This is a genomic window from Streptomyces sp. NPDC127108 (assembly GCF_042677545.1).
Taxonomy (GTDB): domain Bacteria; phylum Actinomycetota; class Actinomycetes; order Streptomycetales; family Streptomycetaceae; genus Streptomyces.
Genome location: NZ_JBHXTE010000030.1, coordinates 57,672 through 115,342, shown reverse-complemented (window position 1 = coordinate 115,342; position 57,671 = coordinate 57,672). Strand labels below are relative to the sequence as shown.

At 74.5% G+C, this 57,671-nt stretch carries 5 protein-coding genes (2 of these 5 cut by a window edge); all 5 read left to right on the top strand.

Annotated features, from left to right (window positions below; genetic code table 11):
* On the top strand, window positions 1-11,407 hold the 3' portion of the coding sequence (locus tag ACFVHO_RS24870) for a type I polyketide synthase (protein WP_385718586.1). The gene continues 3,923 nt to the left of window position 1, outside the view; the window shows 11,407 of its 15,330 coding nt (coding positions 3,924-15,330); its start codon lies beyond the left edge, outside the window; it ends in the stop codon at window positions 11,405-11,407.
* Between the two features lie 115 nt (window positions 11,408-11,522).
* Window positions 11,523-21,380 carry a type I polyketide synthase gene (locus tag ACFVHO_RS24865; protein ID WP_385718570.1) on the top strand — a complete coding sequence of 3,286 codons (9,858 nt, stop codon included), beginning with the start codon at window positions 11,523-11,525 and terminating at the stop codon, window positions 21,378-21,380.
* 162 nt (window positions 21,381-21,542) lie between these two features.
* Window positions 21,543-36,617: a type I polyketide synthase gene (locus tag ACFVHO_RS24860; protein WP_385718567.1), complete on the top strand. Its 15,075-nt coding sequence runs from the start codon at window positions 21,543-21,545 to the stop codon at window positions 36,615-36,617.
* 123 nt (window positions 36,618-36,740) lie between these two features.
* Entirely contained in the window at window positions 36,741-51,410 is a 14,670-nt protein-coding gene (locus tag ACFVHO_RS24855; protein WP_385718583.1) for a type I polyketide synthase, read from the top strand.
* Window positions 51,411-51,679: 269 nt separating this feature from the next.
* A protein-coding gene (locus tag ACFVHO_RS24850) for a type I polyketide synthase (RefSeq protein WP_385718564.1) crosses the window boundary here: on the top strand, window positions 51,680-57,671 show its 5' portion. Its footprint extends 9,902 nt past the window's final position; only the first 5,992 of its 15,894 coding nucleotides appear in the window; its start codon is at window positions 51,680-51,682; its stop codon lies beyond the right edge, outside the window.

The following is a 57,671-nucleotide window of genomic DNA, read 5'->3' as shown; positions in this document are numbered from 1 at the left end:
TGACGTGGCCGACCGGGAGGCGCTGGCGCGGGTCCTGGACGGGATCCCCGCCGACGCACCCCTGACGGCCGTCGTGCACACGGCCGGAGTCCTGGACGACGGGACCGTCGACGGCCTCACCCCCGGACGCTTCGACGGCGTGCTGCGCCCCAAGTCCCCGGCTGCCACCGCCCTGCACGACCTCACCCGGGACCTGGACCTGGACGCGTTCGTCCTGTACTCGTCGGCGTCCGGCGCGCTCGGCAACGCAGGGCAGGCCAACTACGCCGCCGCCAACGCCTACTTGGACGCGCTCGCCGAACAGCGCCGCGCCGACGGCCTGCCCGCCACCTCCGTCGCGTGGGGCACCTGGGACGGCGCCGGGCTCGCCGACACCGCCGTGCGCGCCGAGCGGACCCGGCGCGACGGCATGCCGCCGATGCCGCCCGAGCGTGCCGTCGCCGCCCTGCGGGACGCCGTCGAGCGCGGCGACGCGAGTGTCGTCATCGCCGCCGTGGACTGGGACACCTTCCTGCCGGGCTTCGTCGCGGCCCGCCCCAACCCCCTCTTCGCCGCGATCCCCGAGGTGCGGGAGCGGACCGCCGCCCCGGCCGACGGCACCCCCGACACCACCGGCGGCCACATCGTCACCGGCCCCGACTGGATACGCCGACTCGCCCCCCTCGCCGCGGCGGAGCGCGACGCGGCCCTCGTCACCTTCGTCCGCGCCCAGGCCGCCGCCGTCCTCGGCCACTCCGCCCCTGAGGCCATCGACCCGGACCGGGCCTTCCGCGAGCTGGGCTTCGACTCCCTCACCGCCGTGGAACTGCGCAACCGCGTGCAGGCGGCGACGGGCCTGCGCCTGCCCGCCTCCCTCGTCTTCGACTACCCCAACTCCGCACTCCTCGCGGCCCACTTGGCCGAGGAGATGTTCGGCTCCGACGCGGCCGAGACCGAGCCCCGTGGTACGGCCGGGGCCGACATCACGTCCGTCGACGACGACCCCATCGCGATCGTGTCGATGAGCTGCCGCTTCCCCGGCGGCGTGCGCGGACCCGAGGACCTGTGGCGTCTCGTCGCCGAGGGCCGCGACGCCATGGGCGAGTTCCCGGGCGACCGTGGCTGGGACCTCGCCGACCTCTACGACCCGGACCCCGACCGCGCGGGCAAGACCTACGTCCGCGAGGGCGGCTTCCTGTCCGAGGCGGGCGAGTTCGACGCGGACTTCTTCGGCATCTCGCCGCGCGAGGCCCTCGCCATGGACCCGCAGCAGCGCCATCTCCTGGAGACCTCCTGGGAGTTGTTCGAGCGCGCGGGCATCGACCCGACGACCCTGCGCGGCACCCGCGCGGGCGTCTTCGTCGGCTCCAACGGCGACGACTACATCTCCCGCATGGCCGCCGTCCCCCAGGACATCGAGAGCCACGTCCTCACCGGCAACGCGGTGAGCGTCATGTCCGGCCGCCTCTCCTATGCCTTCGGCCTCGAAGGCCCCGCCGTCACCGTGGACACCGCCTGCTCCGCGTCGCTCGTGGCCCTGCACCTCGCGGCCCAGGCGCTGCGCCAGGGCGAGTGCGACATGGCGCTCGCGGGCGGCGTGACCGTGATGGCGTCCCCCGACACCTTCGTGCAGTTCAGCCGCCAGCGCGGCCTCGCCACGGACGGCCGCTGCAAGGCCTTCGCGGAGGCCGCCGACGGCACGGGCTGGGGCGAGGGCGTGGGCCTGCTGCTCCTGGAGCGGCTGTCCGATGCCCGCCGCAACGGGCACGAGGTCCTGGCGATCGTGCGTGGCTCGGCCGTCAACCAGGACGGCGCGAGCAACGGCCTGACGGCGCCGAACGGGCCCTCCCAGCAGCGCGTCATTCGCGCCGCGTTGGAGAGCGCGGGTCTGTCGGCCGGTGACGTGGACGCCGTCGAGGCCCACGGCACGGGCACCACCCTCGGCGACCCGATCGAGGCCCAGGCACTGCTCGCCACCTACGGGCGGACACGGCCGGAGGGCCCGGCAGGGCGCGAGCCGCTGTGGCTCGGCTCCATCAAGTCCAACATCGGGCACACCCAGGCTGCCGCCGGTGTCGCGGGTGTCATCAAGATGGTGATGGCGATGCGGGAGGGTGTTCTGCCGCAGACCCTGCACGTGGACGAGCCCAGCTCCCACGTCGACTGGGAAGCGGGCGCTGTCGAGCTCCTGACGGAGTCCCGGGAGTGGCCGGGCCGCGAGGGCGGCGCGCCGCGTCGTGCGGGCATCTCGTCGTTCGGCGTGAGCGGTACCAACGCCCACGTGATCGTGGAACAGGCCCAGGCGGTCGAGCCCACCGAGCCGAGCGAGTCGGCCGAGCCCGTCGGTGCCGCGCCGGTGGCCGTGGCCGTGGTCCCGTGGGTGGTGTCGGCGCGCAGCGCGGAGGCGCTGCGGGCACAGGCGGAGACCCTGCGCGCGCACGTGGCCGGGCGCGAGGACCTCGACGCCGTCGGCGTGGGCTGGTCGTTGCTTTCGGGCCGCGCCCTGCACGAGCACCGGGCGGTCGTCTTCGGCCGGGAGCGGGAGGAGTTCCTCGCCGGGCTCGGGGCCGTGGTGTCCGGAGGTCCGGGGGTCGTCACCGGTTCCGTGGTCGAGGGCCGCCTCGGAGTCCTCTTCACCGGGCAGGGCAGCCAACGCGTCGACATGGGACGGGAGTTGTACGACGCCTTCCCCGTATTCGCCGACGCCCTGGACGAGGTGTGCGCGCACCTGGACGGGCTGCTGGAACGCCCGCTCAAGGACGTCATGTTCGGCACCGACGCGGAGGCGCTCGCCCAGACCGCCTACGCGCAGCCCGCGCTGTTCGCCGTCGAGGTGGCCCTGTTCCGCCTCGTCGAGTCCTTCGGGGTGCGCCCGGAGATCGTCGGCGGGCACTCCATCGGCGAGCTGACGGCCGCGTACATCGCGGGCCTGTGGTCCCTGGAGGACGCGGCCCGACTCGTCGCCGCGCGCGGCCGGTTGATGCAGTCGCTCCCGGCGGGCGGCGCGATGCTGGCCGTGCAGGCGGCGGAGGCGGACCTGCTTCCGCTCCTGGAGGGCCTCGCGGAGAGCGTCGGCGTGGCGGCGGTGAACGGGCCGACGCAGGTGGTCCTCTCCGGCGACCGCACGGTTCTTGAAGGCCTGGAGGAGAAGCTGCGCGGCGAGGGCCGCAAGGTGCGGTGGCTGAAGGTCTCGCATGCCTTCCACTCGCCCCTCATGGACCCGGTCCTGGACGAGTTCCGCGCGGTCGCGCAGGGCCTCGCCTACCAGGACCCGAAGCTGCCGGTCATCTCGAACGTGACCGGTGAACCGGCGGACACCGCCCAGCTGAAGGACCCCGACTACTGGGTCCGTCACATCCGTGAGGCCGTCCGCTTCCACGACGGACTCGGCGCCCTCACGGCGCAGGGCGTGTCGACCCTCCTGGAACTGGGCCCGGACTCGGTGCTCACGGCGATGGCCCACGACACGATCACGGACCCGGCCGCCCAGGCCGGTCTCGTCGCGGCCCTGCGCAAGGACCGCCCCGAACCGGCCACGTTCCTCGCCGCCCTCGCCCAACTGCACGCACGTGGCTGCGACGTCGACTGGACGCCGCTGTACACCCCCGTGGCGGCCCGCCGCCGCGTCGACCTGCCCACGTACGCCTTCCAGCGCGACCACTACTGGCTCGACCTGTCCGCGTCCGCCGCCGCCGTCGCCCGTGGCGGCGGGCTCGGCGTCGACGAGGTGGAGGCACGCTTCTGGGAGGCCGTGGAGCGCGGCGACCTGGAGTCGCTGAGCGCCGAGCTGGGCGCGGAGGGCGAAGCCGAAGGCGTGGCGGCGCTGGGTGAGGCGCTGCCGGTGCTGTCGTCGTGGCGACGGCAACGGCGCGAGGCCTCCACGGTCGGGCGGTGGCTCTACCAGGAGGCGTGGAAGCCGCTGACCGGCCTGGCCCCGGCGGCCTTCGACGGTACGTGGTGGGTGGTCGCCCCGGCGGACGCGGACGCGCACCCGTGGGTCGCCGCCGCGACCGCGGGCCTCGAGTCCCGTGGCGCACGCGTGGCCCTGATCCCGGTGCGCCCCGACGAGAACCGCCGCGACATCCTCGGCGCCAAGCTCCGCGAACTCCTCGCCGACCAGGCCGAGTCGGGCGCCGACCACCCCCAGGGCGTGCTCTCCCTGCTGGCCCTCGACGCGTCCGAGGGCTCGGCGCACCCGACTGTCTCCGTCGGCCTCGAAGGCGTGCTCGCCCTCCTCCAGGCCCTGGGCGACGCGGACGTGGCCGCCCCCCTGTGGGCCGCCACGAGCGGCGCCGTGACCACGGGCCGCTCGGACCGCCTGACGGCTCCCGCGCAGGCCCCCGTGTGGGGCATGGGCCGCGTCGCCGCCCTGGAACAGCCCCAGCTGTGGGGCGGCCTCGTCGACCTGCCCGAACACGCCGACGAGCGGTCACGGCTGCGGCTCGCCGACGCCCTGGCCGCCGCCTCGACGTCCGGTGAGGACCAGGTGGCGGTGCGTGGCTCCGGTGTGTTCGTACGCAGGCTGGCGCGCGTCCCCTCGGCCGACGCGGCGCTGGGCGATGCGCCGTCGGTGGGGGAGTGGTCTCCGGCTGGTGGCACGGTGCTTGTGACGGGTGGTACGGGTGCGCTGGGTGGTCATGTGGCGCGGTGGGTGGCGCGTGCGGGTGCCGGTCATGTGCTGTTGACGAGCCGTCGTGGTCTTGAGGCGCCGGGTGCGCCCGAACTCCGTACTGAATTGGAGGAGTTGGGCGTCCGGGTGACGGTCGCGGCGTGTGACGCGGCGGACCGTGAGGCGCTGGCGCGGGTTCTGGACGGGATTCCGGACGATGTGCCGTTGACCGGGGTGTTCCACACGGCGGGTGTCCTGGACGACGGGGTCCTCGACGGCCTCACGGCGGGCCGGTTCGCCACCGTGTTCCGGCCCAAGGCGCAAGCGGCCCTGAACCTCCACGAGCTGACCCGCGACCACGAACAGCTGACGGCGTTCGTGCTCTTCTCGTCCGTCGCGGGCTCCATGGGCATCGGCGGCCAGGGCAACTACGCGGCCGCGAACGCCTTCCTGGACGCCTTCGCCCACCACCGCAGGTCCCTCGGCCTGCCCGCCCTCTCCCTCGCGTGGGGCCCGTGGGCAGGCGGCGGCATGGCCGTCGACGGCGGCGTCGTGGAACAGCGCGTACGGGACAGCGGCATGCCCTCGATGGCACCGGACCTGGCGGTCGCCGCGATGGCCGCCGCACTGGCGGCCGCCGCGCGATCCGACGCGCACACGGGCCCGGTCACGGCAGCGGTCACGCTCGCCGACGTCGACTGGGACGTCTGCGCGCCGACCTACGCCCTGGCCCGCCCCAACCACCTGTTCGACCAGCTCACGCGCGCCGACGGCCCGACCGGGCCCTCGACGGCGGACGCACGGGGCGCGGCCGCGTCGACCGCTCCCGACACCGCCACGCTCCCGCTCGCGGAGCGGCTCGCCACGCTCCCGGCGGCGGAACGGGACCGGGTCCTCCTGGATCTCGTACGCGACCGGGTGGCGACCGTCCTCGGCTACCCCGCGACCAAGACCGTCGACGCCACCCGCCCCTTCAAGGACCTCGGCTTCGACTCGCTGACCGCCGTCGAACTGCGCAACCTCATCGGCGCGGCCGGCGGACTCCACCTCCCGGCGACACTGATCTTCGACCACCCCACCCCCGAGGCCCTCGCCGCGCACCTCCGCGACGAACTCCTCGGCGACATCGCCCCGCTCGGCGGCGACACCCCGGAGCCCGCCCGGGGCCGGGCGGGCGCGGTCGACGGCGACCCCATCGTGATCGTGTCGATGAGCTGCCGCTTCCCCGGCGGCGTACGGTCCCCCGAAGACCTGTGGCGGCTCCTCAGCGACGGCAGGGACGCCATCGGCGACATGCCGGACGACCGCGGCTGGAACGTCGATTCGCTCTACCACCCGGACCCCGACCACGCCGGGACGAGCTACGTCCGCGAGGGCGGCTTCCTCCACGACATGGCCGACTTCGACGCGGACTTCTTCGGGATCTCCCCGCGCGAGGCCCTCGCCATGGACCCGCAGCAGCGGCTCCTCCTGGAGACCTCCTGGGAACTCTTCGAGCGCGCGGGCATCGACCCGGCGACCCTGCGCGGCAGCCGCACCGGCGTCTTCTCCGGCACCAACGGCCAGGACTACGAGGACGTCCTGCGCACGGCCCCCGACCGAGGCGAGGGCTACCTCGGCACGGGCAACGCCGCCAGCGTCGTCTCGGGCCGCCTCTCCTACGCCTTCGGCCTGGAGGGCCCGGCGGTGACCGTGGACACGGCGTGCTCGTCGTCCCTGGTCGCGCTGCACCTCGCGGCCCAGGCGCTGCGCCAGGGCGAGTGCGACATGGCGCTCGCCGGTGGTGTCACGGTGATGTCGACGCCGGACACCTTCGTGGAGTTCAGCCGCCAGCGCGGCCTCGCCACGGACGGCCGCTGCAAGGCGTTCGCGGAGGCCGCCGATGGCACGGGCTGGGGCGAGGGCGTGGGCCTGCTCCTGCTGGAGCGGCTTTCGGACGCCAAGCGCCACGGTCATGAAGTGCTGGCGGTCGTGCGTGGCTCGGCCGTCAACCAGGACGGTGCGAGCAACGGCCTGACGGCGCCGAACGGGCCGTCCCAGCAGCGGGTCATCCGTGCCGCGTTGGAGAGCGCGGGTCTGTCGGCCGGTGACGTGGACGCCGTCGAGGCCCACGGCACGGGCACCACCCTCGGCGACCCGATCGAGGCCCAGGCCCTCCTCGCCACCTACGGCAAGGAGCGCCCTGCCGACCAGCCGCTGTGGCTGGGTTCCATCAAGTCCAACATCGGTCACACGCAGGCCGCCGCCGGTGTCGCGGGCGTCATCAAGATGGTGATGGCGATGCGGGAGGGTGTCCTGCCGCAGACCCTGCACGTGGACGAGCCCAGCTCCCATGTGGACTGGTCGGCGGGGGCTGTCGAGCTGTTGACGGAGCCCCGGGAGTGGCCGGGCCGCGAGGGCGGCGCGCCGCGTCGCGCGGGCATCTCGTCCTTCGGCGTGAGCGGCACCAACGCCCACGTGATCGTGGAACGGGCGGCGCAGTCGGACAAGCCCGCCGAGGCCGTTTCCCCGGCGGCCACACCGACGTACGCACTGCCCTGGCTGGTGTCGGGCCGCAGCGCGGACGCCCTGCGGACCCAGGCCGAGCGGCTGCGGGACCACGCGGTGACCCACGCCGACGTCGACCCCGTGGACGTGGGCTGGTCGCTCCTGTCGGGACGCGCGGCGCACGAGCACCGGGCGGTCGTCTTCGGTCGGGAGCGGGATGCCTTCCTGGCCGGACTTGGGGCGGTTGCCTCCGATGGTCCGGGGGCTGTGACCGGTTCGGTGGTCGATGGCCGTCTTGGGGTCGTCTTCACCGGGCAGGGCAGCCAGCGCGTGGGTATGGGGCGTGAGTTGTACGAGGCGTTCCCTGTGTTCGCGGATGCGCTGGACGAAGTCTGCGCGCATCTGGACGGGCTGCTGGAGCGTCCGTTGAAGGACGTCATGTTCGGTACCGACGCGGAGGCGCTCGCCCAGACCGGCTTCGCGCAGCCCGCGTTGTTCGCGGTCGAGGTGGCGTTGTTCCGGCTGGCCGAGTCCTTCGGGGTGCGGCCGGAGATCGTCGGTGGTCACTCGATCGGCGAGCTGGCGGCCGCGTATGTGGCCGGGCTGTGGTCCCTGGAGGACGCTGCCCAACTGGTGGCTGCGCGCGGCCGGTTGATGCAGGCCCTGCCCGAGGGCGGGGGCATGCTCGCGGTCCAGGCCGCTGAGGCCGACGTACTGCCGCTGCTTGAGGGCGTATCGGATCGCGCCGGTGTGGCGGCTGTGAACGGGCCGACGCAGGTGGTCCTCTCCGGAGACCGGACGGTCCTTGAGGGCCTGGAGGAGAAGCTGCGCGGCGAAGGCCGCAAGGTCCGGTGGCTGAAGGTGTCCCATGCCTTCCACTCGCCCCTCATGGACCCCGTCCTGGACGACTTCCGCAAGGTCGCCGAGAGCCTGACGTACCAGGAACTCGCCCTGCCGGTGGTCTCGAATGTGACCGGTGAGCTGGCGGAGGCCGCCCAGCTGCAGGACCCGGAGTACTGGGTGCGGCACGTGCGCGAGGCGGTCCGCTTCCACGACGGCCTCGGGGCTCTCACGGCGCAGGGCGTGTCGACCCTCCTGGAGCTGGGCCCGGACTCGGTTCTCACGGCGATGGCGCACGACACGATCACGGATCAGGAGGCGCAGGCGGGCCTGGTCGCGGCCGTGCGCAAGGACCGCTCCGAGCCGGACACGTTCCTGGCGGCTCTCGCTCAGCTGCATGTGCGCGGAGTCGACGTCGACTGGGCGCCGCTGTACGCGCCGGTCGCGTCGCGGCGCCGGGTGGACCTGCCCACGTACGCCTTCCAGGGGCGGCGCTACTGGCCGAGTGCGGCCGTGCGCGGCGCGGGCGACGTGTCGGCCACGGGGCTGGCGTCGGCCGGGCACCCGCTCCTCGGAGCGGCCGTGCCGCTGGTGGACTCCGGTGGCTACTTGCTGGCGGGGCGTCTTTCGGTGGCCACCCACCCATGGCTGGCGGATCACGCCGTGGGCGGACGGGTGCTGCTGCCGGGGACGGCGTTCGTGGAGCTGGCCGTGCGGGCCGGTGACGAAGTCGGTTGCGGGGTCCTTGAGGAGCTGACGCTGGCGGCTCCGCTGGTGCTGCCCGAGCGTGGCGCCGTGCAGTTGCAGGTCAGTGTCGGCGCGGTGGACGACGACGGGCGCGCCCCGGTGAGCGTCCACTCGCGCGACGAGGCCGACCCCGAGGGCCCGTGGACGCGGCACGCGGCCGGTTTCCTGTCCGCCGAGGCCGACGAGGAGGAGCCCCAGGGCCTGTCCGAGTGGCCGCCGCGCGACGCGGAGCCGATCGCCGACGCCGCCGAGCTGTACGACCGCCTCGCCGAGACGGGATACGGCTACGGCCCGGTGTTCCAGGGGCTGCGCGCGGCCTGGCGGCGCGGCGACGAGGTCTTCGCCGAAGTCGCCCTGCCCGAGGAGTCGGACGCCGAGGCCTTCACCCTGCACCCGGCCCTCCTCGACGCCGCGCTGCACGCCACCCTGCTCCTTCCCGGGGCGCAGGACGGCGACGACGAACGCCAGGGCCTCGGGCTGCCCTTCGCCTGGAGCGGCGTACGTCTGCACCAGGCGGGCGCCGCCACGGTCCGGGTGCGGCTGCGCGGCGCCGGAGCGGACGCCGTGACGCTGACGCTCGCCGACCAGACCGGGCAGGTGGTCGCCACCGTCAACTCGCTGGTGTCGCGCCCGGTTTCGGACGAGCAGCTCCGCGGCGGTGGGGCGGGAGCCGACTCGCTGTTCCACGTCGAGTGGAAGCGGCAGGACGGGGCCACGGCCGCCGAGGAGGTGCCCCTGGTGCTCATCGGGGACACGGAGGCGGTGCCGGGCGCGCGGGTCTTCGCCGACCTCGCCGCCCTGGGCACGGCGCTCGGGGCGGGGGAGACGCTTCCCGCCGGGGTGCTGTGGCGCGCGGGCGGGGCGTCGGTCGCCGCAGACGGCGGGCCCGTGGGGGCGAAGGCGGTCTCCGCGACGCTGGCCGACGCCCTCACCGTCGTGCAGGGCTGGCTCGCCGACGAGCGGTTCGAGGACGCGCGGCTCGTGGTCGTGACGCGCGGCGCGGTTCCCGCCGGGGGCACGGACACGGAGGTCGACCCCGCGGGGGCGGCGATCTGGGGTCTCGTGCGGTCGGCGCAGGTGGAGCACCCGGGGCGGTTCGTCCTTGTCGATACGGATGCCGACGCGGGTGTCGACGTGAGTGTCGATGCGGACGTCGACGTGGATGCCGCCTCGGGCGTGGACGTCCTCGTGGGCGCGGGTTCGGTCGCCGGATCGGCGCTGGCCGCCGTGCTCGCCTCGGGTGAGCCCGAGGTGGCGGTGCGGGACGGCGAGGTGTGGGTGCCGCGACTGGCCCGAACGGCCGCCGCCCCGACCGAGGACGTGGCCCCGTTCGGCGCGGGCACCGTCCTCGTCACGGGCGCCTTCGGCGGCCTGGGACGCGTCGTCACGAAGCATCTCGCCGAGCGGCACGGCGTACGCGATCTGCTCCTGGTCTCCCGCAGGGGCGCCGCCGCCACCGGCGCCGACGACCTGTGCGCGGAGCTGGAGGCGACGGGCGCGCGGGTCACCGTGGCCGCGTGCGACGTGGCCGACCGCGAGGCGCTGGGCGCCTTGCTGGGCAAGACGGGCAGTGAGTTGTCGGCGGTCGTGCACGTCGCGGGCGTACTGGACGACGGCGTGGTCACGTCGCTGACGCCGGAGCGCCTGGACACGGTGCTCCGCCCGAAGGTGGACGCGGCGTTGAACCTGCACGAGCTGACGGCCGGCCTCGACCTGTCCGCGTTCGTGCTGTTCTCCTCCGCCGCGGGTGTCCTCGGCAGCCCCGGCCAGGGGAACTACGCCGCCGCCAACAGCGTCCTGGACGCGCTCGCGGTCGTACGCCGCAGCCAGGGCCTCCCGGCGGTCTCCCTCGCCTGGGGCCTGTGGGCGCAGGAGAGCGACATGACGGGCAAGCTGGCCGGGGCCGACCTGGGACGCATGGCGCGGGGCGGCGTGGCCGCGCTGTCCACTGCGGAGGGCCTTGCGCTCCTCGACACCGCCGTGACCCTGACCTCGACCGGGGTGACCCCCGCATCGCCGCAGAACCCCGACGCCCCCGCCGTTCTCGTGCCGCTCCGCCTGGACACCGCGTCCCTGCGGGCCTCCGCGGGACCCGACGGCGTACAGCCCGTGTTCGCGGACCTGGTCCCCGCCCCGGCCCGCCGCGTCGACAGGGCGCTCGCGCGCTCCGGCAACCCGGCCGAGCCGAACGGCACCGGGCCCGCCCTCGTCAGGGAATTGGCGGGACTTTCCCCCGAGGAGCGCGAACGGGCCCTGCTCGACGCCGTGCGGGGTAATGTGGCGACGGTGCTCGGGCATTCCGGGCCCGAGGCAATAGGGGCCACCCGTGGATTCCTGGAATTGGGCGTCGACTCGCTCACCGCGGTGGAACTCCGGAATCGGCTGAACTCCCTTTCCGGACTGCGCCTGCCCGCCACCCTGATCTTCGACTACCCGTCGCCGGCGGCCCTCGCCTCCTATCTGGACGAGAGCCTGCCGAGCGGCGCGGAGTCGGCGGAGCCGGTCGCGGGAGCGCGGCCGGGCGGGGTGATCGCCGAGCTGGCCGGGCTGGAAGCGGCGCTGGCCGCGGGCGTCCTCGCAGGCGACGAACGGACCGCCGTGCGCGGCAGGCTGCGGGCGCTGCTCGGCAGGCTCGACACCGCCGACCCCGCGGGGAGCACCGGGCCCGCCATCGCGGACCAGCTCGAAGACGCCGACGACGATGACATGTTTGACTTCATCGACAACGAACTCGGCGTCTCCTGAAAGTAATTCCTAGAAATTCCTCAAGGGGTCCATAGGGGGAGGGTAGGGGTTGTTGCCCCTGCCCTCCCGCCGATGTGATGGGGTCGGCCCTCTGCGTTGAAGGAGTCGCACCGAAATGGCGAACGAGCAGAAACTCCGCGAGTACCTCAAGCGAGTTACCGCGGATCTGCATCAGACCCGGCAGCGTCTACAGGACGCCGAGTCGGTGAGCCGGGAGCCCATCGCCATCGTCGCGATGAGCTGCCGCTACCCCGGCGGCGTGAGCGGCCCGGAAGACCTCTGGCAGCTCGTCGCCGAGGGCGGGGACGCGATCTCCCCCTTCCCCGACGACCGGGGCTGGGACGCGGACCTCCACGACCCCGACCCGACCCGCGCGGGCAAGAGCTACGCCCGCGAAGGCGGATTCCTGCACGACGCGGCGGAGTTCGACCCGGCCTTCTTCGGCATCTCGCCGCGCGAGGCCCTCGCCATCGACCCGCAGCAGCGCCTCCTCCTGGAATCCACCTGGGAGGCCTTCGAGCGGGCGGGCGTCGACCCGCTGTCCGTACGAGGGTCCAAGACCGGAGTCTTCGTCGGCGTCATGTACGGCGACTACGGCAACCGCATCCTCAGCAGCCCCGAGGGCCTGGAGGAGTTCGAGGGCTACCTCGGCAACGGCAGCGCGGGCAGCATCGCCTCCGGACGCGTCTCGTACACCTTCGGCCTCGAAGGCCCCGCCGTCACCATCGACACGGCCTGCTCCTCCTCCCTCGTCGCCCTGCACCTCGCCGCGCAGGCGCTGCGCCAGGGCGAGTGCACCATGGCCCTCGCCGGTGGCGTGACCGTCATGTCGACGCCGGACACCTTCGTGGAGTTCAGCCGTCAGCGCGGCCTCTCCGCCGACGGCCGCTGCAAGGCCTTCGCCGAGGCCGCGGACGGCACCGGCTGGGGCGAGGGCGTCGGCCTGCTCCTCCTGGAGCGCCTCTCGGACGCGCGCCGCAACGGCCACAAGGTCCTCGCGGTCGTCCGCGGCACCGCCGTCAACCAGGACGGCGCCAGCAGCGGCCTCACCGCCCCCAACGGCCCCGCCCAGCAGCGTGTCATCCGCGCCGCCCTGACCAACGCGGGCCTCACGGCCGCCGATGTCGACGCGGTCGAGGCGCACGGCACCGGCACGACCCTCGGCGACCCGATCGAGGCCCAGGCGCTCCTCGCCACCTACGGCCAGGACCGCCCCGAGACCACCACCGGCGGCACCGCGCCCCTGTGGCTCGGCTCGGTGAAGTCCAACCTCGGGCACACGCAGGCCGCCGCCGGAGTCGCGGGCGTCATCAAGATGGTCATGGCCATGCGGCACGAGACCCTGCCCCGCACCCTCCACGTGGACCGCCCGAACTCCCACGTGGACTGGGAGGCCGGGGCTGTCGAGCTGTTGACGGAGGCCCGGGAGTGGGCCGGGCGGGACGGCGGCGCGCCGCGTCGCGCGGGTGTGTCGTCGTTCGGCGTGAGCGGCACCAACGCGCATGTGATCGTCGAGCAGGCGTCCCTGGAGGAGCCCGCGGAGCAGCCCGAGTCGGCCGAGCCCGTCGGTGCCGCGCCGGTGGCGGGTGCCGTGGTGCCGTGGGCGGTTTCGGGCCGCAGCGCCGAGGCGCTGCGGGCACAGGCCGAGCGGCTGCGGGACCACGTGGCCGGGCGCGGGGACCTCGACGCCGTCGGCGTGGGCTGGTCGCTGCTTTCGGGCCGCGCCCTGCACGAGCACCGGGCGGTCGTCTTCGGGCGGGAGCGGGAGGAGTTCCTCGCCGGGCTGGGAGTCGTGGCCTCCGGTGGTCCGGGGGTGGTGACTGGTTCGGTGGTCGAGGGCCGTCTCGGCGTTCTCTTCACCGGGCAGGGCAGTCAGCGCGTCGGTATGGGGCGTGAGTTGTACGACGCCTTCCCCGTGTTCGCCGACGCCCTGGACGAGGTGTGTGCGCACCTGGACGGGCTGTTGGAGCGTCCGTTGAAGGACGTCATGTTCGGTACCGACGCGGAGGCGCTCGCCCAGACCGGCTTCGCGCAGCCCGCGCTGTTCGCCGTCGAGGTGGCGCTGTACCGGCTCGTCGAGTCCTTCGGGGTGCGGCCGGAGATCGTCGGCGGGCACTCGATCGGTGAGTTGACCGCTGCGTATGTGGCCGGGCTGTGGTCCCTGGAGGACGCTGCCCAACTGGTGGCTGCGCGCGGCCGGTTGATGCAGGCCCTGCCCGAGGGCGGGGGCATGCTCGCGGTCCAGGCCGCTGAGGCCGACGTACTGCCGCTGCTTGAGGGCGTATCGGATCGCGCCGGTGTGGCGGCTGTGAACGGGTCGACGCAGGTGGTGCTCTCCGGTGACCGGACGGTCCTGGAGGGCCTGGAGGGGAAGCTTCGCGGTGAGAGCCGCAAGGTCCGCTGGCTGAAGGTCTCGCACGCTTTCCACTCGCCGTTGATGGACCCGGCGCTGGACGACTTCCGGAAGGTCGCGGAGGAGCTGACGTACCAGGACCCGAAGCTGCCCGTCGTCTCCAACGTCACGGGTGAGCTGGCGGAGTCGGCTCAGCTGAAGGATCCGGAGTACTGGGTCCGCCACATTCGCGAGGCCGTCCGCTTCCACGACGGGCTGACCGCTCTGACCGGTTTCGGCGCGAGCACTGTGCTGGAACTCGGTCCGGACGCCGTCCTGACGGCGATGGCCCACGACACGATCACCGACCCGGCCGCCCAGGCCGGTCTGGTCGCGGCCCTGCGCAAGGACCGCCCCGAGCCGGACACGTTCCTCGCCGCCCTCGCCCATCTCCACGTGCGCGGCACCACCGTCGACTGGTCCCGCTTCTTCGAGCCCGTCGAGGCGCGCCGCCACGTCGACCTGCCCACGTACGCCTTCCAGCACCAGCACCTCTGGCTCAACCCCCTGGAGCAGGCGACGGGCGCCGCCGGGGACGGCTTCGACCCGGCGGACGCGAGTTTCTGGAAGGCCGTGGAGGACGAGGACCTCGCGGCTCTGACCGGGGCCCTTGACGTCGACGAGGAGGCGCCGCTGCGGTCCGTGCTGCCCGCGCTGACGGCCTGGCGACGGCAGCGGCACGAGCAGTCCGAGCTGGACCGCTGGCAGTACCGCGTCACCTGGAAGCCGCTCGCCAAGCAGTCGCGGGCCGGACTCACCGGCACCTGGCTGGTCGTCGCCCGCGCCGACGCGACGGACGAGCCGTGGCTCGACGCCTCCGCCCGCGCCCTGGAACAGGCCGGGGCACGGGTGCACGTCCTGCGGGTGGACGCGCGGGACACCGACCGCGACACGCTGCGGGCGCGCGTGACCGACGCCCTCGCGGACCACGACCAGGACACCGGGAACGGCACGACCGTCACGGGCGTCCTCTCCCTGCTGGCGTGCGCGCCGGCCGACGTGCTCCCGACTCTCGCCCTCGTGCAGGCCCTCGGTGACGCGGCGGTGGCCGCGCCGCTGTGGGTGGCGACGCGGGGCGCCGTCTCCGTCGGCGCCTCGGACTCCGTGGCCGACGCCGACGGCGCGGCCGTGTGGGGCCTCGGCCGGGTCGTCGCCCTCGAACACCCCGAGCGCTGGGGCGGTCTGGTGGACCTGCCCGAGACGGCCGACGCGCGTGCCATGTCCCGGCTCACCCAGGTCCTCGGGGCCTCGTCGGGCGAGGACCAGGTGGCGGTGCGCGGCTCCGGTGTGTTCGTACGCAGACTGGTGCGTGCGGGCTTCGGGGACGCGGCGCTGAGCGAGTCGTCAGTGGGGGAGTGGTCTCCGGCTGGTGGCACGGTGCTTGTGACGGGTGGTACGGGTGCGCTGGGTGGTCATGTGGCGCGGTGGGTGGCGCGTGCGGGTGCCGGTCATGTGCTGCTGACGAGCCGTCGTGGTCTTGACGCGCCGGGTGCGCCCGAACTCCGTACCGAATTGGAGGAGTTGGGTGTACGCGTGACGGTCGCGGCGTGTGACGCGGCGGACCGTGAGGCGCTGGCCCAAGTCCTGGGGGAGATCCCGGACGATGTGCCGTTGACCGGGGTGTTCCACACGGCGGGTGTCCTGGACGACGGCGTCCTCGACGGGCTCACGGCGGACCGGATGGCTTCCGTGTTCCGTGCCAAGGCCGAGTCGGCCCGGAACCTGGACGAGCTGACCCGCCACGCCGACCTGTCGGCCTTCGTCCTCTTCTCCTCCCTCACCGGGACCGTCGGCGCGCCCGGCCAGGGCAACTACGCGGCGGCGAACGCCTTCCTGGACGCCCTCGCCGAACAGCGGAGTGCCGCCGGACTGCCCGCCGTCTCGCTTGCCTGGGGCCCGTGGGCCGGGAGCGGCATGGCCGCCGACGACGGCTCCGACGGGCGGATGCGCGAAGCGGGCCTGCCCGTCATGGACCCGGCGCGTGCGATCGAGGCGCTGCGCCGGGCGACAGCCCACGCGTCCGCGCAGGTCTCGTCCGCGCAGGTCGCGTCGGCGGACAGGACGTCCGCCCTCGTCGTCGCCGACATCGTCTGGGACCGGTTCGCCGACGGCTTCACGGCCACCCGGCGCAGCACCCTCTTCGACGACCTGCCGGAGACGGCGGCCGCCCGCGCGGAGCAGACCGCTGGTGCGGGTGACGGCGAAGTCACGTCCCTCAAGGACCAGTTGGCGGCCCTGCCGCGCCCGGACGCCGAGCGGACCCTGCTCGACCTGGTGCGGAACCAGGCCGCCGCGGTGCTCGGGCACGGCGGTACGGAGGCGGTGCCCGGCGACAGCGCCTTCAAGGGGCTGGGGTTCGACTCGCTCACCTCGGTGGAGTTCCGCAACCGCCTGGGCGCCGCGACCGGCCTCACCCTCCCGGCCACCCTCGTCTTCGACTACCCGTCGCCGAGGTCCGTCGCCGATTATCTCTCCGGCCTCCTCCTCACCGGCGACAGCTTCGACACCACCGCCCCCACGGCGGTCGCGCCCACCGGCCCGGTCGACGACGAGCCCATCGCCATCGTGTCGATGAGCTGCCGCTTCCCCGGCGGCGTGCGCGACCCGGAAGACCTGTGGCGGCTCGTCGCCGACGGCGTCGACGCGATGGGGGAGTTCCCCGCCGACCGAGGCTGGGACACCGGGGGGCTGTACGACCCCGACCCGGCGACGCCCGGCTCCACCTACGCCCGCCAGGGCGGATTCCTGCCGGACGCGGGCGGGTTCGACGCGGACTTCTTCGGCATCTCGCCGCGCGAGGCCCTCGCCATGGACCCGCAGCAGCGGCTCCTCCTGGAGACCGCGTGGGAACTGTTCGAGCGTGCCGGGATCGCACCTCCGACGCTGCACGGCAGCCGCACGGGCGTGTTCGCCGGCACGAACGGCCAGGACTACCTGGACCTCCTGAAGGACGCCCCCGAAGGCGCCGAGGGCTACATCGGCACGGGCAACGCGGCGAGCGTCGTCTCCGGCCGCCTCTCGTACGCCTTCGGTTTCGAAGGCCCCGCCATGACCGTCGACACCGCGTGCTCCTCCGCTCTCGTCGCGCTGCACCTCGCCGCGCAGGCGCTGCGGCAGGGCGAGTGCGACATGGCGCTCGCGGGCGGCGTGACCGTGATGTCCACGCCCAGCGCGTTCATCGAGTTCAGCCGTCAGCGCGGCCTCGCCGCGGACGGCCGCTGCAAGGCGTTCGCGGAGGCGGCGGACGGTACCGGCTGGGGCGAGGGCGTGGGCCTGCTCCTCCTGGAGCGCCTGTCGGACGCCAAGCGCCACGGTCATGAAGTCTTGGCTGTTGTCCGGGGCTCGGCTGTCAACCAGGACGGCGCCAGCAACGGCCTCACCGCCCCCAACGGCCCCTCGCAGCAGCGCGTCATCCGCGCCGCCCTCGCCAACGCCCGGCTGTCCGCCGGTGACGTGGACGCGGTCGAGGCGCACGGCACCGGCACCACCCTCGGCGACCCCATCGAGGCCCAGGCGCTCCTCGCCACCTACGGGCAGGAGCGGGCGGCCGACCGGCCCCTGTGGCTCGGCTCGGTGAAGTCCAACATCGGGCACACGCAGGCCGCCGCCGGTGTCGCGGGCGTCATCAAGATGGTGATGGCCATGCGCCACGGCGTGCTGCCGCGCACACTGCACGTGGACGAGCCCAGCACGCACGTCGACTGGTCGGCGGGTTCGGTCGAGCTGTTGACGGAGGCCCGGGAGTGGGCCGGGCGGGACGGCGGCGCGCCGCGTCGGGCTGCGGTCTCTTCGTTCGGCGTGAGCGGTACGAACGCGCATGTGATCGTGGAGCAGGCGCCGGGGGCTGAGTCCGCCGAGTCCGGTGGGGCCGTTGAGTCGCCCGAGTCCGCCGACGAGGTCACTCCGGGGACGGCCGTGCCGTGGCTGGTGTCGGCCCGCAGCACGGAGGCGCTGCGCGCCCAGGCCGGGCGGCTCGTCGAGCACCTGACCGGCCGCGCTGAGGTGGAGTCCGCCGACGTGGCCTGGTCGCTCCTCTCGGGTCGCGCCCTGCACGAGCACCGCGCCGTCGTGCTCGGCCACGGCCGGGTAGAACTCCTGGCCGGGCTCGACGCCGTCGCGTCGGGCGGGCCCGGGGCCGTGACGGGCTCCGTGACGGACGGCCGTCTCGGGGTTGTCTTCACCGGGCAGGGCAGTCAGCGGGTCGGCATGGGCCGGGAGCTGTACGAGGCGTTCCCTGTGTTCGCGGATGCGCTGGACGAGGTGTGCGCGCACCTGGACGGGCACCTGGAACGCCCGCTGAAGGACGTCATGTTCGGAGCCGATGGCGCGCTTCTGGAGCAGACTGCCTTCGCGCAGCCCGCGCTGTTCGCCGTCGAGGTGGCGCTGTACCGGCTGGCTGAGTCCTTCGGGGTGCGGCCGGAGATCGTGGGCGGGCACTCGATCGGTGAGTTGACCGCCGCGTATGTGGCTGGGCTGTGGTCTCTGGAGGATGCGGCTCAACTGGTTGCCGCGCGTGGCCGGTTGATGCAGGCCCTGCCTGAGGGTGGGGGCATGCTCGCGGTGCAGGCCGCCGAGGCGGACGTACTGCCGTTGCTGGAGGGCCTCTCGGAGAGTGTGGGTGTGGCGGCCGTGAACGGGCCCGCCCAGGTGGTGCTCTCCGGCGAGCGGACGGTCCTGGCGGGTCTGGAGGAGAAGCTTCGCGGCGAGGGCCGTAAGGTCCGCTGGCTGAAGGTGTCGCACGCTTTCCACTCGCCGTTGATGGACCCGGCGCTGGATGACTTCCGGAAGGTCGCGGAGGAGCTGACGTACCAGACGCCGAAGCTGCCCGTCGTCTCCAACGTCACGGGTGAGCTGGCGGAGTCGGCTCAGCTGAAGGATCCGGAGTACTGGGTCCGTCACATCCGTGAGGCCGTCCGCTTCCATGACGGGCTGACCGCTCTGACTGGTTTCGGCGCGAGCACTGTGCTGGAACTCGGTCCGGATGCCGTCCTGACGGCGATGGCCCACGACACGATCACCGACCCGTCCGCCGAGGCCGGTCTGGTCGCGGCCCTGCGCAAGGACCGCCCCGAGCCGGACACGTTCCTCGCCGCCCTCGCCCATCTCCACGTGCGCGGCATCGACGTCGACTGGACGCCCCTGTACGGCACCACGCGCGCCCGGCGCCTCGTGGAGCTGCCCACGTACGCCTTCCAGCACCGGACCTACTGGCCGGAGCCGAAGGGTTCGGGCACGTCGGCCGAGGACCGGAGCGACGGCGTGGACGCCGAGTTCTGGGAGGTCGTGCAGCGCGAGGACCTGGAAGGGCTCGCGGAGACGCTGGAGTTGGACCAGGAGGCCTCGCTGAAGTCCGTCCTGCCCGCGCTCGCGACCTGGCGACGGCGGCAGCAGGAACAGCACCAGGTGGAGGCCCTGCGCTACCGGGTCACCTGGAAGCCGCTGTCCGGTGACCCGTCGCCGGGTGCCGGTTCGGCGTTCGGCGGGACCTGGGCCCTTGTCGTACCGGCCGGTGCGGCCGGACACCCCTGGAGCGCGGCCGCCGAAGAGGCGCTCGCCGCCGCGGGTGCGGACGTCCGGCGCGTCGTCGTGGGTGACGAGGTCGTCGACCGCACGGCGATGGCGCGGCTCCTGCGGGAGTCCGCAGAGGGGGCGGAGGCCGCTGACGGGGGCGCTGCCCTGGCGGGTGTGCTGTCGCTGCTCGCCCTGGACGAGCGGCCGTACGGCCAGGCCGCATCCGGCGAAGACGATCACTCAAGGGAGGGCACCCCCGCCCTCACGTGGGGCATGGCCGCGACCCTCGCGCTCACGCAGGCCGTCGTCGACGCCGAGGTCGGCGGGCGGCTGTGGATCGCGACGTCCGGCGCCGTTTCCGTCGGCGACGCCGACCCCGTACGCAGTGTCACGCAGGGGCAGGCGTGGGGATTCGGCCGGGTCGTGGGCCTTGAGCACCCCGACGTGTGGGGCGGCCTCATCGACCTCACGGAGACGACGGGGAGCACCGGCGCCAAGGGCGCCATGAAGACGACGGACGCCACCAGCGGCACCGGCGCCCTCGAAGGCACCGTTCCCGCCCGCGCCCGCGACCTCCTCACCACCCTCCTCACCCGCACCGCGGCACCCGGCTTCACCGAGGACCAACTCGCCGTCCGCCCCTCGGGCGTGCACGTGCGCCGCCTCGTCCGGGCGCCCCGGAGCGCCGCCCCGGCCACGCCCTGGCAGCCGCGCGGCACCGTCCTCGTCACCGGCGGCACCGGCGCCCTCGGCGCCCACGTCGCACGCTGGTGCGCGGGCGGCGGCGCCCAGCACCTCGTACTGACGAGCAGGCGCGGCCCGGACGCGCCCGGAGCCGCCGAACTCCGCGCCGAACTGGAGGACCTGGGCGCCAAGGTCACCGTCGCGGCCTGCGACGTAGCCGACCGCGACGCCCTCGCCCGGCTGCTCGCCGAGATCCCCGCGGACGCGCCGCTCAGCGCCGTCGTGCACGCGGCGGGCCTCGGCCAGGACCGGATGATCGACGAGACCGGACCCGAGGACTTCGCGGAGATCGTCGCCGCGAAGACCGCGGGCGCGGCGCACCTGGACGACCTGCTCGGCGACACGCCGCTGGACGCCTTCGTGCTGTTCTCGTCCATCGCCGGAGTGTGGGGCAGCGGCGGCCAGGCCGCTTACGCCGCCGCCAACGCCTTCCTCGACGGCCTCGCCGAGCGCCGCCGGGCCCAGGGCCGGGCCGTGACGTCGGTGGCGTGGGGGCCGTGGGGCGGATCGGGCATGGCGGGCGACGACGCCGCCGCGGCGCACCTGAGCAAGCGCGGGCTGCCCGTGCTGCGGCCCGAGTCGGCGATCGCGGCCCTGCGGCACGCGCTCGACCGGCGCGACCCGCTCGTGACCGTCGCCGATGTCGACTGGGAGCGGTTCGCCCCGGCGTTCACCGTGCGGCGGCCCAGCCCGCTGCTCGACGACCTGCCGGAGGCCCGCCGCGCCCTCGACGCCGCGTCCGCCGACCAGGGCGCACGCGCCTCCGACGGAGCCGACGCGGAGGCCGCCCTGCGCGCCCGACTCGCCGACGCGACGCCCGCCGAGCGCGAGCGGACCGTCCTGAAGCTCGTGCGCACGGAAGTCGCCGCCGTACTCGGCCACACCGGCACGGAAGCCGTCCGCGAGGACCGCGCGTTCAAGGACTTCGGCTTCGACTCCCTGACCGCCGTGGAACTGCGCACCCGCCTCAACGCCGCGACCGGCCTGAGCCTGCCGAGCACCCTCGTCTTCGACCACCCGACCCCCGGCGAGCTGGCCCTGGAGCTCCTCGCCGAACTCCTGCCCGACGCGGCCGCCGACACCACGGACGGCGCCGACGGCGAGGGGACGGGGGCCGACGACCCGGCCGACGCCGAGGTCCGCCGCGCCCTGGCGGCCGTCCCGATCGCCCGCATCCGCGAGGCGGGCCTCGTGGACGCCCTCCTGCGCCTGGCCGCGCCGGACACGGGCACGGCACCGGCCGATGACGACGACGCGGACGCCTCGATCGACGCCATGGACGTGGCCAACCTGATCCAGCTGGCCTTGGACAACAGTGACTCCTGACCCAGCACGAGACGCAGTACGACGCGCTGTGTGCCACGCGGCGCGAGGCGCGGCACGACACACGGCGCAGGACGCGGCACGAGCCGCCGAACGACACACAGTGCGAGCCGCGGCGCGAGCCCACGCAGCACGAATGGACGCAGCACGGATGTGGAGCCGGACATGACGAGGCCTTCGGACACGGTCGTTGAAGCGCTGCGCGCGTCTCTGAAGGAGACCGAGCGGCTGCGACGGCAGAACCAGCAGCTCGCGGCGGCCGCCAGGGAGCCCATCGCGATCGTCGGCATGAGCTGCCGCTTCCCCGGCGGTGTCGCGAGCCCCGAGGACCTGTGGCGGCTCGTCGCCGACGGCGCCGACGCCATCGGCGAACTCCCCGAAGGCCGCGGCTGGGACGTCGAGTCCCTCTACGACCCCGACCCCGACAAGCAGGGCACCTTCTACGCCCGCCACGGCGGCTTCCTGCACGACGCGGGCCGGTTCGACGCCTCCTTCTTCGGTATCTCGCCCCGCGAGGCCCTCGCCATGGACCCGCAGCAGCGGCTCCTCCTGGAGACCGCGTGGGAGGCCTTCGAGCGCGCCGGGATCGACCCGGCGACCCTGCGCGGCAGCCGCGCGGGCGTGTTCGTCGGCTCCGGCTACCAGGGGTACGGCGAAGGCGTCCGCCAGGCCCCCGAAGGCGTCGAGGGCCACCTCCTCACCGGCAACACCACCAGCGTCATGTCCGGCCGCCTCTCCTACGTCCTCGGCCTCCAGGGCCCGGCCGTCACTGTCGACACGGCCTGCTCGTCCTCGCTCGTCGCCCTGCACCTCGCCGCGCAGGCGCTGCGCCAGGGCGAGTGCACCATGGCACTCGCGGGCGGCGTGACCGTCATGTCGTCGCCCGAGACGTTCGTCGAGTTCAGCCGCCAGCGCGGCCTCGCGGCCGACGGCCGCTGCAAGGCGTTCGCCGACGCGGCGGACGGCACGGGCTGGGGCGAGGGCGTGGGCATGCTCCTCGTCGAGCGCCTCTCCGACGCCCGCCGCAACGGGCACAAGGTCCTCGCGGTCGTCCGTGGCTCGGCCGTCAACCAGGACGGCGCGTCCAACGGCCTGACCGCCCCCAACGGCCCCTCCCAGCGCCGCGTCATCCGCGCCGCCCTCGCGAACGCGGGCCTCGCGGCAGGCGACGTGGACGCCGTCGAGGCCCACGGCACGGGCACCACCCTCGGTGACCCCATCGAGGCCCAGGCGCTCCTCGCCACCTACGGCAAGGAGCACACCGAGGAACAGCCCCTGTGGCTCGGCTCGTTGAAGTCGAACATCGGGCACACCCAGGCCGCCGCCGGTGTCGCCGGTGTCATCAAGATGGTCATGGCGCTGCGGGCAGGCGTACTGCCCCAGACCCTGCACGTGGACGCCCCGACCTCCGAGGTCGACTGGTCCGCGGGGACCGTCGAGCTGCTGACCGAGGCGCGCGAATGGCCCGAGCGGGAGCCCGGGCTGCCCAGGCGCGCGGGCGTCTCGTCCTTCGGCATGAGCGGTACGAACGCGCACGTGATCGTGGAGCAGGCCCCGGTGGTGGAGCCTGCGGCGGAGGTGGAGTCCGCGTCGGGTGAGCCTGAGGGTGCTGCTGCGTCTTCGTCGTCGGCGGTGGTGTCGGGTGTGGTGCCGTTGGCGCTTTCGGGTAAGACCGAGGGGGCTTTGCGGGAGCAGGCCGCGCGGGTGCGGGAGTTGCTGCTTGCCGATGGTGGTCTTGAGCTGGGTGATGTGGCCTGGTCGTTGGCGGTGGCGCGGTCGCGGTTCGACCAGCGGGGCGTCGTCCTCGGCGGGGACCGGGACGAGGTCCTCGCCGGGCTTGAGGCGCTGGCCCAGGGCGACAGCACGAGCGGTGCCGTGGTGACCGGGCGAGCGCTGGGCGCCAAGGGCAAGGTCCGTCCGGTGTTCGTGTTCCCGGGGCAGGGGTCGCAGTGGGCCGGGATGGCCCGTGAACTCCTCGACTCCAGTCCGGTGTTCGCCGAGCGGATGCGGGAGTGCGGTGACGCGCTCTCCGAGTTCGTCGAGTGGGATCTGCTCGATGAGCTGAGCGGGGACAACTTCGATCAGGTGGACGTGGTCCAGCCGGTGTTGTTCGCCGTGATGGTGTCGCTGGCCGCGACCTGGCAGGCGGCTGGTGTGCAGCCTGCTGCTGTCGTCGGGCACAGTCAGGGCGAGATTGCGTCCGCGTGCGTCGCGGGTGCGCTCAGCCTGCGGGACGCCGCGCGTGTGGTGGCTCTGCGCAGCCTCGCCATCCGGGAGTTGTCGGGCAAGGGCGGGATGGTGTCCGTGCCGTTGCCCGAGGCCGAGGTGCGGGAGCTGATCTCGGCTTGGGACGGTCGGATTGAGCTTGCCGCCGTGAACGGTCCCGCTCAGGTGGTGGTCTCCGGTGAGCCCGAGGCCCTGGAAGAGCTGGTTGCCCAGTGCGTGGCGCAGGACATTCGCGCCCGCACGATTCCGGTGGACTACGCCTCGCACTCCTCCTACGTGGAGCAGATCGAGGCCCAGATAGCCGAGGCCCTGGCGGACGTGTCTCCCCAGGCCGCCGAGGTGCCCCTGTTCTCGACGCTGACGGGGGAGTGGCTGGACGCCAACACCCCGATGGACGCGGGCTACTGGTACCGCAACCTCCGTCAGACGGTGCTGTTCGAGCACGCCACCCGCGGCCTCCTGGCCGAGGGCCACGGCCTGTTCCTGGAGATGAGCCCCCACCCGGTCCTGACCGTGCCGGTGCAGGCGACCATCGACGCCACCGACAGCCCGGCCGCCACCCTCGGCTCACTCCGGCGCGACGAGGGCGGTGCCGACCGCCTCGCCGCCTCCCTCGCCGAGGCCCACACCCACGGCGCGGAGCTGGACTGGCAGGCCCTCTTCCCGGGCGCCCGCACCACCGTCGACCTCCCCACCTACCCCTTCCAGCACCAGCACTACTGGCTGCACGCGGACCTCACGGCGGGCGATGTCAGCGCCGCGGGGCTCGGTGACACGCGGCACCCGTTGCTGGGCGCGGCGGTGCCGCTGGCGGGCGGGGACGGGCATCTGCTCACGGGGCGGCTCTCGCTGCGCACGCACCCGTGGCTGGCCGATCACGCCGTGGCGGGTGTCGTGCTGCTGCCCGCGACCGCGTTCGTGGAGCTGGCGACGCGCGCGGGCGACCAGGTGGGCTGCGACCTCGTCGAAGAGCTGACCATGGAGTCGCCGCTGGTCGTCCCGGAGACGGGCGGCGTGCAACTGCAGCTGACCGTGGGAGACGCCGACGCCGCCGGGCGGCGGTCGCTGAGCTTCCACTCCCGGCCGGAGACCGGCCCCGACGCGGACGGCGCCGAGCCCGAGCCGTGGACCCGGCACGCCACCGGCGTTCTCGCCCTCAGCACCGAGGCCGCCGAGTTCGACCTCGCGCAGTGGCCGCCGCACGGCGCCGACGCGGTCGCGATCGACGGCCTGTACGAGGAGTTCGCCGCGGCGGACGTCCAGTACGGCCCCGCGTTCCAGGGCCTGCGTGGCGTCTGGCGGCTCGGTGACGAGGTGTTCGCCGAGGTGAGCGTCCCCGAGGACCGGCGGGACGAGGCCGGACGGTTCGGCCTGCACCCCGTGCTCCTCGACGCCGCCCTCCAGGCCGCACACCTCGCGCATGACCCCTCCGACGAGGACGAGGGTGGCGCGCCCCGGCTGCCGTTCTCGTGGAGCGACGTGGCGCTGTACGCCGACGGGGCGAAGTCCCTGCGCGTACGGCTGACCCGCTCGGGCAGCGGCGGCGACACCGTCTCCGTGCTGCTCGCCGACGACTCGGGCGCCCCGGTCGCCCGCATCGGCTCGCTGGTGTCCCGCACCGTCGACGTCCGCCAGGGCCTCGCCGCCCGCCGGACCCGGGTGGCACACCTGTACCGCGTCAACTGGGTGCGGCCGGCAGCCGTCGACCCGACCCCGGCGGACGCCGCCACGGCCACCCCCTGGGCCGTGCTCGGCGCCGACGGCACCGACGCCGGTGAGCTGTGCCGCCTCTTGGACGCGGACGGCGTCGACGTCGCCTCGTACCCGACGCTCGCCGACCTCACCGCGGCGGTGGACGCGGGCACCGCGCCCGTACCCGGCGTCGTCGTGGCGGCCGGAGCCACCACCGCCACCGCGGCCGACGCCGACACGGACGCCGACTCCGTGCACGCCGCCACCCGCGACGCCCTCGCCCTCGTCCAGGAGTGGCTGACCGCGGCCGACGGCGACACCTTCGCCGACGCGCGCCTCGTCGTCCTGACCCGCGGCGCCGCCGCCGTCACCGCCGACGAGCCGCTGCCCGGCCTCGCGCACTCCGCCGTCCTCGGCCTGCTGCGTTCGGCGCAGTCCGAGGAGCCGGGCCGGTTCGTGCTCGCCGACGTGGACGGCGCCCCCGAGTCGCTGCGCGCGCTGCCCGCCGCGTACGCGCACGGCGAGCCCGAGTGCGCGATCCGCGCCGGGGCCGTACTCGTCCCCCGCCTCACCCGTGACCTCGGCGAGCGGACCTCCGATCCGACGGACCCGCAGACCCGGACCGAATCTGTCCTGGACCCGCACGGCACCGCTCTGGTCACCGGCGCCCCCGGCGGCCTCGGCGGCCTCGTCGCCCGGCACCTCGTCACCACGCACGGCATCCGGCACCTGCTGTTCCTCGGCCGCCGCGGCCCCGACGCGCCGGGCGCGGCCGAACTCGCCGCGCACATCGAGGAGTCCGGCGCCACCATCGACGTCGTCGCCTGCGACGCCGCCGACCGGGACGCCCTCGCCGATGCGCTCGCCCGGGTCCCCGCGGACCGCCCCCTCACCGCGGTCGTGCACACCGCGGGCGTCTTCGACGACGGCATCACCTCGTCGCTCACCGCCGGCCAACTGGGCCGGGTCCTGCGGCCCAAGGCCGACGCGGCCCTCAACCTGCGCGCCCTCACCCGGGACGCCGACCTCGCCGCCCTCGTCCTGTTCTCCTCCGTCGCGGGCGTACTCGGCGGCGCCGGACAGGGCAACTACGCGGCGGGCAACACCTTCCTCGACGCCTACGCGCAGCACCTGCGCGGCCAGGGCGTGCCCGCCACCTCCCTCGCCTGGGGCCTGTGGGCCGAACGCGGCGGCATGGCCGGGCAGATCACCGCCGACGACCTCGACCGGATGACCCGCTCCGGCGTCGCCCCCCTCACCACCGAGCAGGGCCTCGGCCTGCTCGACACCGCACTCGGCCTGGGCGCCGCCGCCCTCGTCCCCGTGCGCCTCGACACCACGGCCCTGCGCACCACGCACGGCCGGAACCTGCCGCCGCTGCTCAGCGGCCTCGTCCAGGGCCCGGCCCGGCGCGCCGCCGCGGGCCAGGACACGTCCGGCGGCGACGCCCCGGCGCTCGTGCGGCGCCTGCGCGGGCTGCCCGACGCCGAGCGGGAGCGGGCGCTCCTCGACCACGTGCGCGGCCAGGCCGCCGCCGTGCTCGGCTACGCCTCCGGCGACCAGGTCGACACCGAACGGGCCTTCCGCGACCTGGGCTTCGACTCCCTGACCGCCGTGGAACTGCGCAACCGCCTCAACGAGGCGACCGGCCTGCGCCTGCCCGCGACCCTCGTCTTCGACTACGCGAGCCCGCTCGCCCTCGCCCGCCACCTCAAGTCCGAACTGACCGGCGCCGACACGGGCACCGTCGCGGCTCCGGCCGCCCCGGTCGCGGCCGTCACCGACGAGCCCATCGCCATCGTCGCGATGAGCTGCCGCTTCCCCGGCGGCGTCGCCAGCCCCGAGGACCTGTGGCGGCTCGTCGGCGAGGGCGCCGACGCCACCTCCGGGCTGCCCGAGGGCCGAGGCTGGGACACCGCGTCCCTCTACGACCCCGACCCCGACCACCAGGGCACCACGTACTCGCGCGGCGGCGGCTTCCTGCACGACGCCGGAGAGTTCGACGCCGTGTTCTTCGGCATCTCTCCGCGTGAGGCCCTGGCCATGGACCCGCAGCAGCGGCTCCTCCTGGAGACCTCCTGGGAGGCGTTCGAGCGCGCCGGGATCGACCCGGCCACGCTGCGCGGCAGCGCGGGCGGCGTCTTCGTCGGCGCCTCGTCCCAGGGCTACGGCGAGAGCGTGCGCGTCATCCCCGACGGCCTCGAAGGCCACCTGATGACCGGCAACTCCACCAGCGTCATCTCCGGCCGCATCTCGTACTCCTTCGGCCTGGAGGGCCCCGCCGTCACCGTCGACACGGCCTGCTCGTCCTCCCTCGTGGCCCTGCACCTGGCCGCGCAGTCCCTGCGCCAGGGCGAGTGCGACCTCGCCCTCGCGGGCGGCGCCACCGTCATGGCCAACGCCGACACGCTCGTCGCCTTCAGCCGCCAGCGCGGGCTCGCCGCCGACGGCCGCTGCAAGCCCTTCGCCGAGGGCGCCGACGGCTTCGGCGTCGGCGAGGGCGTCGGCATGCTGGTCCTGGAGCGCCTGTCCGACGCGCGCCGCAACGGCCACAAGGTCCTCGCGGTCGTCCGCGGCTCGGCGATCAACCAGGACGGCGCCTCCAACGGCCTCACGGCCCCCAACGGCCCGTCGCAGCAGCGCGTCATCCGTGCCGCGCTCACCGGCGCCGGACTCACCGGTGCCGACGTCGACGCCGTCGAGGCCCACGGCACCGGCACCTCACTCGGCGACCCCATCGAGGCGCAGGCCCTCATCGCCACGTACGGCAAGGACCGCCCCGGCGACCAGGAGCCGCTGTGGCTCGGCTCCGTCAAGTCGAACATCGGGCACGCCCAGGCGGCCGCGGGTGTCGCGGGCGTCATGAAGATGGTCATGGCGATGCGGCACGGCATCCTGCCCAGGACGCTGCACGCCGAGGCGCCGACGACCGAGGTCGACTGGTCCGCGGGGACCGTCGAGCTGTTGACCGAGGCGCGCGAATGGACCGCGCGGGAGGTGGGACGGCCGCGGCGCGCGGGCGTCTCCTCCTTCGGCATGAGCGGCACCAACGCGCACGTGATCGTGGAGCAGGCACCGGTGGAGGAACGACTGCCCGCCGACCCCGCCGACGGCCCCGCCCCGACCGGCACGCCGTCGGTCGTCCCGGGCGTGGTCCCGCTGGCCCTGTCGGCGAAGAGCGAAGGCGCCCTGCGGGCGCAGGCGGAACGGCTGCGTGGGCGACTCCTCGCCGACGACGGCATCGGCCTGACCGACCTCGGCTGGTCGCTGACCGTCGCGCGATCGCGGTTCGAGCACCGGGGCGTCGCCCTCGGCCGGGACCGGGACGAGCTGCTCGCCGGGCTCGCCGAGCTGGCCCAGGGCGACGCGGCCACCACGCATGTCGTGGCGGGGCGCGCGCAGGGCGGCGCGGAGCGTGCCGTGTTCGTGTTCCCGGGGCAGGGGTCGCAGTGGGCGGGCATGGCTCGTGAACTGCTCGACTCCAGTCCGGTGTTCGCGGAGCGGATGCGGGAGTGCGGTGACGCGCTTGCGGAGTTCGTCGAGTGGGAGCTGTTCGATGAGCTGAGCGGGGACAACTTCGACCGGGTGGATGTGGTCCAGCCGGTCCTGTTCGCCGTGATGGTGTCGCTGGCCGCGACGTGGCAGGCGGCTGGTGTGCGGCCTGCGGCCGTCGTCGGGCACAGCCAGGGCGAGATCGCCGCGGCCTGCGTCGCGGGCGCGCTCAGCCTGCGGGACGCGGCTCGGGTCGTGGCCCTGCGCAGCCTGGCGATCCGGGAGTTGTCGGGCAAGGGCGGGATGGTGTCCGTGCCGCTGCCCGAGGCGGAGGTGCGGGAGCTGATCGTGGCCTGGGATGGCCGGATCGAGCTTGCCGCCGTGAATGGTCCCGCTCAGGTGGTCGTCTCCGGTGAGCCGGAGGCTCTCGAAGAGCTGGTCGCCCAGTGCGTCGCGCAGGACATCCGCGCCCGCACCATCCCCGTCGACTACGCCTCGCACTCCTCCTACGTGGAGCAGATCGAGACCCAGATAGCCGAGGCGTTGGCCGGGGTTGCCCCGCAGGCGGCCGAGGTGCCGCTGTTCTCGACGCTGACGGGGGAGTGGCTGGACGCCAACACCCCCATGGACGCGGGCTACTGGTACCGCAATCTCCGCCAGACGGTGCTGTTCGAGCACGCCACCCGCGGTCTCCTCGCCGAAGGCCACGGCCTGTTCCTGGAGATGAGCCCCCACCCGGTCCTCACCGTCCCCGTCCAGGCCACCATCGAGGCCGCCGGACGCGAGGAGACCGCCGCGGCCCTGGGCTCCCTGCGCCGCGACGAGGGCGGCGCCGACCGCCTCGCCGCCTCTCTCGCCGAAGCGCACGTGCGCGGCGCGGAGTTGGACTGGAAGGCACTCTTCCCCGGCGCCGGAACCGTCGTCGACCTGCCCACCTATGCCTTCCAGCGGCAGCACTACTGGCTGACGGACGACGGGGTGCCCGACGGCACGCCGCTGTCCGCCGTGGCCGACGTGGAGGCGAAGTTCTGGGAGGCCGTGGAGCGCGAGGACCTGGAGGAGCTGGCGGCCGAGCTGGAGATGGCGGACGAGAATGCCGCCGAGCTGGGCGCGATCCTGCCCGTACTGTCGTCCTGGCGGCGGCAGCGGCGCGAGCGGTCCACCCTCGACGGATGGCGCTACCACGTCACCTGGAAGCCCCTGGCGGCCGGTGCCCTGTCGGCCTCCGGGCTCTCCGGACGCTGGCTCGTCGTACGGTCGCAGAGCGGTGAGCGGCACCCGTGGGCGGAAGGTGTGCGCGAGGCGCTGGCGCTTGCCGGTGCCGAGGTCGTGGAACTCGACCTGGACGCACAGGAGTTGACACGGGAGGCGCTGGCCGGGCGGCTGCGGGACGCCGCCGGGGCGGACCTGGCCGGTGTGGTGTCGCTGCTCGGGCTCGACGAGTCCCCGCAGGACGGCCACGAGGCCGTGTCCGTCGGCCTCGCGGGCACCGTCGCCCTGGCGCAGGCCCTCGGCGACGCCGGGATCGGCGCGCGGATGTGGGCGGTGACCAGCGGAGCCGTCAGCACCGGCCGCGGGGACCGGGACGTACGCCCGGTCGCTGCGCAACTGTGGGGCCTCGGCCGGGTCGTGGCCCTGGAGCACCCGGACCGCTGGGGCGGTCTGATCGACCTGCCGGGGACCTACGGCGCGCGTGCCGCCTCGCGGTTCGCCGCGATCGTGGCGGGCGCGGGCGACGAGGACCAGCTCGCGGTGCGGGACACGGGCGTCTTCGTACGCCGCTTCGCGCACGCGCCCCTGGAGACGGCCCCGGGCGCCGACGCGGACCCGGAGTGGTCGCCGCGCGGTACGGCGCTGGTCACCGGTGGTACGGGTGCGATCGGTGGGCATGTGGCGCGGTGGCTGGCCCGTGAGGGCGTCGAGCACCTGGTGCTCACCAGCCGTCGCGGCCCGGACGCGCCGGGCGCCGCCGAGCTGCAGGCGGAGCTGGAGGAGCTGGGCGCCGAAGTCACCGTGGTCGCCTGCGACATCGCCGACTGGGACGCCGTGTCGGGGCTCCTCGACGACCTGGCGGCCCAGGGACGCACCCTGCGCTCCGTGTTCCACGCGGCGGGCGTCGGCCAGGAGCAGCCGCTCGTGGAGATGACGGCCGCCGACATCGCCGACGTCCTGGAGGCGAAGGTCGCGGGCGCCGCCCACCTCGACGCGCTCCTCGACACCGGAGCCCTCGACGCGTTCGTGCTGTTCTCGTCCAACGCGGGCGTGTGGGGCAGCGGCAGCCAGGGCGCGTACGCCGCAGCCAACGCGCACCTCGACGCCCTGGCAGAGGCCCGGCGCGCCCGCGGCCTCACCGCCACCTCCGTGGCGTGGGGCCTGTGGGGCGGCGGCAGCGGCATGGCCGGAGAGGACGCCGAGGAGGCGCTGCGCCGCCTCGGCGTGACGGCGATGGCACCCGAGCGCGCGGTCGCGGCACTCGCCGAGGCCGTGGCGTACGACGAGACGTTCGTCGCCGTCGCCGACGTGGACTGGGAGCGGTTCGCGCCCGCCTTCACGTCGGTGCGTCCGAACCCCTTCATCGGGGACCTGCCGGAGGCGCGGCGCGCCCTCACCGGACCCGAGACGGCCACCACGCCCGCCGCGGGGACCCCCGCGACCGGCTCCGAGTGGGCCCAGCGGCTGGCCGCCCTGCCCGCGGCCGAGCAGGAGCGGTCGGTCCTCGACCTGGTCCGCGCGCAGGCCGCCGCCGTCCTCGGCTACGCGGGCGCGGAGGCCGTCGAACCCGGCCGCGCCTTCCGCGAGTTGGGCTTCGACTCGCTCACGGCCGTCGAGGTGCGCAACCGCCTCGCCGCCGCGACCGGCCTGAAGCTCCCCACCACCCTCGTCTTCGACTACCCCAACGCCCACATCCTCGCCGCCCACCTGCGCCGCGAGGTCCTCGGCGACGGCGATCCCGCCGGTACCGCGACCACGGCGGCAGCGCCCGTGCCCGCCGACGACCCCATCGCCATCGTGTCGATGAGCTGCCGCTACCCCGGCGGCGCCACCAGCCCCGACGCCCTGTGGCGTCTGGTCTCCGACGGCACCGACGCCATCTCCGTCTTCCCCGCCGACCGCGGCTGGGAGAACTCCGGCGCGGCCGCGTACAAGGCCGAGGGCGGCTTCCTCTACGACGCCGCCGAGTTCGACGCCTCGTTCTTCGGGATCTCGCCGCGCGAGGCCCTGTCGATCGACCCCCAGCAGCGGCTCCTCCTGGAGACGTCCTGGGAACTGTTCGAGCGCGCGGGCATCGCACCCACCTCCGTCCGGGGCGACCAGACCGGCGTCTTCATCGGCTCCGGCTACCAGGGGTACGGCGACGGCGTCCAGGAGCCCCCGGAGGGCGTCGAGGGCTACCTCCTCACCGGCAACGCCGGAGCCGTCGTCTCCGGCCGCCTCTCGTACGCCTTCGGCCTCGAAGGCCCCGCCGTCACCGTCGACACGGCCTGCTCGTCCTCGCTCGTCGCCCTGCACCTGGCCGCCCAGGCCCTGCGCCAGGGCGAGTGCGACATGGCGCTCGCGGGCGGCGTGACCGTCATGTCGACGCCCACCGCCTTCGACGAGTTCAGCAAGCAGCAGGGCCTCGCCGCCGACGGCCGCTGCAAGCCGTTCGCCGAGGCCGCGGACGGCACCGGCTGGGGCGAGGGCGTCGGCCTGCTCCTCCTGGAGCGCCTGTCCGACGCCCGCCGCAACGGCCACGAAGTCCTCGCCGTCATGAAGGGCTCGGCCGTCAACCAGGACGGCGCGAGCAACGGCCTCACGGCCCCCAACGGTCCCTCCCAGCAGCGCGTCATCCGTGCGGCCCTCGCCAGCGCGGGCCTCACGACCACGGACGTGGACGCCGTCGAGGCCCACGGCACCGGCACCACGCTGGGCGACCCGATCGAGGCCCAGGCGCTCCTCGCCACCTACGGCCAGGACCGCCCCGCCGAGCAGCCGCTGTGGCTCGGCTCCATCAAGTCCAACATCGGCCACACCCAGGCAGCTTCGGGCGTCGCCGGTGTCATCAAGATGGTCATGGCGATGCGCGAGGGCGTCCTGCCCCGCACCCTGCACGTGGACGAGCCCAGCTCCCACGTGGACTGGGAGGCCGGGTCGGTCGAGCTGTTGACGGAGGCCCGGGAGTGGGCCGAGCGGGACGGTGGTGTGCCGCGTCGTGCGGGTGTGTCGTCGTTCGGTGTGAGCGGCACCAACGCCCACGTGATCGTGGAGCAGGCGCCGTTGGCGGAGTCCGTCGAGGTGGTCGAGCCGGTGCTGGACGCGCCGGTGACGGCGGTCGTGCCGTGGGTGGTGTCGGCGCGCAGCGCGGACGCCTTGCGGGCGCAGGCCGAGCGGCTGCGGGAGCACGTTGACGGGCACGAGAGCCTTGAGCCGGTTGGTGTGGGCTGGTCCCTGCTGTCCGGGCGGGCGGCACTCGACCATCGGGCGGTTGTGCTCGGTGAGGCGCGTGGGGAGTTCCTGGAGGGGCTGGGGGCGATTGCTGCTGGTGGTCCGGGCGTTGTGACTGGTTCGGTGGTCGAGGGCCGTCTCGGGGTCCTCTTCACCGGGCAGGGCAGCCAGCGCGTGGGTATGGGGCGTGAGCTGTACGAGGCGTTCCCCGTGTTCGCCGACGCGTTGGACGAGGTGTGTGCGCATCTGGACGGGCTGTTGGAGCGTCCGTTGAAGGACGTCATGTTCGGTACCGACGCTGAGGCGCTCGCCCAGACCGGTTTCGCGCAGCCCGCGCTGTTCGCGGTGGAAGTCGCCTCGTACCGGCTTGCCGAGTCCTTCGGGGTGCGGCCGGAGATTGTCGGTGGGCACTCCATCGGCGAGCTGACGGCCGCCTATGTGGCCGGGCTGTGGTCGCTGGAGGACGCGGCTCAACTGGTTGCCGCGCGCGGCCGGTTGATGCAGTCCCTGCCCGAGGGTGGCGCGATGCTGGCCGTGCAGGCCACCGAGGCGGACGTACTGCCGCTGCTGGAAGGCCTCTCGGAGAGCGTGGGTGTGGCGGCCGTCAACGGGCCGACGCAGGTGGTGCTCTCCGGCGAGCGGGCCGTCCTGGAGGGTCTGGAGGAGAAGCTTCGCGGCGAGGGCCGTAAGGTCCGCTGGCTGAAGGTCTCCCACGCTTTCCACTCGCCGTTGATGGACCCGGCGCTGGACGACTTCCGGAAGGTCGCGGAGGGGCTGACGTACCAGGACCCGAAGCTGCCCGTCGTCTCCAACGTCACGGGTGAGCTGGCGGAAACGGAGCAGCTCACGGACCCGGAGTACTGGGTCCGCCACATCCGCGAGGCCGTCCGCTTCCACGACGGACTCGGCGCCCTCACCGGCTTCGGTGTCTCGACGCTGCTTGAGCTGGGCCCGGACTCGGTGCTCACCGCCATGGCGCACGACACCCTCACCGACCCGGCCGCCCAGGCGGGCCTCGTCGCGGCGGTGCGCAAGGACCGCCCGGAGCCGGACACGTTCCTCGCCGCCCTCGCGCAGCTGCACGTGCGGGGCGCCGAGGTCGACTGGACGCCGCTGTACGCGCGGGCCGAGGCACGCCACCGCGTCGACCTGCCCACGTATGCCTTCCAGCGCGAGCGCTACTGGCTGGAGGCGGCCCCGGCGACCGGCGCCCGTGGCACCGGATCCGGTGTCGACGAGGTCGAGGCGCGCTTCTGGGAAGCCGTGGAGCGGGAGGACCTGGAGTCGCTGAGCGCCGAACTGGGCGCGGAGGGCGAGACCAGTGGCGTGGCCGCGCTGGGGGAGGTGCTCCCGGTCCTCTCGTCGTGGCGGAAGCAGCGGCGCGAGACCTCCGCGCTCGACTCCTGGCGCTACCGCGTCTCGTGGAAGCCGCTCGGACAGGCCTCCGCGCCGAGGCTGGACGGCGCGTGGCTGCTCGTCGTGCCGGACCGAGGGGCGGACGCCGCCTGGACGGCGGCCGTCGAGGACACGCTCGCCGGGCACGGGGGCGACGTGCGGACCGTCGCCGTCGACACCGAAGGGGCCGCCGACCGCGAGGAGTTCGCCGAGCGGCTCCGCAAGGAAGCGGACGCCGCGGGCGGTCGACTCGCCGGTGTCCTCTCCCTGTTGGCCGTCGACGAGTCGGAGCACGCCGTGAGCGGCGGGGTGAGCCGCGGCCTGGCCGCGACCCTCACCCTGGTGCAGGCCCTGCACGCCGCCGACCTGGGCGCGCCGCTGTGGCTCGGCAGCCGGGCCGCGCTCGGCGTGAGCGGAGCCGACCCGGCGTCCGGCCACGCGCAGGCCTCGCTGTGGGGTCTCGGGCGTGTGGTGGCCGTGGAGTACCCGAAGCTGTGGGGCGGTCTGGTCGACCTGCCCGAGGCGGCCGACGCGCGGGAGCTCGCCGGGCTCGCCGGTGTGCTCGGCGGCGCGTGGGCCGATGAGGACCAGCTGGCCGTACGCGGGACCGGGGTGTTCGCACGCCGTCTCGTACGCGGTCAGCAGGCCGGGGACGCCCCCGACGGGCGGCCCGCGTGGACGCCGCACGGCACCGCGCTGGTCACCGGCGGCACCGGCGCCGTCGGCGGCCACGTCGCACGCTGGCTCGCCGCCCACGGCGCCCGGCACCTCGTCCTCACGAGCAGGCGCGGCCCGGACGCGCCCGGAGCCACCGAACTCCGCGCCGAACTGGAGGAACTGGGCGCCGAGGTCACCATCGCCGCCTGCGACGCCGCCGACCGGGACGCCCTCACGCGCGTCCTGGCCGACATCCCCGCGGACGCGCCGCTCACCGCGGTGTTCCACACGGCGGGCGTCCTCGACGACGGCGTCCTCGACGGGATGGACGCACGGCGCCTCGCCACCGTCTTCCGGGCGAAGGTGCGGTCCGCGCGGCACCTGCACGAGCTGACGGCCGGTCTCGACCTGTCGGCGTTCGTGCTCTTCTCCTCCTTCGCCGCCCTCTCCGGCGGCACCGGACAGGGCGGGTACGCCGCGGCCAACGCCGCCCTCGACGCGCTCGCCGAGCACCGCAGGGCGCAGGGCCTCACCGCGACCTCCATCGCCTGGGGCGCCTGGGCCGGCGGCGGCATGGCCACCGACGCGGTGGCCGCCGAACGGCTGCGGGGCGGCGCCGTGCCGCCCATGGAGCCCCGGCTCGCCGTCGCCGCGCTGCGCCAGGCCCTCGGCCACGAGGTGACCGCCGCGGTGATCGCCGACATCGACTGGGACCAGTACCTCGCGGGCGGCCCCGGACTCACCCCCAACCCGCTCTTCGCCGACCTGCCCGAGGCCCGCGCCCTGCGGGAGCGCACGGCCGGATCCGGCGGCGACGGGGCCGACGGCACCGGAACGGACCTCGCCCGGCAGCTCGCCGCGCTGTCCGAGCCGGAGCGGGACCGGTTCCTGGAGGACCTGGTACGCACCCACGCGGCGGCCGTCCTCGGCTACCGGGGCCCCGAGCAGGTCGAACCCGCCCGCGCCTTCCGCGAGTTGGGCTTCGACTCCCTCACCGCCGTCGAACTGCGCAACGCGCTCGGCACGGCCACCGGCCTGCCGCTGCCCACCACCCTCGTCTTCGACCACCCCACCCCCGTCGCGCTCGCCGGCTACCTGAAGGCCGAACTGCGCACCGACGGGGCCGACCCGGCGGCTCTCCTGTCCCAGCTCGACACCCTGGAGCTCGGCCTCGCCGAGAGCACGCCGTCGGACACCGACCTCGCCACCATCGCCGAACGCCTTCGGGTGCTGCTCGACCGGTGCACGCGGGGCCAGGACGGCGAGGAGGACGCCGAGGTCGCGAGCGAGCTGGAGTCCGCGACGGACGACGAGATGTTCGACTTCATCAGCAAGGAGTTCGGGATCTCATGACGTGCCGCCCGCGCCGGGGCTCGTAGGGGCGCCGCCCCCTCGCCCCCGGGGCTCCACTCCGCCCCTCTCCTCACCCCACGACTTCTCCCCTCTCCGAACTGTCTCTAGGAGCTAGGCCAGATGGTGAACGACGACAAAATCCGCCGCCTTCTCAAGCAGGTGACGGCGGATCTGCACACGACTCGTCGGAGAGTGCGCGAACTCGAGTCCAAGGACGCGGAGCCGGTCGCGATCATCGCGATGAGCTGCCGCTTCCCCGGCGGCGCGAGCACCCCCGAGGAGCTGTGGCGGCTCGTCAGGGACGGCGTGGACACGGTGTCCGCGTTCCCCGCGAACCGCGGCTGGGACGTGGCCGGGCTCTACCACCCCGACCCCGACCACCAGGGCACCACCTACGCCCGCGAGGGCGGCTTCGTGTACGCCGCCGACGAGTTCGACGCGGGCTTCTTCGGCATCTCGCCGCGCGAGGCCCGCGCCATGGACCCCCAGCAGCGCCTCCTGTTGGAGACCGCCTGGGAGGCCGTCGAGCGGGCGGGCATCGACCCGCTGAGCCTGCGCGGCAGCCGCACCGGCGTGTTCACCGGCACCAACGGCCAGGACTACACGGCCGTCGTCGCCGAGGCCGCCGACAGCACCGAGGGCTACTCGGGCACCGGCAACACCGCCGCCGTCGTCTCCGGCCGGCTCTCCTACAGCCTGGGCCTGGAGGGCCCCGCCGTCACCGTCGACACGGCCTGCTCGTCGTCCCTGGTCGCCCTGCACCTCGCGGCCCAGGCACTGCGGCAGGGCGAGTGCGGGCTCGCCCTCGCGGGCGGCGTGTCCCTGATGTCGACGCCCACCGCCTTCGTGGAGTTCAGCCGCCAGCGCGGCATGGCGGCGGACGGGCGCTGCAAGGCGTTCGCCGAGGCCGCCGACGGCACCGGCTGGGGTGAGGGCGTCGGCCTGCTGCTCCTGGAGCGCCTGTCCGACGCCCGCCGCAACGGCCACGAGGTCCTCGCGGTCGTCCGCGGTTCCGCCGTCAACCAGGACGGCGCGAGCAACGGCCTGACCGCGCCCAACGGCCCCGCCCAGCAGCGCGTGATCCGCGCCGCGCTCGCCAACGCGGGCCTCACGGCCGGTGACGTCGACGCCGTCGAGGCCCACGGCACCGGCACCACCCTCGGCGACCCCATCGAGGCCCAGGCGCTGCTCGCCACCTACGGCCAGGGACGGCCGCGCACCCGGCCGCTGTGGCTCGGCTCCGTCAAGTCCAACGTCGGGCACACACAGGCCGCCGCGGGCGCCGCCGGTGTCATCAAGATGGTCATGGCCATGCGCCACGACCTCCTTCCGCAGACCCTCCACGTCGACCAGCCGTCGTCACACGTCGACTGGTCCGCCGGTGCGGTCGAACTCCTCACCGAGCCCCGCGACTGGCCCGGCCGCGAGGAAGCGCCGCGCCGCGCGGGCGTCTCCTCGTTCGGCGTCAGCGGCACCAACGCCCACGTGATCGTCGAGGAAGCCCCCGCCGACGTACCGCAGGACGCTCCCGACCAGCCCCAGGGCACCCCCGCCGATGCGGGCACTGCTCCGGACTCCGGCACCGAACCCCGGTCCGCCGTCGGCCCCACGCCCTGGCCTCTGTCCGGCCGCACCGCGAAGGCCCTGCGCGCCCAGGCCGCCCGGCTGCGCGAACGACTCCTCGACCGCACCGACCTGGCCGACGACCGCGCCGCGCGTGCCGACATCGGCTGGACCCTCGCCACCGGCCGCTCCGCCTTCGAACACCGGGCCGTGCTCCTCGGCGACGACCGCGACCAGCTGCTGCGCGCCCTGGAGTCCCTCGCCTCCGAAGGCCCCGCCGCCCCCGGCACCGTGACCGGCGCGGTCGCCGAGGGCAGGCTCGGCGTCGTCTTCACCGGCCAGGGCAGCCAGCGCGTCGGCATGGGGCGTGAGCTGTACGAGACGTTCCCCGCGTTCGCCACGGCCCTGGACGAGGTGTGCGCGCACCTCGACCCGCTCCTCGACCGGCCCCTGAAGGACGTCATGTTCGGCGCCGACGCCGAGCTTCTGGACCAGACGGGCTACACGCAGCCCGCGCTGTTCGCCGTCGAGGTCGCCCTGTTCCGCCTCGCCGAGTCCTTCGGCGTCCGCCCCGAGATCCTGGGCGGCCACTCCATCGGTGAACTCGCCGCCGCGCACGCCGCCGGGCTCTGGTCCCTGGAGGACGCCGCCCGACTCGTCGCCGCGCGCGGCCGGTTGATGCAGGCCCTGCCCCGGGGCGGCGCCATGCTCGCCGTGCAGGCCGCCGAGGCCGACGTCGCCCCGCTGCTCGCCGAGGTCGCCGAGTGGGTGGGCCTCGCCGCCGTCAACGGCCCCACCCAGGTGGTGCTGTCCGGAGACCGCGGCGTCCTGGAGGACCTCGCGGGACAACTGCGCGCCGAGGGCCGCAAGACCCGCTGGCTCAAGGTCAGCCACGCCTTCCACTCGCCGCTGATGGCACCGATGCTCGACGAGTTCCGGCAGATCGCCCGGTCACTCGCCTACCAGGACCCGACGCTCCCGGTCGTGTCGAACGTGACCGGCCGCCTCGCCACCGCCGACGAGCTGAAGGACCCCGAGTACTGGGTGCGGCACGTCCGGGAGGCCGTCCGCTTCCACGACGGGCTCGGCGCCCTCACCGACTTCGGCGTCACCACCCTGCTCGAACTCGGCCCCGACGCCGTCCTCACGGCGATGGCCCACGACACCCTCACCGGCCCCGACGCCCAGGCCGGGCTCGTGGCCGCGCTGCGCCGCGACCGGCCCGAGCCCGACACGTTCCTGACCGCCCTCGCCCGGCTGCACGTGCGCGGCGCCACCGTCGACTGGACCCCGCAGTACGCCCCGACGCGCGCCCGGCGCCGCGTCGACCTGCCCACGTACGCCTTCCAGCACCAGCGGTACTGGCTGGACACCACCGCACCCGCCGCCGCGGCCCCCACCCCGGGGACCGCCAAGGCCGACGACGCCGACGCCCGCTTCTGGGCGGCCGTCGAGCACGAGGACATCGCGGAGCTCACCGGCGCCCTCGACGTGCCCGACGACGCCCCGCTGACCGCGGTCCTGCCCGCCCTCACGGCCTGGCGCCGCCGCCAGCAGGCCACCTCCACGCTGGACAGCTGGCGCTACCGCGTGACCTGGAACCCGCTGCCGCCCCGGCAGCCGGTCGACACCCCCGCCCTCACCGGCACCTGGGCCCTGCTCGTCCCCGACGAGCACGCCGACCACCCCTGGAGCGGCGCCGCCGAGCGGGCCCTCGCCGCGGGCGGCGCCCGCGTCACGGTCGTGCGCGTCCCCGCCGAGGCCGCCACCGACCGGACGGCCCTCACCGCACTCCTCGGCCGGCACGAGGCCGGCGCGTGGGACGGCGCCCTGTCGCTCCTCGCCCTCACCGCCGAGCCCGGCTCCGGCACGGCATCGGCAACCGACCCGGCGCCGGCCCTCGACGCGGACGCGGCGCCGACCGCCGCCCTGCGCACGGCCGTTCTGCTCCAGGCGCTCGGCGACACCGGCAGCACCGCCACCGTCTGGGCCGCGACCCGCGGCGCGGTGGCGACGACGCCGTCCGAACCCGCCGCCGACCCGGCACAGGCGACCGTCTGGGGCCTCGGCCGCGTCGCCGCCCTGGAGTACCCGCAGTCCTGGGGCGGCCTCATCGACCTGCCCGAGACCGCCGACACCACGGCGGTCGGCCACCTCACCCAGACCCTCGCCTCGGCGTCGTCGGACTGGTCCGGCGAGGACCAGATCGCGGTGCGCGCCACCGGCGTCCTCGCACGACGGCTGGTCCGCGCGCCCCTCGGCGACGCGACGCCGGGCGCGGCCTCCTCCGGCGAGGCGCCGGAGGCGGAGTGGTCAGCCGACGGCGGCACGGTCCTCGTCACCGGCGGCACGGGCGCCCTGGGCGGCCACGTGGCGCGCTGGCTGGCCCGTGCGGGCGCCGGTCACGTGCTCCTGACGAGCCGTCGCGGCCTCGACGCGCCGGGTGCGCCGGAACTCCGCAGCGAACTGGAGGAGTCGGGCGTACGCGTGACGGTCGCGGCGTGCGATGCCACCGACCGCGCGGCACTCGAATCCCTACTCGCCGACATACCCGACGACGCGCCGCTGACCGGCGTGTTCCACACGGCGGGCATCCTGGACGACGGCGTCCTCGAAGGCCTCACCGAGGAGCGGATGGCCTCGGTGTTCCGCGCGAAGGTGGCGTCGGCCCGGCACCTGGACGAGCTGACCCGCGACGCGGACCTGTCGGCGTTCGTCCTCTTCTCCTCGCTCGCCGGTGTCGTCGGCGGCGCGGGCCAGGGCAGCTACGCCGCCGCCAACGCGGCCCTCGACGCCCTCGCCGAGGCCCGGCGGGCCGCCGGACACGCGGCGACCTCCGTCGCCTGGGGACCCTGGGACGGCAGCGGCATGGCGGCCGAGGGAGCCGCCGCGGAGCGGCTGCGGCACGGCGTGATGCCCCCCATGGACCCCGGCCTCGCCATCACCGCCCTGCACCAGGCGCTCGGCGGCCACCAGGTGCTCGCCGTCGTCGCGGACGTCGACTGGGCCCAGTACGCGCCCGGCATCACCGCCGCCCGCCCCAGCCGCCTCTTCGCGGACATCCCCGAGGCCCACGCGGCCCTCACGGACCGCACCGACGCCACCGGCACGGCGACCGGCGCCGCCCCCGCGAACGCCCTCGCCGACCGCCTCGCCGCCCTGGCCCCCGCGGACCGCGAGACCGCCCTCCTGGACCTGGTGCGCCAGCAGGCCGCCGACGTCCTCGGCCACGCGAGCGCGGACGACGTGCACGTCACCCGCGCCTTCCGGGAGCTCGGCTTCGACTCGCTCACGGCCGTCGAGCTGCGCAACCTCATCGGCGCCGCCACCGGCCTGCGGCTGCCCACGACGCTGGTGTTCGACTACCCGACGGCGACCGCCCTCGCCGCCCATCTGCACACCGAGCTCTTCGGCGACCAGAGCGCGACCACGCTGCCCGCCACCACCAGCGCGGCCGCGGACGACGAACCCCTCGCCATCATCGGCATGAGCTGCCGCTTCCCGGGCGGTGTCCGCAGCCCCGAGGACCTGTGGCGGCTGGTCGCCGACGGCGTCGACGCCATCGCCGACTTCCCCGCCGACCGCGGCTGGGACACCGAGGGGCTCTTCCACTCCGACGCCGAGCGCACCGGCACCTCGTACGTCCGCGAAGGCGGATTCCTCTACGACGCCGGGCAGTTCGACGCCAAGTTCTTCGGCATCAACCCGCGCGAGGCCCTGGCCATGGACCCCCAGCAGCGGCTCCTCCTGGAGACCTCCTGGGAGGCCTTCGAGCGCGCGGGCATCGACCCGGCGACGCTCGGCGGCAGCCAGATCGGCGTGTTCGCGGGCACCAACGGCCAGGACTACACCGCCGGGGTCGATCACGTCCCCGACGAGGTCGAGGGCTACCTCGGCATCGGCAACGCCGCGAGCGTCGCCTCCGGCCGCATCTCGTACACCTTCGGCCTCGAAGGCCCCGCGGTGACCGTGGACACGGCCTGCTCGTCGTCCCTGGTCGCCCTGCACCTCGCGGCCCAGGCGCTGCGCCAGGGCGAGTGCACCATGGCCCTCGCGGGCGGCGTGTCGGTGATGTCGACCCCGGCCACCTTCGTGGAGTTCAGCCGTCAGCGCGGCCTCGCCACGGACGGCCGCTGCAAGGCGTTCGCCGACGCGGCGGACGGCACGGGCTGGGGCGAGGGCGTGGGCATGCTCCTCGTCGAGCGCCTCTCCGACGCGCGCCGCAACGGCCACCGTGTCCTTGCCGTGGTCCGTGGCTCCGCCGTGAACCAGGACGGCGCGTCCAACGGCCTGACCGCCCCCAACGGCCCCTCCCAGCGCCGCGTCATCCACGCCGCCCTGACGAACGCGGGGCTCACGCCCGGCGACGTGGACGCCGTCGAGGCGCACGGCACGGGCACGACGCTCGGCGACCCCATCGAGGCGCAGGCCCTCCTCGCCACCTACGGCAAGGAGCGCCCGGCCGACCGGCCGCTGTGGCTCGGCTCCATCAAGTCCAACATCGGGCACACGCAGGCCGCCGCCGGTGTCGCCGGTGTCATGAAGATGGTCATGGCGATGCGGCACGGCGTGCTGCCCAAGACCCTGCACGTGGACGCCCCCTCCGCCGAGGTGGACTGGTCGGCGGGCGCCGTCGAGCTCCTGACGGGAGCACGCGACTGGCCGCGGAACGCCGACAGCGCGCCCCGGCGCGCGGGCGTCTCGGCCTTCGGCGTCAGCGGCACCAACGCCCACGTGATCGTGGAGCAGGCACCGGCGGACACCCCGGCCGAGCCGTCCGACCATGCCGGACCGCCCACCTGTGTGACCCCCTTCGCCCTCTCCGCGAAGACCCCGGAGGCACTGCGGGACCAGGCCGGACGGCTCCGCGAACACCTGCTGGCCCAGGCCGAGCCGGGTGACGGCGAGACCGGTGGGATCGCTGAGATCGGCTGGTCCCTGGCCGTGGCGCGGTCGCGGTTCGAGCACCGGGGCGTCGTCCTCGGGCGGGACCGGGACGAGCTGCTCGCCGGGCTCGAGCGGCTGGCGCGCGGCGACCGGACGACCCTGCGGGCCGACGGCACGGCCGTCGGCGTGGGCGCCGGGCACGTCGTGGTCGGACAGGCGCAGGGCGGCACGGTCCGTCCGGTGTTCGTGTTCCCGGGACAGGGCGCCGAGTGGGCCGGAATGGCACGCCAACTCCTCGACGAGTCCCCGGTGTTCGCGGAGCGGATGCGGGAGTGCGGCGACGCGCTCGCGGAGTTCGTCGACTGGGATCTCTTCGACGAGCTGAGCGGTGAGCGGTTCGACCGGGTGGACGTGGCCCAGCCCGTGCTGTTCGCCGTGATGGTGTCCCTCGCGGCGACCTGGCAGGCGTCCGGCGTCGAGCCCGCCGCCGTCGTCGGCCACGGTCCGGGCGAGATCGCCGCCGCCTGCGTCGCGGGTGTGCTCTCGCTGACGGACGCGGCGCGCGTGGTGGCGCTGCGGAGCCTGGCGATCCGTGAACTGTCGGGCCAGAGCGGGACGGTGTCCCTGCCGCTGCCCGAGGAGGAAGCACGGGAGCTGATCGCGGCCTGGGACGGCCGCATCGAGCTCGCCGCCGTGAACGGCCCCGCCGAGGTCGTCGTCTCGGGCACGACCGAGGCCCTGGACGAGCTGGTGGCCCGGTGCGCCGACCAGGGCGTCCAGGCCGACGTCGTCGCGGCGGGCCACGGCGCGCACACCGCGCAGGTCGAGGCCGTCGAGGCGCACCTGGCGCAGGTGCTCGGCCCGGTGGTGTCCCGCCCGGCCGACGTGCCGGTGTTCTCCTCCCTGACGGGGGAGAGGCTGGCCGCGGGCACGCCCATGGACGCGGGGTACTGGTACCGCAACCTGCGGCACACCGTCCGGTTCGAGCAGGCCGTCCGCGCGCTGCTCGCCGAGGGCCACGGTCTGTTCGCGGAGATGAGCCCGCACCCGGTGCTCACCACCGCGGTCCGGGCCGCCGTCGACGCCACCGGCACCCCGGCCGTCGCGCTCGGCTCCCTGCACCGTGACGAGGGCGGCGCCCACCGCCTCATGACCGCCGTCGCCGAGGCCCACACGCACGGCGCGGAGCTGGACTGGAAGGCGCTCTTCCCGAGCGCCCGCACCACCGTCGACCTGCCCACGTACGCCTTCCAGCACGAGCACTTCTGGCTCGTCGACGCGCGCACGCCGAGCGGAGCGCCGGGCATCGCGACCGACGAGGTGGAGGCGCGGTTCTGGGAGGCCGTGGAGCGTGAGGACCTGGAGGGTCTCGCGGCCGAGTTGGAGGTGGCGGAGGGTTCCGCTGCTGAGCTGGGTGCTGTGCTGCCGGTTCTGTCGTCGTGGCGGCGGCAGCGGCGTGAGCGGTCCACCGTGGACAGCTGGCGCTACCGGGTGACGTGGAAGCCGCTGGCGAGCGGGGCCCTTCCGGGGGCCGCCCTCACCGGCCGGTGGCTGGTCGTCGTACCGGAGGAGGCTGCCGCGCACCCGTGGACCGCGGGTGTCACCGACGCGCTGGCGCAGGCCGGTGCGGAGGTCGCCGAAGTCCGCGTCGGCAGTGCGGAGTTGACGCGGGAGGCACTGACCGCGCGCCTGCGGGAGCACGTGCCCGGCACCTCCGAGGCACCCGACGCGTCCGGTATCTCTGACGCGGCCGCCCGACCCGCCGGTGTCGTCTCCCTGCTTGCCCTCGTCGAGGACCCGCACCCGGCGCACCCCGAGCTGCCCCTCGGCCTCGCGGGCACCCTGGCGCTCGTCCAGGCCCTCGGTGACGCCGAGGTCGACGCGAAGCTGTGGGCGCTCTCCAGCGGCGCCGTCTCCACCGGCCGCAGCGACCGGCTCACCGGTGCGACGCAGGCCCAACTGTGGGGCCTGGGACGGGTCGTGGCCCTGGAGCACCCGGAGCGCTGGGGCGGTCTCGTCGACCTGCCCCAGACCCCGGACGGCCGTACCGGAACGCGGCTCGCCACCGCCCTGGCGGGCATCCCCGCCGAGGGGGCGGCGGACGGCGGCGGCAGCGGCTTCGAGGACCAGGTCGCCGTGCGCGGCTCCGGCATCTTCGTACGCCGTCTCGCGCACGCCCCGCTGGCGGCCCGCCCGGCACGGGACTGGACGCCGCGCGGCACCACGCTGATCACGGGCGGTACGGGCGCGCTCGGCGCGCACGTCGCCCGCTGGCTCGCCCACGAGGGCGCCGAACACCTCGTCCTGACGAGCAGGCGCGGCCTCGACGCGCCCGGCGCCGCCGAACTCAAGGCCGAGCTGGAGGAGTTGGGCACCGACGTCACCGTCGCCGCCTGCGACGTCGCCGAGCGCGACGCCGTCGTCCGGCTCCTCGGTGAACTGGCGGCGGCCGGGCGCAGCCCGCGTGCCGTCTTCCACGCCGCCGGGGTGAGCCCCGCCGTTGCCCTCGCCGACACCGAGCCCGCGGACCTCGCCCACGCGCTGGCCGCCAAGGCCGCGGGTGCGGCCCACCTCGACGAGCTCCTCGCCGACGCGGACCTCGACGCCTTCGTCCTGTTCTCGTCCATCGCCGCCGTCTGGGGCAGCGGCGGCCAGGCCGGATACGCCGCCGCCAACGCCTTCCTCGACGCGGTCGCCGAGCGCCGCCGCGCCCGTGGCCTGAGCGCGACCTCCGTCGCCTGGGGCGCCTGGGGCGGCAGCGGCATGGCGGCCTCCGCCGAGGCCGAGGAGCACCTGCGCCGCCGCGGCGTCGCGCTGCTCGCACCCGACCTGGCCGTCGGCGCGCTCGCCCAGGCACTCGCGTCCGACGAGACGTGCCTGACCGTGGCGGACGTCGACTGGGAGCGGTTCGCGCCCACCTTCACCGCGGCCCGCCCGAGCGCCTTCTTCGGCGGCCTGCCCGCACTGCGCCCCAAGCCGCAGCGCGCGACGGCCGACCCGGCGGGCGACAGCGGCCCGGTCTCGGAGTGGGCGGCCCGCCTCACCGGACTCCCCGAGCCCGAGCGGCAGCGCCTGGTCCTCGACCTGGTGCGCGCCGAGGCGGCCGCCGCCCTCGGCTATGGCGGCGCCGAAGCCGTCGAACCCACCCGCGCCTTCCGCGAACTGGGCTTCGACTCCCTCACCGCCGTCGAACTGCGCAACCGCCTGACCGCCGCCACCGACATCCAGCTGCCCGCGACGGCCGTCTTCGACCACCCGTCGCCGGAGGTCCTGGCACGCCACCTGCTGGCGGAGCTGTCCGGCGGAGCCACCGCCGCGACGACGGCCCCTGTCCCGGCGGCGGTGCCCGCCGACGTGGCCGACGACCCGATCGCCATCGTGTCCATGAGCTGCCGCTTCCCCGGCGGCGCCACCACCCCCGAGGGGCTGTGGCAGCTGCTCGTCGACGGCACCGACGCCATCTCCGTCTTCCCCGCCGACCGCGGCTGGGACCTCGACGGCGGCGCGCGGTACAAGCCCGAGGGCGGCTTCGTCTACGACGCCTCCGAGTTCGACGCCGGACTCTTCGGCATCTCCCCGCGCGAGGCCCTCGCCATGGACCCGCAGCAGCGGCTCCTCCTGGAGACCAGCTGGGAACTCTTCGAACGCATCGGCATCGCGCCCAAGTCCCTGCGCTCCACCTCGACCGGTGTCTTCGTCGGCTCCGGCTTCCAGGGGTACGCGACCGGACTCGACAGCGTCCCCGAGGGCGTCGAGGGTCACCTCATGACCGGTACGTCCGGCAGCGTCATCTCCGGTCGCCTGTCCTACGCGTTCGGCCTTGAGGGTCCGGCGGTGACTGTGGACACGGCCTGCTCGTCGTCCCTCGTCGCCCTGCACCTCGCGGCGCAGGCGCTGCGCCAGGGAGAGTGTGACCTCGCCCTCGCGGGCGGCGTCACCGTCATGGCGACAGCGGGCGCCTTCGACGAGTTCAGCCGCCAGGGCGGCCTCGCCACCGACGGCCGCTGCAAGCCCTACGCGGAAGCGGCGGACGGCACCGGCTGGGGCGAGGGCGCGGGCCTGCTCCTCCTGGAGCGCCTGTCCGACGCCCGCCGCAACGGCCACGAAGTCCTCGCGGTCGTCCGCGGCTCGGCCGTCAACCAGGACGGCGCGTCCAACGGCCTGACCGCCCCCAATGGCCCCTCCCAGCAGCGCGTCATCACCCAGGCACTCGCCAATGCCCGCCTCGCGCCCGAGCAGATCGACGCCGTCGAGGGCCACGGCACCGGCACGACGCTGGGTGACCCGATCGAGGCCCAGGCCCTGATCGCCACGTACGGTCAGGACCGGCCCGCCGACCGGCCGCTGCTCCTCGGCTCCGTGAAGTCCAACATCGGGCACACGCAGGCCGCCGCCGGTGTCGCGGGCGTCATCAAGATGGTCATGGCGATGCGCCACGGCATGCTCCCGCAGACTCTGCACGTCGACCGGCCGAGCACCCACGTCGACTGGTCCGCCGGGACCGTGGAACTGCTCGACCGCGCCCGCGAGTGGCCCGACCGGGACGGCGCCCCGCGCCGCGCCGGCGTCTCCTCGTTCGGCGTCAGCGGCACGAACGCCCATGTCGTCGTGGAACAGGCCCCCCGACGCAGGCCCACCACCCCCCAGGGCCCCGGCGAGGTGAGCGCCACGAGCACCGCCGTCCCCTGGCAGCTCTCGGCCCGCACCGCCGACGCCCTGCGCGCCCAGGCCGCCCGCCTGCGGGAACGGCTCGTCTCCGCCCCGGACCTGGGTGCCGACCGCGCCGCACTCGCCGACGCGGGCTGGTCCCTGGCCACGGGCCGCTCGCCCCTCGAACACCGCGCCGTGGTCTTCGGCCGCGAGCGGAACGACTTCCTGTCCGGCCTGGACGCACTGTCCTCCGGCGGCCACGCGCCGAGCGTGGTGTCGGGCTCGGTGGTCGAGGGCCGTCTCGGGGTCGTCTTCACCGGGCAGGGCAGTCAGCGGATCGGTATGGGGCGTGAGTTGTACGAGACGTTCCCCGTGTTCGCCGACGCGCTGGACGAGGTGTGTGCGCACCTGGACGGACTATTGGACCAGCCGTTGAAGGACGTCATGTTTGGCACGGACGCCGAGCTCCTTGAGCGGACGGGGTACGCGCAGCCCGCGCTGTTCGCGGTCGAGGTGGCGTTGTTCCGGCTGGCTGAGTCCTTCGGGGTGCGGCCGGAGGTCGTCGGTGGGCACTCCATCGGCGAGCTGACGGCCGCGTACATCGCTGGCCTATGGTCGCTGGAGGATGCGGCTCAACTCGTGGCCGCGCGTGGCCGGTTGATGCAGTCCCTGCCTGAGGGCGGGGCGATGCTGGCCGTGCAGGCCGCCGAGGCTGAGGTGCTGCCGCTGCTGGAGGGCCTGGAGGACCGGGCCGGACTGGCCGCCGTCAACGGCCCGTCGCAGGTCGTGCTCTCCGGTGAGCGGGTCGCACTGGAAGCCCTGGAGGAGAAGCTGCGGGGCGAGGGTCGCAAGGTGCGGTGGCTGAAGGTGTCGCACGCCTTCCACTCGCCGTTGATGGACCCGGTCCTGGAGGACTTCCGGGCGGTCGCCGAGAAGCTGACGTATCAAGAGACCACCCTGCCGGTGGTGTCGAACCTGACCGGCCAGCTCGCCACCCCGGAGGAGCTGAAGGACCCCGGCTACTGGGTCCACCACATCCGCGAGGCCGTCCGCTTCCACGACGGACTCGCCACCCTCACCGGCCAGGGCGTCTCCACGCTCCTCGAGCTGGGACCCGACTCCGTGCTCACGGCGATGGCCCACGACACCCTCACCGACCCGGCCGCCCAGGCAGGCCTCATCGGCGGCCTGCGCAAGGACCGCCCTGAGCCGGACACGTTCCTGGCCGCGCTCGCCAAGGTCCAGGTGCGCGGCGCGGAGGCCGACTGGGCTCCGCTGTACGCACCGGCCGAGGCACGGCGGCGCGTCGACCTGCCCACGTACGCGTTCCAGCACGAGCACTACTGGCTGGAGGCGGCGTCGGACACGGTGGGTGCGGCCGGTTCCGGTGCGGTGGACGAGGTGGAGTCGCGGTTCTGGGAGACCGTGGAGAGCGCGGACCTGGCCGAGCTGGCCAAGACCCTCGAAGTGCCGGACGACGCCCCGCTCACCGAGGTCCTGCCCGCGCTGACCGCCTGGCGCAAGCAGCGGCGCGAGACCTTCACCCTCGACAAGTGGAACTACCGCGAGTCCTGGACGCCGCTCACCGAGTCGGCGGCGGGGAAGCTGACGGGCAGCTGGCTCGTCGTCGTACCGGAAGGCCGGACGGATGGCGCGACGGACGGCCCGACGGACGGTCAGGCCGACGGCTCGGCCGACGCGTCGTGGCGCGCGGCCGTGGCCGCCCTCATGGCCGAGCACGAGGTGCGGCTCGTGACGGTGGAGGTGCCCGCGCACGCCACCGCCCGGGACGCGCTCGCCGGACCCCTGCGCGCCGCGCTCGACGAGGCGGCCGACGGGACGGCCTTCGACGGCGTGCTCTCGCTGCTCGCGGTCGATGAACCGGCGGCCGCCGCGGAAACCGACGTGGACGCGCCCGGTGACGGCGGCGCCGTCCCGGTCGAGGTCGCGCGCACGCTGGCACTGATCCAGGCACTCGGCGACACCGGCGTCGACGCACCCCTGTGGTGCGCCACCCGCGACGCCGTCGCCGTCGGCCACGCCGACGCGCGGACCGCGCCCGGCCTGACCGCCCTGTGGGGCCTCGGCCGCGTCGCCGCCCTGGAGTACCCGGAGCGCTGGGGCGGTCTGGTCGACCTGCCCGACACCGCCGACACGGCCGCCCTGTCCCGGCTCGGCCGGGTCCTCGGCGGCGCCTGGGCCGGTGAGGACCAGGTGGCGGTCCGTGGCTCCGGAGCGTTCGGGCGCCGTGTGGTGCGGGCCCCGTACGACGGCGAACCGGCCGCCGCGTGGGCGCCGCACGGCACCGTGCTCGTCACCGGCGGCACCGGTGCCCTGGGCGGCCACGTGGCCCGCTGGCTCGCCCGCGAGGGCGCCGACCACCTCGTCCTGACCAGCAGGCGGGGCCTGGAAGCGCCGGGTGCCGCCGAACTCCGCGGTGAACTGGAGGAGTCGGGTGTCCGCGTGACCGTCGCGGCCTGCGACGCCGCCGACCGGGACGCCCTTGCGAGCCTCCTCGCGGAGATCCCCGCCGACGCGCCGCTGACCGGCGTGTTCCACGCGGCCGGTGTCCTCGACGACGGCGTGCTCGACGCGATGACACCGGAGCGGCTCGCGACCGTCTTCCGCGCGAAGACGGCGTCCGCCCGCAACCTGGACGAGCTGACGGCCGGTCTGGACCTGTCGGCGTTCGTCCTGTTCTCCTCCTTCGCCGGTGTGGCCGGCGGCGCGGGCCAGGGCAGCTACGCCGCCGCCAACGCCTACCTCGACGGGCTCGCCCACGACCGCAGGGCCCGCGGCCTGACCGCCACTTCGGTGGCCTGGGGCCCGTGGGCGGGCAGCGGCATGGCCGCCGAGGGAGTGGCCGCGGAACGGCTGCGCGGCGGAGCGCTCCCGCCCCTGGAGCCGGAGCGCGCCGTCGTCGCCCTCCAGCGACTGCTCGCCCAGGACCGCACCGCCGTCCTCGTCGCCGACGTCGACTGGCAGCAGTACGCACCGGCGTTCACCGCCGTACGGCCCAGCAGGCTGTACGCCGAACTGCCGGAAGCGGAAGCGGCCCGCCTGTCCGGCACCGGCGACCACGGCACCGGCGTCGGCGGAACCGCCGCCGGGCAGGGCGGCCCGGACCTGGCGGCACGCCTCGCGTCGCTGCCGCGGCCCGAACAGGACCGGCTGCTCCTGGAGCTGGTCTGCGAACAGGTCGCCGCCGTCCTCGGCTACAGCGGCGCGGCAGCCGTCGAACCCACCCGCGCCTTCCGCGAGCTGGGCTTCGACTCCCTCACCGCCGTCGAACTCCGCAACCGCGTCAACGCCCTCACCGGCCTCGTCCTGCCCGCCACCGTGGTCTTCGACCACCCGACCCCCACGGCACTCGCCGACTGCCTGCGCACCGAACTCGCCCCGGACGCCGCCGATCCCGCCCTGCTGCTGCTCGGCGACCTCGACCGGCTCGAAGGCAGCCTCGCGGCCGCCGGAACCGCCGGAGCCGCCGACGAGATCACCCGCACCAAGGTCGCCGTGCGTCTCCAGGCGGCACTCGACCGCTGGAAGAACACCGCCACGGGCACGGGCGCGCAGGCGGGCGCAGGAGGAACGACCACCGCCACCGACGCCCCTGACGTCGGCGAACAACTCGCCGCCGCCAGCGACGACGAGATGCTCGAATTCATCAAGAAGCAACTCGGCAGGGGCTGACAACCCCCCAGAGATAAACCGCGTCTTCGTCGATGGATGGACAAGGAGCGCCCGTCAAGGTAATTAATTGAACCGACAGCCCCTACCCACCCCCTTTGCTCACGCACTCGCCCCCGGCCTCATTTCGAGGCAATCCCGTAGGGGCGAGTAGGGGGAGGGTAGGGGTTGTTGGTCGTATGGGGCCCCCATAGCGTCATCGAGAAAACGGCTGCGGACAGGTCCGTTGTATGCCAGAGGGTGCGGCACACGTCCTGAACAGGTGACATTTGATGGCGAATGAAGAGACGCTGCGCGACTATCTCAAGTGGGTTTCGGCGGACCTGCATCAGACGCAGCAACGTCTGAAGGACATCGAGGCCGCTGCTCAGGAGCCCATCGCGATCACAGCGATGAGCTGCCGCTTCCCCGGCGGTGTGGGCGGCCCCGAAGATCTGTGGCGACTCCTTTCCGAGGGTCGGGACGCCATTTCAGGGCTTCCCACGGACCGTAACTGGGATCTCGAATCCCTCTACGACCCGGATGCCGCCGGAAAGCAGGGAACGACTTCCACGGCGCACGGCGGCTTCCTGACCGGCGTCGCCGAATTCGACGCCGCTTTCTTCGGCATCTCCCCGCGCGAAGCCCTTGCGATGGACCCGCAGCAGCGGCTCCTCCTGGAAACCGCGTGGGAGGCCCTCGAACGCGCGGGGATCGACCCGGCGACGGTACGCGGCAGCCGCACCGGCGTATTCGTCGGCACCAACGGACAGGACTACGCCCCCCTCCTCTTCGAAGCCGAGGAGGACGTCGAGGGCTATGTGAGCACCGGCAACGCCGCCGCCGTCGAGTCCGGCCGCATCGCCTACACCCTCGGCCTCGAAGGCCCCGCCCTCACCGTCGACACGGCCTGCTCCTCGTCCCTGGTCGCCCTGCACCTCGCCGTGCAGGCGCTGCGCCAGGGCGAGTGCGGCATGGCCCTCGTCGCGGGCGTCACCGTCATCTCCACCCCCGGCGTCTTCACCGAGTTCAGCCGCCAGCAGGGCCTCGCGGCCGACGGCCGCTGCAAGGCGTTCGCCGACGCGGCGGACGGCACGGGCTGGGGCGAGGGCGTCGGCATGCTCCTCGTCGAGCGCCTCTCCGACGCCCGCCGCGCCGGCCGCCAGGTCCTCGCGGTCGTCCGCGGCTCCGCCGTCAACCAGGACGGCGCCAGCAACGGCCTGACCGCCCCGAACGGCCCGTCCCAGCAGCGCGTCATCATGCAGGCCCTCGCCAACGCCCGCCTCACCGCGGCCGACGTCGACGCCGTCGAGGCCCACGGCACCGGCACGACGCTGGGCGACCCCATCGAGGCGCAGGCCCTCATCGCGACCTACGGCCAGGAGCGCCCCGAGGCCCCCGCGGGCGGCCGCGAGCCGTTGTGGCTCGGGTCCATCAAGTCGAACATCGGCCACACCCAGGCCGCCGCCGGTGTCGCGGGCATCATCAAGATGGTCATGGCGATGCGGGCCGGAGTTCTCCCGCAGACCCTCCACGTCGACGAGCCCACGTCCCAGGTCAACTGGTCCTCCGGCGCCGTCGCCCTGCTCACCGAGGCCCGCGAGTGGGCCGAGCGTGAGGGCGGCGCGCCGCGCCGCGCGGGCGTCTCGTCCTTCGGCGTCAGCGGTACGAACGCGCACGTGATCGTGGAGCAGGCGCCGGTGGTGGACCCTGCGGCGGAGGTGGAGTCCGCGTCGGGGGAGCCCGAGGGGGCTGCTGCGCCTTCTTCTTCGGCGGCGGTTGTGTCGGGTGTGGTGCCGTTGGTGCTTTCGGGTAAGACCGAGGGTGCTTTGCGGGAGCAGGCGGCGCGGGTGCGGGAGTTGCTGCTTGCCGATGGTGGTCTTGAGCTGGGTGATGTGGCCTGGTCGTTGGCGGTGGCGCGGTCGCGGTTCGACCAGCGGGGCGTCGTCCTCGGCGGGGACCGGGACGAGGTCCTCGCCGGGCTCGAGGCCCTGGCGCTGGACGGCCCGGGCGCGCAGAACGTGGTCACGGGGCGCGCGCTGGGCGGGACCGTTCGTCCGGTGTTCGTGTTCCCGGGGCAGGGGTCGCAGTGGGCCGGGATGGCTCGGGAGCTGCTTGATTCCAGTCCGGTGTTCGCGGAGCGGATGCGGGAGTGCGGTGACGCGCTCTCCGAGTTCGTCGAGTGGGATCTGCTCGACGAGCTGAGCGGCGACAACTTCGACCGGGTGGATGTGGTCCAGCCGGTGCTGTTCGCCGTGATGGTGTCCCTGGCAGAGGTGTGGCGTGCGGCTGGTGTGCGGCCTGCGGCTGTCGTCGGTCACAGTCAGGGTGAGATCGCTGCGGCCTGTGTCGCGGGTGCGCTGTCGCTGCGGGACGCCGCGCGTGTGGTGGCGCTGCGCAGCCTCGCCATCCGTGAGCTGTCGGGTAAGGGCGGGATGGTGTCCGTGCCGCTGCCCGAGGCCGACGTGCGGGAGCTGATCGTGGCCTGGGACGGCCGGATTGAGCTTGCCGCCGTGAACGGTCCCGCTCAGGTGGTCGTCTCCGGTGAGCCCGAGGCCCTCGAAGAGCTGGTCGCTCAGTGCGTCGCGCGGGACATCCGCGCCCGCACCATCCCTGTCGATTACGCCTCGCACTCCTCCTACGTCGAGCAGATCGAGACCCAGATAGCCGAGGCCCTGGCCGGGGTTGCCCCGCAGGCCGCCGAGGTGCCCCTGTTCTCGACGCTCACGGGGGAGTGGCTGGACACCAACACCCCGATGGACGCGGGCTACTGGTACCGCAACCTCCGCCAGACCGTTCTCTTCGAGCACGCCACCCGGGGCCTCCTGGCCGAGGGCCACGGCCTGTTCCTGGAGATGAGCCCCCATCCGGTTCTGACCGTGCCGGTGCAGGCCACGATCGACGCCACCGACAGCCAGGCCGTCACCCTGGGCTCCCTGCGCCGCGACGAGGGCGGCGCCGACCGCTTCGCCGCCTCCCTGGCCCAAGCACACACGCACGGCGTGGAGTTGGACTGGGAAGCCCTCTTCCCCGGCGTCCGCGCCACCGTCGACCTCCCCACCTACCCCTTCCAGCGCGAGCGCTACTGGCCGAAGGCCGCGCCCGCCGGAGCCGGTGACGTGGTGTTCGCGGGGCTGCGTGCCGCCGGGCACCCGCTGCTCGGGGCGGCCGTGGCGCTCGCGGACGCGGACGGGTACCTGTTCACCGGGCGCCTCTCGACGCAGACGCACCCGTGGCTCGCCGACCATGCGGTCGACGGCGCGATCCTGCTGCCCGGCACGGCCTACGTCGAACTCGCCCTGCGCGCGGGCGACGAGGTCGGCTGCGGCCACCTCGAAGAGCTGACCCTGGAAGCGCCCCTCGTCGTCCCCGCGCAGGGCGGCATCCAGCTGCAGATCTCCGTGGGCGGCCCGGACGGCACAGGGCGGCGTGAGCTGAGCCTGTTCGCGCGCCCGCAGGACGACGCCGACGACACCCCCTGGACGCGCCACTTCACCGGCAGCCTGCTCCCGGCCGCCCCCGCGGCCGGGGTCGCCGAGGCCGCCGACCTGTCCGTGTGGCCGCCCGCCGGTGCCGAGCGCGTCGACGTGTCCGACCTGTACGAGCGCCTGACCGCCAACGGGCACGGCTACGGCCCGCTCTTCCAGGGCCTGCGCGCCGCCTGGCGACAGGGCGACGACGTGTACGCGGAGATCGACCTGCCGCAGGAGGCGCACGCCGACACGGAGTCCTTCGGGCTGCACCCGGCGCTCTTCGACGCCGCCCTGCACGCCATCGGGCTCGGTGACTTCATCGCCCGCACCGACCGCGCGCACCTGCCGTTCGTCTGGTCCGGCGTCACCCTGCACGCCACCGGAGCCACCACGCTCCGCGTGCGCGTCGCCGCCGCCGGGGCGGACACCGTCACCCTGCTGGCCGCCGACGCCACCGGGCAGCCGGTCGTCTCCGTCGGGTCGCTCGCGCTGCGCGCGCTGTCCGAGGAGCAGCTGACCGGTTCGGCGCGGCGTGACGCGCTGTTCCAGGTGGAGTGGACGGCCCTCGACGCCCCCGCGGACGCGGCCGGGCGGCTCGCCCCGGCGGCGCTCCTCGGCGACGGCTCCCCGGAGGCGGGCGGCGCCCTGCCCTTCGTACGCCACACCTACGCGGACCTGGAGGCCCTGACCGCCGCGCTCGACGACGGCACCGAGCCGCCCGCGACGCTGTTCCTGCCGCTCCTGACGACGGCCGGAGCCTCCGGGACCGCAGGGGCTGCCGCCGAGGGTGGCGGGCAGGTCGAACTCAGCTCCGTGCGACCCCAGTTGGAGCTGGCCCTTGAAGTCGTGCAGGGCTGGCTCGGCGAGGAGCGGTTCGAGGAGTCCCGGCTCGTCGTGGTGACGCGCGGCGCTGTCGCCGCCGCCGACCCGGACCCCGTGGCCGCCGCCGTGTGGGGACTGCTGCGTTCGGCGCAGTCCGAGCACCCGGGCCGCTTCGTCCTCCTGGACCTCGACCCGGACGCCGCCGACGGCGCGGACGAGACCGTGGAGGCGCTGGTCGCCGCCGCCCTCGCGACGGACGAGCCCGAGGTGGCGGTCCGTGACGGCGCCCTGCGCGCGCCGCGCCTGATCCGCGTGCCGCTCGCCGAGGCCGACTCCGCGCCCACCGCCGAGATCGCCCCCTGGGGCGCGGGCACCGTCCTGGTCACCGGCGGCACCGGCACCCTGGGCGGCCTCGTGGCCCGCCACCTGGTGGCCCGCCACGGCGTCCGCGACCTGCTCCTCGTCTCCCGCAGGGGCGACGCCGCGCCCGGCGCCGCCGAACTCCGCGGGGACCTGGAGGAGTCGGGTGCCCGCGTGCGCCTCGCCGCCTGCGACACGGCCGACCGCACCGCCCTCGCCGCCCTCCTGGACGAGGCCGGCGCCGAACTGTCCGCCGTCGTGCACGTCGCCGGAGCCCTCGACGACGGCGTCGTCACCGCCCTGACGCCCGAGCGCCTGGACACCGTCCTGCGCCCCAAGGCCGACGCGGCCCTGAACCTGCACGAGCTGACGGCCGGCCTCGACCTGTCCGCGTTCGTCCTGTTCTCCTCCGCCGCCGGAATCTTCGGCACCCCCGGCCAGGCCAACTACGCGGCCGCCAACGCCTACCTCGACGCGCTCGCGCAGCACCGCCGGGCCCAGGGCCTCCCCGCGACCTCCCTCGCCTGGGGCCTGTGGGCCCAGGCCAGCGAGATGACCGCCCACCTCGGCGCGGGCGAACTCGACCGCAGGACGCGCGCCGGAGCGGCCCCCCTCACCTCCGAGGAGGGCCTGGACCTCTTCGACGCCGCGCACGCGGCGGGCCACCCCCTGACCGTGCCGGTCCGCCTCGACCTCGCGGGCCTGCGCGCCCAGGCCGCCGCCGGAGACGGCGTCCCGCCGCTCCTGCGCACCCTGGTCCGCGCACCCCAGCGGCGCACCGCCGCCGGCGCGGACCGACAGGAGGGCTCCGCCCTCGCCCAGCGCCTGGCCGCCCTCGCGGAGGCGGACCGCGAGCAGGAAGTCCTCACGCTCGTACGCGGTCACGCCGCCGCCGTCCTCGGCTACCCGTCGGCCGACGCCATCGCGCCCGACCGTGCCTTCCGCGAGGTCGGCTTCGACTCGCTGACCGCCGTCGAACTGCGCAACCGCCTCACCGCGGCGACCGGCCTGCGCCTGCCCGCCACCCTCGCCTTCGACTACCCGGCCGCCACCGTCCTGGCCCGCCACATCCTCGAAGAGGTCCTCGGCACCGACGCCACGGCGCTCACCCAGGGCGCGGCCCGGCCGACGGCGGCCCCGACCCCGGCGGACGACGACCCGATCGTCATCGTGTCGATGAGCTGCCGCTACCCCGGCGGCGTCAGCACCCCCGAGGACCTGTGGCGCCTCACCGCCGACGGCGTCGACGCCATCGGCGACCTGCCCGGCGACCGGGGCTGGGACGTCGACGCGCTCTACGACCCCGACCCGGACCGCGCCGGTTCCTTCTACACGCGCGAAGGCGGCTTCCTCTACGACGCCGCCGACTTCGACCCGGCCTTCTTCGGCATCTCCCCGCGCGAGGGCCTGTCCATCGACCCGCAGCAGCGGCTCCTCCTGGAGACCACCTGGGAGGCGTTCGAGCGCGCGGGCATCGACCCGACCACCGCACGCGGCAGCTCGACCGGTGTCTTCGTCGGCGTCATGTACAACGACTACGCCACCCACCTCCTGAGCGCCCCCGGCGGCCTCGACGACCTGGAGGGATACGTCGGCAACGGCAGCGCCGCGAGCGTCGCCTCGGGCCGCA

Excerpts from the sequence above, each read along its gene's own strand:
- ACFVHO_RS24865 (WP_385718570.1), top strand. The coding sequence starts at position 11,523 with ATGGCGAACGAGCAGAAACTCCGCGAGTACCTCAAGCGAGTTACCGCG.
- ACFVHO_RS24860 (WP_385718567.1), top strand. The coding sequence starts at position 21,543 with ATGACGAGGCCTTCGGACACGGTCGTTGAAGCGCTGCGCGCGTCTCTG.